The sequence below is a fragment of the Pseudorhodoplanes sp. genome, from assembly GCF_059499825.1.
On sequence record NZ_JCABZI010000001.1, the window covers coordinates 1 to 55,983 of the forward strand.

Below are 55,983 nucleotides of genomic sequence, written 5' to 3' on the forward strand. Positions count from 1 at the left end.
ACCACCGACACTGCGATTTTCAGTCGCATGCTCTACCAACTGAGCTACCTGGGCGCCGGGTCCCCCGAACGGGGGGCCTTGGTCAGAGCGCCGCGTTATAGAGGCCGGGTCCGGCCCTGTCCAGCATCGCGAGCGGGTGAAGCCGCCCGCTCCGGCGGCAGAAGGAGAAACCTCGGACTCACTGCTCCGCCTCGCCGTCGCGATAGCGCGGCCGGTCCGGATCGTCGTCAGTCTCGCGAACCGGGATCGCGTAGACGCCGCTCAGCCACCGGTTCAGGTCGACGTCGCCGCAGCGGCGCGAGCAGAACGGCCGGAAAGCGTCGAGCGAGGGCTTGCCGCAGATCGGGCAGGGCTTGTCGGGGGCGAGCGGCGGACTGGTCATCGATCTACATCTAGGGGGCGGGCGGAAACGATGGAAGAGACGGATCGGTGTCCGCTCAGTCGCGCGGAACCCCCTCCCCGGTTTCGTCCGCGGCTGCGCCGGGGTCCGTGAGCGAGCCATGCCCAACGCCGACCCGCTGGCCCGGACCTGCAGCGGTGGCGGTGCCGGCGTATCCGCTCGCGGCATCCCAGCCGCGCAGTTCCGTCTTCAGCACCTTGCCGTAATTGTTCTTCGGCAACGCATCCACGAACACGTAATCACGCGGGCGCTTGAAACGCGCAATCGCATTCAGGCAGAGCGTATCGAGATCGGCGCGGTCGGCCTCGCCCACCACATAGGCCACCACCACCTCGCCCCATTCGCGATCGGAGCGGCCGATCACCGAAACCTCGCGCACGCCGGGATGGCGCAACAACACCTCTTCCACCTCGCGCGGATAGATGTTGGAGCCGCCGGAAATGATGAGATCCTTGGAGCGATCCTTCAGGAACAGATAGCCGTCGGCATCGACCGTGCCGACATCGCCGGTATGCAGGAAGCCCTCGCGCAGCGCCGCCGCGCTCGCCTCCTCGTTCTGCCAATAGCCGGCCATCACGGTCTCGCCGCGGCACAGGATTTCACCGGGCACGCCCTCCGGGAAAGCCAGGCCCTTTTCGTTCAGGATGGCCAGTTCGATACAGGCAAACGGCCGGCCGGCGGATTCGAGCCGCTCGCGCCAGTGCGGACGCCAGCGCTCGGCGATGTCGGCCTTCGACAGCACGGTGATCGTCATCGGGCTTTCGCCCTGCCCGTAGATTTGCGCAAACCGCGGGCCGAAGCGGTCGAGCGCGCGCAGCGTGTCCTCGACATACATCGGCGCACCGCCCCAGACGATGGTGCGGATATGGTCGGTGCGGCAATCGCCCGGATGATCGACCAGCCGCTTCACCATGGTGGGTGCGGCGAACATTGATGTCCGCGGCCATGCCTCGATCAGCGCGAAGATCTCACCGGCATCGAAGCCGCCGGATTCCGGCACCACATTGATGCCCGCGCGCATGACATAAGGGATCATGTAGAGACCGGAGCCATGGCTCATCGGCGCAGCATGCAGCAGCGGATCGCCGGGCGAGGTGCGGTCGACCTCGTCGACATAGGCTTCCGCCATCGCCGCAAGATTGCGATGCGTGAGCATCGCGCCTTTCGGCCGGCCCGTGGTCCCCGACGTATAAAACAGCCAGGCAAGGTCGTGCGGTTCGCGTGGTGTCAGCGGCGAAGGATCGGCAGCAAGCAGCGACTCGAACGAGCGACCGCCGAACACCACGATGTGTTCGAGCGACGGCGGGGCATGCGCCTCGACCACGGTCGCAAGGTCGGGCGACACGAATGCGGCCCGCGCGCCCGAATGTTCGAGAATGTAGTTCAGTTCGGCGCCGTGCAGCTTGGCATTGGCCGGCACACCGACCAGGCCGGCATGCCAGATGGCATAGAGCGCCGTGACGTAGTCCGGTGTGTTGCCGGCGACGATGGCGACGCGGTCGCCTTCTGCGAGCCCGAAATCGCCGCGCAACGACGACGCGAGCCGCGCAACCCGCGCGGCCAGTCCGGCGTAATTGTGCAGAACGCCGGCGCCAATGCCGATCGCCGGACGGTTGGGGTAGCTGTCCGCGGATATTTCGAGATGCTGCGCGAGATTCATCGCTCTCTGTCAGTCCGTGGCGTGAACCCTGGACATCCATACTCACACTGGATCGTGGCTGGATTCCGGGGCGCGCAATCTGTGAACGGCGGCGCTGGCGCAGCAACGTTTACGCTGCGCCGGGTCGGTGGATTAGGTGTTGAGCCAACCGAAATGGATCGGGAAGCCCTCGCCCTGCAACAAGGCCAGGGTCTCGTAAAGCGGCAGCCCCACCACATTGGTATAGGAGCCGACAAGCTTCACCACGAAGGCGCCGGCCAGTCCCTGGATGGCGTAACCGCCGGCCTTGCCGCGCCATTCCCCCGAAGCGAGATAGGCCTCGATATCCTCGCCGGTCAGCCGCTTGAACCGCACCCGGGTCTCGACCATGCGCTGGCGGAAACTTTCATTCGGCGTGACCATGCAGACAGAGGTATGGACGCGGTGGTTGCGTCCCGAGAGAAGCCGCAGGCATTGCCCGGCCTCGTCGAGAAGTTCCGCCTTTGGCAGGATACGGCGCCCAACGGCCACCACGGTATCGGCGGCGATGATATAGGCGCCGCGCAATTCCTCGTTCAGCCGCACCGCTTCCAGCGCCGCTTCCGCCTTGGCCCGGGCAAGCCGGGTCGCGCAGGCGCGGGGCAGTTCGCCCTTGAAGGGGATTTCATCGACGTCGGCAGGCTGCAGGGCGTCCGGCTCAATGCCGGCCTGGTTGATCAGGGTGAGCCTGCGGGGCGAACCGGAAGCGAGGACGAGTTTGGGCCGGCCGATCATGTGTGGTGCGCGGTTCGTGACTGCCGGGCGGACGCGCGCGGCGCGCCTGAAATGGGGCGCAAGACCTAACGGAATCGCGGGCGTTTCACAACCATACAGGGGTCTTGGCGCGGCGCTGGCCACACTCTCTTTTTTACCTCCCCCTGGAGGGGGAGGTCGACTGCCGTCGCCATAAGCGCGTTCACGCGCGCCTTCGACGCGCTATGGCGAGGGCAGTCGGGTGGGGGTCATTACTACAAGCCGACCCCTCCCTGTCCTTCTTCACTCTCGCTCAGTCGGACGACCCTCCCCTTTCAGGGGAGGGATAGGAAGTGACAAATCCCTCTATGACGGCAATCAGCTCAATCCCCCACCCGCGTCGGCCCGCCGAACCTGGCCCTGATCTTGTCCATGAGCTGGTCGCGCACCGTCCGGTAGGCGTCGAGCTTCTGCTCCCGGGTATCGCCGATATCGCTCGGATCGGACGTCGGCCAGTATTCCACGTCCGCGGCGATCGTCCGGGTCAGCTCCAGCGCCTTGTGATGGGCCTCCGGAGACAGCGTGACGATCAGGTCGAAATTCAGCCCCTCCCAGTCCTCGAGCTGTTCGAAGGTCTGCGGCTTGTGTTTGGATATATCGAGACCGATCTCGTCCATCACCGCGATTGCGAACGGATCGGGCTCGCCGGGTTTGACCCCGGCGGAACCGGTATACATGTTCTTGCCGAACAGATGCCGGAACAGCCCCATCGCCATCGGCGAACGAATCGAATTCAGGCCGCAGGCGAACAAGACCGACTGCGGTCGCTTCCCGGGCTGCATCGCGCAATCAGCCCTTCCAGTGCAGGACGCAGATCAGCGTGAACAGGCGGCGCGCGGTGGCGAAATCCATCGCTACCTTGCCGTCAAGCCGCTCCTGCAGAATTTTCGAGCCTTCGTCATGCAGGCCGCGGCGGCCCATGTCGATGGCCTCGATCCGGTCCGGCGTCGCGGTCCGGATCGCCGCATAATAGCTATCGCAGACCATGAAATAGTCGCGCACAATTTTGCGCAGTGGGGACAGCGACAGCAGATGGGCGACCACCGGCGTGCCATCCGGCCTGCGGATATCGAAGACCAGCCGGTTCTCGGCCATGCTGAGATGCAGGGCGAAGGCGCCCGGCTCCTGATCGACCGGCTGGAACACGTTTTCCTCGACCAGGTCGTAGATCGCGACCGCACGCTCGTGCTCGATATCGGGTCCCGACCGCCCGATCGATTCCTCGTCGAGCGTCACGGCCACGAGCTTCGATGCGGAGGGCGCGTCGGTCATCGCCGGTTCAACCGTATCGCGACCGAGCGCGCATGCGCGCCGAGTCCTTCCGCCTCACCGAGCGCGATTGCGGCAGGGCCGAGTGCAGCAAGCTGATCCGGCCCGCATTTCAGGATCGAGGTGCGCTTGACGAAATCGAGCACGCTCAGACCCGACGAGAACCGCGCCGACCGCGCCGTCGGCAGCACGTGGTTGGAGCCGCCGACATAATCGCCGATCGCTTCCGGCGTATACCCGCCGACAAATATCGCACCGGCATTGCGGATTTTTCCGATCAGGCTTTCGGGATCGGCGGCGATCAATTCGAGATGCTCCGGCGCCAGCGCGTCGACCAGCGGGACTGCTTCCTCGAGATCGCGGGTGATGATGGTGGCGCCGTAATCGCGCCAGGAGGCGCCGGCAATCTGCGCACGCGGCAGCGTCTTGAGCTGCGAAGCGACAGCGGCTTCCACATCGTCGGCGAGCCGCGCATCGCTGGTGATCAGGATCGACTGCGCCGCCGCGTCATGCTCGGCCTGGGCCAGGAGGTCGGCCGCGATCCAGTCCGGATTGGCGGTCCCGTCGGCGAGCACCAGCACCTCGGACGGGCCCGCGATCATGTCGATGCCGACCTTGCCGAAGACCTGGCGCTTCGCCGCCGCTACAAAGGCATTGCCCGGCCCGACGATCTTCGACACCGGCTTGATCGTCTGCGTGCCATAGGCCAGCGCCGCCACCGCCTGCGCACCGCCGACGCGATAGATTTCGTCGACGCCGCCGAGTTTCGCGGCCGCCAGCACCAACGGATTGATGACGCCATCCGGCGCCGGCACCACCATCACGATCCGCGGCACGCCGGCGACCTTGGCCGGCACCGCATTCATCAAGACCGACGACGGATAGGCCGCAGTCCCACCCGGCACGTATAGCCCGACCGCCTCGATCGCAGTCCAGCGATGCCCGAGTTCGACACCCAGCGCATCGGTGAAGCGATCGTCCTTCGGCTTCTGGCGCAGGTGAAATGCCTCGATACGCTCACGCGCGAGCTTCAGCGCATCCAGCGCCCGCGGATCGCAGGCCTGTTCGGCTTCGTCGATTTCGGCCGCGCTGACCCGCAGCCCGATTTTGCCCAGATCGACCCGGTCGAATTTCAGCGACAGATCAATCAGCGCCGCGTCGCCCCGCGCCGCCACGTCCGCCACGATCTCGCGGACGGCGACATCCACGTCGACGGAGGCCTCCCGCTTGGTAGCGAGAAAGTCCTCAAAACGCTTGGCAAAGTCGGGGCTGCGGCTGTCGAGGCGGATTGGCATGAAATCGTGATGGCGCGCGGAACCGGGCACGTCAACACCCGGAATTGCCCCTGGCCGATGAAAGCCGGATAATGCGGCATGCCCCCTGCCGGTACCCTGCGTCCGGTCCTCGGCGACCAGATTTCCGACGGCCGGCTCTCCTCCCTGATCGATCTGGACCCAGCCCGGGATGTGGTGCTGTTCGCGGAGGTCCGCGAGGAGGCGACCTATGTCCCGCACCATCGCCAGAAGATCGCGCTGGTCTTTGCCGGCATGCGCGGTTTCGCGGAGCGGCTTCGGGCAAGCGGTGTCCGGGTGCGCTATGTCCGGCTCGACGATCCGGACAATACCCATACGCTGGCAGGCGAAACCGCCCGCGCCGCGGACGCCGAGGGCTTGCGGCAGGTGGTGATGACCGAGCCCGGCGAGTGGCGGCTGAAGGAGGCATTCGACGCGCTGGCCCAGGATTCCGCGCTTCGACTGGAGGTCCGGGAGGACGACCGCTTCCTGTGTTCGCACGGCGCTTTTCGCGACTGGGCGCGGGGCAAACAGACGCTGCGGATGGAGCATTTCTACCGCCACATGCGGCAACGCACCGGCCTCCTGATGGACGGGAGCGAACCCTGCGGCGGCGGGCGCTGGAATTTCGACACCGAGAACCGCAAGCGGCTGCCGAAGTCAGTGCATGCGCCGGCGCGGCGCTTCATCGTTCCGAATACGGTCGCACGCGAGGCACTCGATGATGTCGCGCGCTGGTTTCCCGACGGCTTCGGTTCGATCGACAGCTTCGCCTATCCCACCGAACCGCAGGACGCGGAACGGCTGCTGGCCTTCTTCCTGGAGAATATTCTGCCCGGATTCGGCGATTACCAGGACGCGATGGCGAGGGGCGAGCCATGGCTCTGGCATTCGGTGCTGTCGACCAGCATCAATCTCGGCCTGCTCGATCCGATGGATGTCTGCCGCCGCGCGGAAGCGCGATATCGCGAGGGATCAGCCCCGCTGAATGCCGTCGAAGGCTTCGTACGGCAGATCCTCGGCTGGCGCGAATTCGTCCGCGGCGTCTACTGGCTGCGGATGCCGGAATACAAGAAGCGCAATGCGTTGAATGCCGACCGCCGCCTGCCGTGGTTCTACTGGTCCGGCGAAACCGACATGGCCTGTATCCGCGACGTGGTGGCGGCCACGCGCGACAACGCCTATGCGCATCACATCCAGCGCCTGATGGTGACCGGTAACTTCGCGATGCTGCTTGGCGTCCATCCCGACCCGATCAACGAATGGTACATGGCGGTCTACGCCGATGCCTATGAATGGGTCGAGCTGCCGAACACCCATGGCATGGCGACGTTCGCCGATGGCGGCATCGTCGGCTCCAAGCCCTATGCCGCATCGGGCGCCTACATCAACCGGATGAGCGACTATTGCGGCACCTGCCGCTACGACGTGAAGAAACGGATCGGCGATGACGCCTGTCCGTTCAACGCGCTCTATTGGGATTTTCTCGATAGCAACCGCAAGGTGCTGTCAGGCAATATCCGCATGGCGATGCCCTACAAATCGCTCGAGCGCATGAGCACTTCTGACCGCGAGGACATCCGCGTCCAGGCCGAGACATGGCGCGAGCGCTTCGGCGCGACGCCGCTCTGACGCGGCGCCGCCGGGGCGATCAGGCAACCGCCTGATCGCGGATCGCGACCGCGGCTTCCAGATCCACCGATACCAGCTGCGACACGCCGCGCTCGGCCATGGTCACGCCGTAGAGCCGGTTCATCCGCGCCATGGTGATCGGGTTATGCGTGATGATGACGAAGCGCGTCTCGGTCGAACGCGTCATCTCATCGAGCAGGTCGCAGAACCGCTCCACATTGTGGTCGTCGAGCGGCGCGTCCACTTCGTCCAGCACGCAGATCGGCGCCGGATTGGTGAGGAACACCGCGAAGATCAGCGCCATCGCGGTCAGGGCCTGCTCGCCGCCGGACAGAAGCGACAGCGACTGCGGCTTCTTGCCGGGCGGCTTCGCCATCACTTCGAGCCCGGCCTCCAGCGGATCGTCGCTTTCGATCAATTGCAGTTCGGCCTCGCCACCGCCGAACAGCTGGGTGAACAGATGCTTGAAGTGTCCGTTCACCACTTCGAACGAGGCGATCAGCCGTTCACGCGCTTCCTTGTTGAGATTCTGAATGCCCTGCCGCAGCCGCTTGATGGCCTCAACCAGATCGTCGCGCTCGGTGACGAGCGAGGTGTGCTGGGTCTCGACCTCGGTCAGTTCCTCTTCGGCGCGCAGGTTGACGGCGCCGAGCCGCTCGCGCTCCCGCCGCAGTTTTTCGAGATCGCTCTCGACCTCGGCGACATCGGGCAGCGTCGCGCCTTCCGCGATTTCGGCCATGGCTGCGACGCCCTGCGGCTCGACTTCGAGCATCTCGCGGATTTCGTGCTCGACATCGGTGAGCCTGCGGCGCGCGCCCTCGCCGCGCTCCTCAGAACGGCCGAGTTGCTCGCGCGCGCTGCTGAGCGCTTCGAGCGCAGCGCGCGCGGCACTGTTCGCAGCCGATGCGGCGCTCTCGCCCTCGGCCAGCCGGTCGCTGGCCTCGCGCTTCGCTTCCTCGGCGATCTGCACCTCTTCAAGCAACGCGACCCGCTTCTCCTCGAACAGCCGCGGCGCATCGACCAGGCTGTCGCGTTCGGTCGTGGCCTCCCCAAGCCTCGTCTCGAGCGCTGCGATCTGCTTGGCGGTACGCTCCTGCGTATCGATCCAGGATTGCTGCTCGCCGGCAATCGCCTCCAGCCGCTTTTTCGCGATCTCCGCTTCGCGGGTCAGCGCTTGCGCTTCCGCGCGCAATTCCGCGGCACCGACCCGGCGGGCCGAAATCTGGTTGCGGATCTCTTCCAGCCGGGCCTCCAGTTCCGCGGTCGGCTGCAATTCGGACAGCGCCTGCTGCGCCTGCGCCTGAGCGGCGGCGGCCTCGTCGCGATTGGCACCAAGACGTGTCTGCGCCTCGGTCAGCGCCGCGCGGCGGGTGGTGATGTGGGTGAGATCGCGTTCGGCGGCGGCATGGCGCTCGCGCGCTTCATTGGCGGCACGTTGCAACTCGCGCCAGCGGTTGCGCGCTTCGGTCTCGGCAGCATTGGCGGAGGCCACTTCCTGCTCGGCCTTGGCCACGATCTCGCGCTTGGCTTCGGCATGCGCACGCGCGGAATCGAGCTCAGCCTCGATTTCTGCCAGGCGATTGCGTTCGGCGAGGCGGCGCGCCGCGCCGGTGGGGGCATTGGCTGCGACTGCAAATCCGTCCCAGCGCCACAGATCGCCCTCGCGCGACACCAGCCGCTGGCCGGGCTTCAGCAGCGGCACGAAGCGATCGGCCTCGGCCCGTTCCACGAGCCCGATCTGGCGCAGGCGGCGATCCAGTTCGGCCGGCGCGGTCACGTGACTGGTGAGCGGCTCGACTCCCTCGGGGAGAACAGGATCGGTCGGATCGACAATGGCGCCAGCCCAGCGCATCGGCGAGCGCGGATCGGCCGGCGCCTCCAGATCGTCACCCAGCGCCGCGCCGAGCGCGGTCTCGTACCCCTTCTCGACATTGAGATTGTCGATCACCGATGGCCACAGGCTGCCCGAGTCGACGTGAAGCACCTTGCGCAGCGTGCGGGCTTCGGTTTCGAGCCGTCCGGCGCGGCGTTCGGCCTCGGCGAGCGGCTTGCGTTCGACATCGAGCGCCTGACGCGCAGCGGAATGCGCGGCCTCGGCGCGCAAAGCCGCGGCTTCGCCCTCACCCACCGCCTCCTGCGCGGCTTCGACCGCATACAACAGCGCATCAAGATCGGGACCGCCTTCGTTCGCGGCGTCGATCCGCGCAAATTCGGCGACCACATCGGCGATGTCGCGCTCAAGCCGCGTCAGCCGTTCGGTCTGCTCGCGGGCCGCCCGCTCAAGCGTATTGCGGCGCGCGGTCAGGTCGGCGAGCGCACCGGTCGCCTCGCTGAAATTCTTCTCCGACTCGGCGAGCTGCGCATCGGCTTCCGCCACGCGCTCGTCGGCATTGAGACGCTTGCTTTCGCCAGCCTCCAGATCGCGCCGCAGCGTTGCGGCCTCTTCGGTCAGCCGAGCCAGTGCAGTTTCCGAATCCACCGCAAGCTGGCGCTCGCGGGCGATGTCGTCGTTGAATTGCAGCAGCCGCTGCGCCAGTTCGGCGAGGCGCTCCTTGGCGCGCACTTCCTCGCGGTCGAGGGTTTCGCGCGCGGCCACCAGCCGCTGCAAGGCGGCGCTGGAGCGAGCTTCGGCTTCGCGCAACGGTGGCAGGGCCGCGGCAGCCTCTTCCTGCGCCTTGCTGGCTTGCGTCTGCGCCAGCGTGGCAGCTGCCACCACACGGACGCCTTCGTCGCGCGCCTGATCGGCTGCGGCCAGTTCGGTATTGGCATTCAGCCAGCGCAGATGGAACAGCGTGGCTTCCTGCTTGCGCACCTGCGCCGACACATTGCGATAGCGAATCGCCTGCCGGGCCTGGCGCTTCAGCGCTTCCATCTGCGAGGCAAGCTGCCCGATCACGTCTTCCAGGCGCTGTAAATTCTGCTCGGCGGCCCGCAGACGCAATTCGGCTTCGTGCCGGCGCGCATGCAGGCCGGAAATGCCGGCGGCCTCTTCCAGCACGCGGCGGCGCTGCTCGGGCTTGGCCTGGATGATCTCGCCGATCCGGCCCTGATGCACCAAGGCCGGCGACCGCGCGCCGGTGGAGGCATCGGCAAACAGGATCTGCACGTCGCGGGCGCGCACCTCGCGGCCATTGATGCGATAGGTCGAGCCCTGGTCGCGCTCGATCCGCCGCGCCACCTCGATCATGTCGACGTCCATATAGGCCTGCGGCGCCAGCCGCGACGAATTGTCGATCGCCATCGACACTTCGGCATTGTTGCGCGCGGGCCGGTTGCCGGAACCGGCGAAGATCACCTGGTCCATGTCGGTGGCGCGCATGGATTTGTAGGAATTCTCGCCCATCACCCAGCGCAGCGCCTCGACAAGGTTCGACTTGCCGCAACCGTTCGGCCCGACCACGCCGGTAAGGCCGGGTTCGATCAGGAAATCGGTGGGCTCGACGAAGGACTTGAAACCGGTCAACCGCAGTCGCGTCAGCTTCATTGCTGGACTTCTTCTTTCCGTGCCGGCGCCCCACGGGACGCTTCATTCAGAACCGGGGGCGAATCGGTAAAGGTGCGCCCCTTAAGGAGGCCGGAGAATGGGGACGCCTTGTGCCAAGGGCAAGGCGAAAACCGCGTTTCCCCCAAGTGGCTGGAATCGCGGAAAAATCAGTATTGACAGGGAAATTTGGGGGTGTGCGGGTCGAATTCTGGACCCCGGACGCGGGCGTGCGACCGCGCGGGATAGCCCGGACCCTGCTTGGCCTCAGGCAGGCGGCCCGGCGGCACGCCGTACCGATCGGCTAACCCGGACGGGGGGGCGTCCAAGCGGGAACTCATCCCTCGGCTGACCGTTGACCGAGCGCCTCGTACAGCGGCCCCTTTCCTGATGCACGTCCTATTGCGCAAGCTTTCCGCGCTTCACACCATCTCCGACGAAGAAGCCGCGGCGCTGCTCGCGGCGATTTCCCATACCCGCGACATCAAGCGGGGCGACGATATCGCAGAGGATGGAAGCGAACCCAAACACTCGACCGTGGTCATCGAAGGGATCGCCTGTCGATACAAGCAGTTTCACGACGGGCGCCGGCAGATCCTGAGTTTCCAATATCCCGGCGATATCACCGACCTTTACAGCTACGTTCTGAAGAAGCTCGACCATGCTGTCGGTGCCCTGACGCATTGCAGGGTGTCGCACATCCCGCATACGGCGATTCAGACACTGTGCGAACAATACCCGAACCTCGCTTACGCATTATGGCGTGACACGCTGGTCGATACGTCCAAGCTGCATGCGTCCATTGCCAGCCTTGGCGTGCGGAGTTCGAAGGAACGGCTAGCCCACTTCCTGGCGGAACAGCATGTGCGGATGGCCGCGATCGGTCTTGTCGAACTCGGGCAAAGTGCGAGCTTCGGCATTACCCAATCCGACCTTGCGGATGCAACTGGCCTGTCGCTGGTGCACGTCAACAAAACGCTCAAGAAGCTGAAAGACGAAGGGCTTGTAAGCTGGAACCGCCACCGCCTCACAATATTGAACTGGGACGGGCTCAAGGAAGCGGCCTTATTCGACGAGACCTATCTGCATTTCAAACATGCCAGCATCGGACAACATAACCTTCCAGACCGTTAGAGTTCATGTCGAAGGGCAGACGGAGGGGAGGCTTGTGTTCTTCGACGGGGCGCTGGTCGCGGTACTGGTCAAACTCGACGCGACGCACGACGACCTGGAGGGACGGTGGTACGCGGAAGCTGCGTTCAACAGCCTGGAGCGGATGGAGGAACGTACATTTCAGACACTGGACGAGGTGGCGGAGTGGATTGGCCGATGGATCCGGGAATGATTTCGCGACGGGTTGTTAGCAGAAGCGGCTGCCTGTCTTGTGCGTCATCCGGCAACGTGGGCGGTTGTCGCATTCACTGTTTGCAAATGAAAATCGCCCGCTTTCGCGGGCGATGATACAAAAACGATGATGCCGCAAGCCTGTCAGAACGACAGGCTCTACAACCGCTCTCGCGGACTAGCTCTTCAGGAACGGCTCGAGCTGCTTGTCGAGTTCGGCGATCGTCAGGGTGCCGCGGAACAGCTTGCCGTTGATGAAGAAGGTCGGCGTCGATTGCACGCCGAGCTTGTCGGCGGCATGCGTGCGCACGCTCTCGATGGCCTCCAGCACCTTCTGGTCCTTCAGACAGGATTCGAAGCTCTCCTGCGTGAAGCCGGCCTGCTTGGCCAGCGCCAGCAGCGGCGGGATCGGGTTCTGCACCACCCAGTCCTTCTGCTTCTGGAACAGCATCTCGACCATGGCGTGATATTTGTCGTTGCCGGCGCAGCGCGCCAGCATGAAGCCCGCAGCGGCCAGCGGATCGAGCGGGAATTCGCGCAGGATGTATTTCACCTTGCCGGTGTCGATATATTTCTTCTTCAGCTCCGGATAGGTGGTGTTGTGGAAGGTCGCGCAATGACCGCAGGTCATCGAGGCATATTCGATGATGGTCACTGGCGCGTCGTCCTTGCCGACGACCACGTCGCCGAGCGGGCCGGCCTGCATCAGTTCGACCGAACTCGGGGTCTGCGCCTGCGCGGTGCCGATAAAATCGCCGACCAACGCAGATCCCCTGCCGAACGGAAGTGCGAGCACAGCCGACAACGCGGCAGACGTGGCGAGAAACTGGCGGCGGGTGATGAGCACGGAAAACTCCTGCGGCTGAACCGGCAAATTCGAAATCTGGCTATCCTGTCACGGGTCATGTGGCAATGCCGCGGCGGCGCCGCCACCGCCCGGGCGGCCGTCACTTTCCCTTGATGGCAGCGCCGAGCCGGGCCAACGCGTCTTTCAGGGCCGGATCGGCGGAGTCCGGCAAAGTTCCGGCAATGCGCTCAACCGCTTGCGGGTCGAGCGAGCGGTCCGGCCGGACCGGCGGAGGGCGCAGCGGTGCCTGCCGGATGGCGATCTTGGCAATGGCGGCAAAGCCGAAATAGCGGTTCACCCGCTCCAGGATCACGCCCGACAGATGCTGGATCTCGATCGCGGCGGGGCCCGCGACCCGGAGCACCAGCGTACCGGGTTCGGGCTGCCGCCCCTCGGGGCCGCGCGGCCACTGGATTTTCAGCGGCTCGGCATATTGCGCCACGTCGTCGCCGACAATCGCCGACCACCGCACCACCAGCTCCGACGAGGCGAAGCCCTGCTTGCGGAAGGACTCAGCCAGCAGCGATCCGGCAATGTCCGGGAGCGAGCGGGCGAAGCGTCTGGGCTTGTTCAAGAATCTGGCCTTGTTCGGGCTTGTTCGGAGCCGGGGCCTCTGCCACACGGGACGGATGACGCTAGCAAACCGCAAGCCGCGGACAAAGCCCGGCCGACCAGGCGAATCCGCCGATACGGCTGCGGCGTCGCGCCGGATTTCGGCGGCGGCCTTGCTCGCCTGGTATGACAGGCACCGCCGCAGATTGCCCTGGCGCGCGGAAAACGGTGAGCGGTCAGACCCTTACCGCGTCTGGCTGTCGGAAATCATGCTGCAGCAGACCACCGTGAAGGCGGTCGCGCCGTATTTCCTGCGGTTCATTCATCGCTGGCCGCAAGTCACCGATCTGGCCGCGGAAAGGCTCGAAGAAGTGCTGAAGCTCTGGGCCGGATTGGGTTACTACGCCCGTGCTCGCAATCTTCACGCCTGTGCTCGCGTAATCCTCGAAAAGCATGGCGGCCGCTTCCCGCAGACCGAGGCGGAACTCCTCACCCTCCCCGGCATCGGCGCCTATACCGCCGCGGCCATTGCCGCCATCGCCTTCGACCGCAAGGCATCGCCGGTCGACGGCAATATCGAGCGGGTCGTCACCCGCCTGTTCGCGATCGAAGAAGCCCTGCCAACCGCCAAGCCGATCATCCGCGCACGCGCCGCCGCCCTGACGCCGGACGCGCGGCCCGGCGATTTCGCGCAGGCGATGATGGACCTCGGCGCAATGGTCTGCACGCCGAAAAAACCCGCCTGCGCGTTGTGTCCGTGGAGCGAGCCCTGTCTCGCTCGCGAGCGCGGCGATCAGGAGACCTTTCCGCGCAAGACGCCGAAAGCCGAAGGCCGGCTCCGTCGCGGCGCCGCTTTCGTTGTGATGCGCAAGGATGGCGCGCTGCTGGTTCGCACGCGGCCGGACAAGGGCCTGCTCGCGAAGATGACCGAAGTGCCGACCACGCAATGGATGCACGACTTCGATGACGCGAATGCGCTTGACGACGCCCCGTTGAACGCGACGTGGCAGCGCATGGCGGGGGTTGTGAGCCACGTCTTCACGCACTTCCCGCTGGAGCTTGTCGTGTATCGCGCACACGTCGCGCAAGCGACCCGTGCACCCAGGGGCATGCGCTGGATCGCTGCCGATGAGATCGAGGGCGAAGCCTTTCCGAATGTCATGCGCAAGGTGATCGCGCATGCGCACGCCGATACCCGCACGGTCCGGCCGCACCGAAAGTCACGCTGAGCAAGGCGGGGCGACGCGATGCCCGTTGCGTGTTCGGATGGAACCGGGATGGAACCCGGCAGGCGGTTCGGTCGTTGAAGGACAACACCAGCCGAGGTCTCCGTGTCTCCGTTGTTTAAATGGCTGGACGGGCCCACAATCGATGCCGCTATGTCAAACAACACATCGGAATTTTCGGCATTGCTGTAGCTTTCCAAGTGCCTATCTCCGGCCGCAGGCGTCATCATTCGCGCGCAGGATCACACGGTTTATGGACCCTAGGCGGAACTGCCGCGCGCATCTCCGATCCGCGCGGAGCTGGAATGCTGTCGTTGCCTCGCTCAACCAAGCGCCTGCCCAACAGGGCGCCGGTCTGAGCTGAAGCGCGCGGCAATCTCGAATAGTATCTCCCGGGAGCAACGGATGCATCCGAATGCGCGCAGCACAACTGCGCCCGACCAAGTCGACCTCACCAACTGCGACCGCGAGCCGATCCACATTCCAGGGCGCATCCAGCCGCACGGCGTGCTGCTCGCATGCGACAGCGATCTCTCGCTGGTGCGCCGGCATTCGCTGAATGCCGGCGAGGTCTTGGCCTTGCCGTTCGAGGATATCAACGGGCGTCGACTCGAGGACGTGGTCGGCGAGGATTGCGCTCACGATCTGCGCAACGCTTTGCTGCGCTCGGCCGATCCCTCGCGCCCCGGCCTCATCCTCGGCCTGCGGTTGCCGGGGCGAGACGCCATCTTCAATGTGGCGGTGCATCAATACAAGGGTAATGCCATCGTCGAATTCGAACCTGTCGACAGCGGCAAGGCCGACGCCCCGCTGGAGATTGCGCGTGCGCTGATTGCGCGGCTCAATCAGGTGACCAAGGTCGACGATCTGTGTAACCGGACGTCACGCTATCTTCGCGGCGCGCTCGGCTACGATCGGGTCATGATCTATCGCTTCGCGCATGACGGCTCCGGTGAGGTCATCAGCGAGGCCAAGGCGCCGGCGCTCGAAACCTTCATGGGCCGTCACTTTCCGGCGAGCGACATTCCGCGGCAGGCGCGTGAATTGTATCTCCGCAATACCATTCGCGTGATTTGCGATGCCAGCGGCGCATTCGTCGACATCGAGCCGGCGATCGACGCCTCCGGCAACCCGCTCGACCTGTCTTTTGCCAATCTGCGCAGCGTCTCGCCGATCCATTGCGAATATCTTCGCAACATGGGGGTCGCGGCCTCGATGTCGATATCGGTGATCGTCGCCGGCCGTCTCTGGGGGCTGATCGCCTGCCACCATTATTCGCCGCGACTGCTGCCGATGCCGTTGCGGGTTGCCGCCGAAATGTTCGGCGATTTCTTCTCGCTTCACTTGCAGGCGATGCTGCGCAAGCAAAGCCTCGACACAGCGATTCATGCGCGCAAAGCGCTCGATGGCCTGTTGCGAAATGTCGCCCACCATACCGACCTGGCGCGCTTTCTGCGCGACAGCATCTGCGACTTCAGCGAACTGATGCCGTGCGACGGCGTCGGAATCTGGATGAACGGACGCTGGAGCGCCGACGGCTCGGTACCGCCGGACGAGGCGATCCCGGCACTGGCGCGGTTTGTGAACTCGGTGGCGGACGGGCAGATCTGGGCCACGCATGCACTGGCGGACAACCTGCCTCAGGCCGCAGACTACCAAGCCGCCGCATCGGGCGTGCTCGCCATTCCGCTGTCGCACACACCGCGCGACTATCTGTTCCTGTTCCGCAAGGAAGTGATTCAGACCATCGCCTGGGCCGGCAAACCGGAAAAGGACTATACCAGCGGGCCGCTCGGCGATCGGCTGACGCCGCGCAAGAGCTTCGCGATCTGGAAACAGACGGTGGAGCGTCAATCGCATCCCTGGACCCAGGCCGACCTCGATATTGCAGAGGCGACGCGAACCGCCCTGCTCGAGGTCCTGATGCGGCACAGCGAATTGCTGAACGAAGAGCGACGCAAGGCGGATATCCGGCAGCGGATGCTGAACGAGGAACTCAATCACCGGGTCAAGAACATCCTGTCGCTGATCAAGTCGCTGGTCTCGCATCCGGTGGACGAAGGACGTGACCTGCACGACTACGTCACGTCGCTGCAGGGGCGTATTCAAGCGCTCTCCCATGCGCACGATCAGATCATTCGCGGCGACGGTGGCGGTGCCCTGCGCGATCTGCTGGAGGCGGAATTGTCGCCCTATCTGCATCACGGCACCGCCATCACGCTCGACGGGCCGCCCATCGACCTCGACTCGCGCGCATTCTCGGTGATGGCGCTGGTTCTGCACGAACTGGCGACCAATGCCGCCAAGTACGGCGCCTTGTCGGGCAATCGCGGCAAGCTGAGCGTGCGCTGGCACCGGACCGAGGAAGGCGGCTGCGAACTCGTGTGGCAGGAAAGCGGCGGTCCTGCGGTCAAGCCGCCGCGCTCGCAGGGCTTCGGCTCCGTGCTTATCAATCGCAGCGTTCCCTACGATCTCGGCGGCGAAAGCGAGATATCCTTCGGATCCGGTGGCGTCAGGGCCCGCTTTCTTATTCCAGGCAATTATATCTCGAAGTCAGTGTCAGCGGAGCGGCGCAAGGATATCCGAACGGCTGACGACACCGCGAACGAAACGCTGGACGGCCTCAGCATTCTGCTGGTCGAGGACCAGCTCGTCATCGCGATGGATGCGGAGATCATGCTCGCCAGCAAAGGTGCCGGCGTGATCGAGACCGCCGCTTCTCCGGCCGAAGCCCTGCGCAAACTCGCTAACTTCAATCCCGATGCCGCCGTGCTGGACGTCAATCTCGGCACCGAAACCTCGCTAAGCCTTGCCGAGGAACTGGTGCGCCGAAACATCCCGTTCGTCTTCGCTACCGGCTATGGCGACAACATCATGGTGCCGCAGTCATTCTCGGCGCCGACCATCCGCAAGCCCTATGATGAGCAAACGCTGTCGCGTGCCTTGAACTCGGCGCTGCGGTCGACGTCCAGATGATTTAGCGACGCCGTCATGGCCGCATCACGCATGCCATTCGCACTTTGACGGTGCATGATCGCGGATTGCTTTCTTCGCCGGCAATGCCGGGAGCGAACAGGCGGGCACCCGCCGGCCAGTCGATATCCGGATGCGGCGCGAATACGGCGCCGACGTTCAACTCGCCGACGTTCATCGTCCAGTGAATCGCCCAGAGGCGGCCATCAACAGGCGAGCGCGCGTAAGCGAAATTGCTCCGGCCGTCGGCATGGCTGTCCCCATACTTGCCAAGCGCAATAAGCCGATGAATCGCAGACAGCGGAAGCGCGATCCTGTCTTCGCCGCCGAGCATCGCGATCAAGGTCGCATCGTCCGCGGAGCGGCCGAGTGTCCAGGGATCGATCGGCGCCGCGACTGTGACTGTCTCGACAAGCGGATAGAAGTATTTCTCGAAATTGAACCCCACCGCAGTGATGGCGTGGCCGCCGATGCGACCGCCCACCGCGAAGGCCTCAGCCGCGACGAAACGGTCCGAAGGAACCTCAGGCGCCGTCTCCTCCATGGTCCAGGCGGCATGATCCGACGCAACACCGTAACCGCCACCAAGCGCGAGGAACGCTGTCACGACGGCAATGAAATATCGGAAGCGATGGAGCATCACGCGTCTCCCATTGCCAAGCTTTCGATGGCTACGAGGCTAGACGGGATCTATCCTGCGGACTGTGAGCGGGATCACATTCGGCCGAAAATGTGAGCGAATGGGACCGACGAGACGATGCGCCGCGCGCGCAATGATTTCCGCCAGTCAGCAATCAACAGCTGCGCAACATCGCGTTCAGTCGCAGGGTGTGGGCCACCCCCCGATTGCAGCGGTTGCAGCGTTGAATTTCGGGGGCGCCTCGCATCAATATCCGCCAGACAAAGACAAGCGCCGATCGGTTCGGCGTCTAACCTGGCCCGTCGTTACCCTTTGAAGCGCGGATTGCGCCGGCACGAGCCGCCGGTGCCGTGCGCGGCTTTGCGGCATTGATCGAATGTATTGTAGAGACAGGCCATGCCGCCGGTCGGGCCGCGCAGGCACCATTCGGTCTGCGGCCGGGTCCGTCTCTGCGCTTCAGCCGCCTCAGGCAGCGTCACGATCGCAGCGGAGGCGAACGCGAGAGCGAGCAATCCGGCTTTCCGCAACCTGGGCATAAGGGTGTCTCTCCGCCAACCGCTGATGTGCCGGATCGCCTGCTGCGCAGGCGCCTGCAATAACAAACTTACCCGATCACCGGGATGCCGATCATCGCCTCTTCCAGCTTTTCCTCGACGGTAAGCGGCTTCGGCTGGCTCGCCAGCGCCTTCTTGTTGATCTTGCGCTTGGCGATGTCGTTCAGCTTCTTGTCAGTGTCCTTCTCTTCCTTGAGGCTCATGAACAGAAGCTTCGCAACCTCGGTATGACCGAGCAGCTTCGCCCATGACGTCAGCGTGCCATACCGCGTGATCTCGTAATGCTCGACCGCCTGCGCCGCGGCGATCAGCGCCGCGTTCAGCACCAGCTTGTCGCCGACATCGGCGGCGATCTCGCTCGCCTCGTCGAGAATCCCGTCGATCGCCGGACACTTGGTGCCCTGCGGCGTGCGCTTGATCTTCTTGAAGACGCGGTCGAGCCTTTTGATCTGCGCCTTGGTTTGCCGCAGATGCATCTGGAACGCGCGCTTCAGTTCGGCATCGGACGCCTTCTCGATCATGTCGGGCAGCGATTTTTCGATCCGATGCTCGGCATAATAGATGTCCTGCAGCGAATGGACGAACAGATGATCCATGGTCTCGATGTCGTCGGAAAACCAGCCCATTGCCGAAGGTCCCTTTCAAGGTCCGCGGATTCGGAATCACTGTGAATTCGGAATCAATAAGGTGTGTGAGCAGAAGTTCCCCGGCGCGACCGGTCGCCGCGCCGGGCTTTCGTCATGATCGTCGTCAGGCCTTCGCGGCCGCACTGGGCTCCGGCGGCGTGTTGGCGCTTTCGCAATGGATCGCAGCCGTGATCAGGGCGACGCCGGTGAACAGCAGGTTGATCCCGACCAGCAGGCCCAGCACCCATATCGCGCTGCCGGGCAGGCCGGCAAAGATGATCACGCCCAGCGCAATATCGACCAGCGCCGAGAACAGCATGAAGCCCCAGGCCTTCGGGATGGACGTGCGGAAGTGGAAGGCCATGAAGGCTTTGGCAATGCCGGTGGCCAGCAGATAGGCCGCCAGGATGATGGTCAGGGTGAGCACGCCCTGGATCGGATTGAACAGGATCACGCCGCCAGCGGCCACGCACAGGATCGCGGTCAGGAGATTCCACCAGAAGCCCGGCGAGCCGGTGCCGGACTGAAACACCGAGATCAGACCGAAAATGCCGCCCGCGATCAGCAGCCACCCGACCGTGATGGTGGTGGCGAGCGTCGCGATCCCGGGAAGGATGATCGCGATCGCGCCCAGCAGAATCAGGATTCCACCGTAGATTTTGAACCAGAGTTTGAATTTGCGCAGGGTCTCAGGGTCTACTGAAAAAGCTACAGGCATCGCCGCCTCCTCGCCAATGAATCACGCAGCAATCTATCAGCATTCGGCTCCGGCAGACACATGCCGCCTGAGCAGAGCTGAAAAGCGCTTTAACAAAGCGTCACCAGCGGCGGTTTGATCTGCTGCAATTCCAAGCTGTTGCAGCCCGAATGCTCCTTGGCGGTCCAAGGCTCTTGACGATCCAAGGCTGTTGCAATTCGGGGTCCGCTGCCGCAGGAAGGCTGCCGCAGATGCGACAGCAACCACGGGGGATGCCATGAAAGTCGAACGTCACGAAGTCGGGCCGCGGATGAGCCAGATCGTCATTCACGGCGATACGGTCTACCTCGCGGGCATTGTCGCGCAGAATAGCGGCGGCAAGAGCGTCGCCGAGCAGACCAAGGAAATCCTGGCCACGATCGACGGCTATCTGGCCAAGGCCGGGACCGACAAGTCGAAGCTTTTGACCGCCAATATCTGGCTCGCCAATATGGACACCTTCGCCGAGATGAATGCGGTGTGGGATGCCTGGGTGTCGCCGGGCAACACCCCCGCCCGCGCCACCGTGCAGGCACGGCTCGCCGCGCCGCAATACACCGTCGAGATCATGGTGACTGCGGCGAAGTAAGAACGATTCCACAGGCGGCTTCTGGTTTACCGATCAACGAACGGTGAACGGCGCGCCGCCGTTTGGTCGCAAAGTTTTCCGTTCTGGCGGCGCGCGCGAAGCGATTTCGCGCGCGTTTTCTTTTTTTGGGGACGACCAATGCCGACTTTGTTTGCCCGACTGCTCGATCAGACCTGGTTCGCGGTGCTCGCCCGCATCGTGCTCACCTTCGCGTTCTGGGGCAGCGGGCTTGCGAAGCTGATCGACTTTCAGGGCGGCGTCGCCGAAATGGCGATGTTCAACCTGCCGAATCCGGTGCTGATGAATGTCCTGACCATCGTCACCCAGCTTGGCGGATCGCTATTGATCATCCTCAATCGCTGGACCTGGCTCGGCGCCGGCGCGCTTGCGGTCTTCACGCTGCTGACGATTCCGCTGGTGCATCATTTCTGGTCGATGCCGGAGCCGAAGGCGACGCAGGCTTTTCACACTGCAGGTGAGCATATCACGGTGGTGGGCGCGCTGATGCTCGTCGCAATCCTGTCGCGCTATACCGGCGGCGCCGGCAACGGCACGAAGCGAAGCTGAGCCACTGCGCAAGCTTGCGGCCGGTCGATCCGCCTTCTACCGTCGCGGTCTTGCTGCCGGGAGAATGAAACGAAATGGCCGCTTTCGACTTCACGCCGCTGCTGCCGCCGGGCGTGCCGCCGCCCGCGGCGAGATGGACCGGGACGCCGCGATACAATTTCACCGGCGGCAACAACGATCCCGCGCAATTGCCGCTCGACGGGCTGGTCACCGCGACCGATGCGGTGCTGCGACGCGAGGGCCGCAGCCTCGCCTATTACGGTGTCGCCAACGGTCCGCAGGGCTACCGGCCGCTGCGTGACTTCCTCGCCGCAAAACTCAAGAGCGATGCCGGGATCGCCTGCAGCGCAGACGACATCCTGCTGGTCTCCGGCTCGCTGCAGGCTTTCGACCTGATTAACGGCGCGCTGCTGGCGCCGGGCGATACCGTGATCGTCGAGCGCGATACCTATCAGGGCATGCTGACCCGCTACCAGCGCGCCGGCATCAACGTGGTGGGTGTCCCTCTTGATGACGGCGGCATCCGTATGGAAGCGCTCGCCGATGCCCTGGCGGCGCTGAAGGCCAGGACCATTCGACCGAAGTACATCTACACCATCCCGACGGTGCAGAACCCGACTGGCACCATCATGCCGATGGAGCGCCGCGAACAATTGCTGGCGCTGGCGGAAGAATACGGCGTCCCGATTTTCGAAGACGATTGCTATGCCGACCTGATCTGGAACGGCGAGCGCCCGCCCGCGCTCCATGCCATGAGCACATCCGGGAACGTCATCCATATCGGCTCATTCTCAAAATCGATCGCGCCGGCGTTGCGGGTCGGCTTCATTGTCGCGCCATGGCAAATCCTCTCGCGCATGATCGCACTGAAGGTCGATGCCGGCTCCGGTGCGCTGGAGCAGATGGTGCTGGCCGAATATTGCAGCGACCATTTTGCGTCGCATGTGCCGGCATTGCGGCGCGGATTGCGCAAGAAGCTCGACGCGCTGATGAGCGCGCTCGACGAGCAATTCGGCACCGCGGCCGAGTTCGACGATCCGCGCGGCGGCATTTTCCTCTGGGTCAAATTGCCGGATCAGGTCGATACGATGAAGCTGTATCAATCCGCATTGGCCGCCGGCGTCGCGATCAATCCGGGTCCGGAATGGTCGACCGATCCGGCGCATGCGAGGAGCCGCATGCGGCTGTGTTTCGCAAGTCCGACGGAAAGCGACATCCGCGAGGGGGTCGCGATCCTCGCCGATATCTGCCGCAAAGAGTTCGGCGTGCCCGAGCGCAGCGGCAATGTGGAGCGGCGGGCCGGCAGAGCCTGACGCTGTCGGCGATCGGGATTACGGCACAGACCCTTCGGCTGCGTCCGCGCCGGATGCAGGCGCCCGGCGAATGGCGACCAGTACGTTCAACTCATCGTTCACCGGCGGCAGGACCTCCGGGGGCGCTGCCGGGTCGGGCTGCACGCCCTCTCCCGGATTTAGCCGAAGCTGCAACCCGGGCCAGCCGAGCAGAATTGGTTCTTCGCCGAAATTGACCAGCGCCCAGGCGTCAGCGGTCGCCACCTTGCCGCCGGCGTCCTGAACGAGCAGCTCGTATACGGCATCCGCCGGTGGTGGCAGGGCTTTGAACGCCAGGAACTGCGCCAGATCGTCGGAAAAATACTCAAAGTCGCCGCTGCCCGCCTTGGCTTCGTCGTCGAGCATGGCCCAAAACCGGTGGCGCATGTGGTTCGGCACCGAGAACAGGCAGGAGCAAACGGTGCCGCCGGCCGGCGGAGTGTTCAGCGTGAGGCTGGCCAGCTCGTTATCGTCCGGGGCGCGCCAAGCGTCCCCGGCGCCGACCAGCAGCCGCTCCGCCCATGATCCCTTGCACTGGAAATTCGGTGCAACCGTAAACGACGCCGTCACGTCATCGCCTTGAGGCGTTCAAACTTGTCGAGTGCAATGTCGAAAGTCGCCTTCTTGTGCAGGCGGCAGGACATCGTCTCGGTGGTGGCGAAGTTGCCATTCTCGAAATACTTGTTGCCGGGCGGGCCGCCGCCGCAGAACGGATAGTAGCGGCAGCTGTCCTTGCACAGATCTACGCCGCGGCGGATCTCGTCGTCGAGCGCAACGAACCGTGGCATGGCCAGCACCGAATCCAGCGTATCCGTCGCGACGTTGCCAAGCGCGAAACTGCCGAGGCGGGGCGAACTGAGACCGAGCAGTTCGGGCGAATAGGTCGAGAAATTGCCCGCGCAGTCGACGTTCAGGATGCCAAACGGCCTATTCTCCTGCGTTCGCATCGAGAACTGCTCGCGGTGCGCGATCGAACTGCGCGATGTCTCGAATTCGCGCACCCGCATCGGCGGGTCGCAGGAGAGCGCAAGGTCCATGAACCGCGAATAGAATCGGCGGAAGCGCGGCTCGGTCGAGCTACCGGCCAGCGACGATGTCACGTGCGGCCCCTCGATCTCCTCCACATTGAAGGCGACATCCATGATGCCGTTCTCGACGTAGAAATCGAAGAGCTCGTCCGGGTAATCCAGCGACGCCGACGTCAGCACCGTGATCACATCGAAGAAGATGTCATGGTCGCGCAGCATTTGCACGCCGCGCATGACGCGTTCCAGCGTGCCGCTGCCATTTCGGGTCTTGCGGTTGCGGTCGTTCAGAAAATCGGGGCCGTCGACACTGACGCCAATCTGCACGTTGCGGCGGCGGATAAAGTCACACCAGGCCTCGTTGACCAGAGTGGCATTGGTCTGAAGCGACTGGGTGACCTCGAACCCCGAGGTGTTGCAACGCTCGAGCAGGAGCGTGGCCTGCTCATAGAACGATGCCGGCAGAACCATGGGTTCGCCGGCATGCCACAACAGGGTGAAATTCTGGCGGATCAGACCGGAGGAAAAGGCCCAGTGAAAGGTCTTTTCCAGGGTCTCAAGTGTGATCTTCCGTTTGTCCAGCCGGTCCGGAAGATAGCAATACGAGCAGTCGAGATTGCAGAACGGGGTCGGCTGGACAACGAGAAGCTCCAGAGGACCGACCTGATCAGCAGAGATCATGCTCTAGCGATTGCGGAACGCGTTGCGGAAACCGCCGCCTCCGTTGCGGAACCCACCACCGTTGCGGAACCCACCGCCGTTACGGAAGCCACCACCGTTACCGAAGCCGCCGTTACGGAAGCCATTCCGGAAACCGCCATTTCCGAACGGTGCGTTGAAGAAGCCGCCGCCGTTGCGGAAACCGCCGCGATTGCCAAAGCCGCCCACGCCGGGGAGATTGATGAATTGAGCATGCGCCTCGCCGGCAGGGCCGACAGCCGACTCGAGCTCTGCGGCGCGTGCCTGCACGTCGAGATCGGTGGGATTAAGGTCTAGAGGCGCTTCGGGAACGCTGGCCAGTGAGGTACGGGCGAGAGTGACGACACCCGCCGTTGTAACTGCTCCGCCGACAAGGGTCCGCAGCAGGGACCGGCGTGTCAATTTTTCGTCCATGGCTCTACCGCCTTCGTTCGCCGCCCTTCTCGCTGAAGGGCGGGGCATAGTAGCGATTCACGCTCTACAGACAAGTGCTTATGACTTCGGGACGGAGGTTCGGAACGATTTATTGCGGCTCACAAGGCTGTGACCCGCGGCGCATCGGTCGGGCTGATGAATGTTCGTTTGGAATCGACCTCACGGCCCGATGCAATGCGCATCTCTCTATGATAACGGGAGCATCGCAATTCAACGTCCGGAGTAGACCCAGGTGACAGACAAGCAGTTCCAGCCCGGCGACGTCGTCATCCTTAGGTCCGGCGGACCGCGCATGACCATTGCCACGATCAATGGACCCAACGCGTTCTGCGAATGGTTTACCGATGATCAACAATTGCAAAGCCGGTCATTCGTCGTCACCAGCCTGACATTCGAAGAGCAACGTCCAGAGCCGGCGTGACATTGCACGTTCCGCTTCCTGCGGGATCCGGAAGCAGCAGGATGACCTGCGACAATGCGGTGCACCGCTCCATCCACAGACCGGTCAATCCTGACGCCGGTTGTCGTCCAACTGTCATGTGCGGGTCGTAGGGGTGCATTGCAGCAACCCCACGGCCTGAGATGATCCGAACCGACGATCTCGAAGTCACATATCCCGGCGGCGCGCGCGCCCTTCACCCCTGCTCGCTCCGCTTCGAGACCGGCGCCTTCACGGTGCTGCTCGGCGCGTCCGGGGCCGGCAAATCGACGCTTCTGAGATCGCTCAACGGGCTGGTGTCACCTACCGGCGGCAGCGTCACCGCCGACGGCATCGGCGACATCGGAGCCCGCCGCGACCTGCAGGCACATCGGCGCCGCACCGGCATGATCTTCCAGCAGCATCAGCTGATCGGCCGCTGCAGCGTCCTCACCAATGTGCTGATGGGACGTCTCGGCTATCATTCCGGCCTGCGCACCCTGCTGCCGCCATCGCGAACCGAGAAGACGATGGCGCTGGAAGCGATCGATCGCGTCGGCCTGATCGATCATGCGCTACGACGCGCCGATCAATTGTCCGGCGGACAGCAGCAGCGCGTCGGCATCGCGCGCGCCATGGTGCAGAAGCCGGCACTGGTTCTCGCCGACGAACCGGTCGCAAGCCTCGATCCCGCGACCGCTGAGCGCGTGCTCTCGCTGCTGCACGGCATCTGCAAATCCGACGGCATCACCGCCATCGTCAGCCTGCATCAGCTCGAATTCGCGCGACGCTATGCCGACCGCATCGTCGCGCTGGCGCAGGGCGCGGTGGTGTTCGACGGCCCGCCCAGCCGCCTCGGCAGGACGGAGGTGAGCCGCATCTATGGCAGCACGTCCGCCGACACAGACTCCGATTTTGAACCCGCCCCCCTCAGGACAGGAACCTACGCATGATCAACCGCCGCCTCTTTCTGCATGGAACCGCCGCCGCCCTCGCGCTCATCCCCGCTTCCGCTTCCGCCCAGACCAAGGACCCCGCCAAGCTGCGTGTCGCGCTGCTGCCCGACGAAAATGCCGCAACCCTGATCCAGCAGGCGCAGCCGCTCAAAACGCATCTCGAAAAGGCGCTCGGCAAGCAGATCGAACTGGTCGTCACCACCGATTATTCCTCGATGATCGAGGCGATGCGCTTCGGCCGCATCGAGATCGGCTATTTCGGTCCGTTCTCCTACGTGCTGGCGAAGTCCAAGGCGCCCGGCATCGAGCCGTTCGCTGTCGGCATCGAGAAGGGCTCGCCGACCTACAATTCGATCATCATCGCCCAGGCCGAAGGACCGGTGAAAACGCTGGCCGACATTAAGGGCAAGCCGTTCGGCTACGGCGACCAGGCCTCGACCTCGAGCCATCTGATCCCGCGCGCGCATCTGCTGAAGAACGGGCTGGACGGCAGCAAGGACTACAAGCCGGTGCATCTGGGCACCCATGACGGCGTGGCGCGCGCGGTGCAGAACGGCCAGGTGCCGGCCGGCGCGTTGTCGAAAGCGATCTACGAGGCGCTGATCGCCCGCAAGTCGATCGACGGCAGCAAGCTCACGGTGCTCGCGGTCACCGATCCGATCCCGAACTATCCGATGACCATGCAGGCCGACCTCACGCCGGAGCTGAAGGACAAGATTCGCAAGGCCTTCATAGAACTGAAGGATCCGGTAATCCTGAAATCGTTCCGGGTGGAAGGCTTCGCACCGACCGACGACAAGGCCTACGACATCCTGCGCGACACCGCGAAAATCCTCGACCTCGACCTCGGCAAGATGAGCTGATGTCGGACGTCGTTTCCCGTCACGACACGATCCTCGCCGAAGACCGGCATGCCAGTTTGCGGCATGCCGGTTTCATCGCGGTCATTGTCATCGCCTGCATCGGCTCGCTCTGGATTACCGGATTTTTCGACGCGCAGCGGTTGATGGAAGGCCTGCCCGCGCTCGGACAATTGTTCAGCGAAATGGTGCCGCCGGACTTTTCGCGCTGGCAGCACTGGGTCAAGCCGCTGATCGATACGCTGGCGATGTCGGTGGCCGGAACCGCGCTGGCCGTCCTTATATCGTTGCCGCTCGCGCTGTTCGCGGCGCCGAATACCTCGCCCAACTCGCTGGTGTATCAGGCCACGCGCATCGTGCTGGCCGCATTGCGGTCGGTGCCTGAAATCATCATGGGCATCATCTTCGTCGCCGCGGTCGGCTTTGGCGCATTGCCGGGCGTGCTGGCGCTGGCGCTGCATTCGGTCGGCATGGTCGGCAAGTTCTATGCGGAGGCGATCGAGCATGTCGATCCGCGCCCGCTGGAAGCCTCGCGCGCGGCCGGCGCGAACGGTTTCCAGGTGATCACCCACGCGGTGCTGCCGCAGGTGCTGCCGCAGCTCGCAGACATCACCATCTATCGCTGGGAATATCATTTCAGGGCCTCGGCGGTGCTCGGCATCGTCGGCGCCGGCGGCATCGGCTTCGAGCTGATCGCCGCGCTGCGCATCATCCGCTACGATCAGGTGTCGGCGATCCTGATCACCATCCTGCTCTGCGTGATCGTGGTGGACGGCATCGGCGCGCGCCTGCGCAAGGCGCTGAAATGAATATGCGGCCACGGATCCTGGTCACCAATTGGGTGCATGAGGCGACGCTGCAGCGGCTTTCGCTGCTGGGCGACGTCGACGCCAACGACTCCCGCACACCGTGGCCGCGCGACGAGGTTCTGCGACGAGCGGAGAAAGCGGACGCGATCCTCGCCTTCATGACCGATTGTATCGATGCACCGTTTGTCGCGCACTGCAAGCGGCTCCGCGTCGTGGCCTGCGCGCTCAAGGGCTACGACAATTTCGACATGAATGCCTGCAGCGCGGCCGGCATATGGGTCAGCATCGTTCCCGACCTGCTGACCGAACCGACCGCGGAACTTGCGGTGGGACTGGCGATCGGGCTTGCCCGCAATATCCGTGACGGCGATACGCTGGTGCGCGCCGGACAATTCGATGGCTGGCGCCCGGTTCTGTACGGCACCGGACTGGACGGCTCGACCGTGTCGATCGTCGGCATGGGCCGGGTCGGACGCGCGGTGGCGCAGCGGCTCTCCGGCTTCGGCTGCCGGATTCTCGGGATCGATCCGGCGGCGGACATACCGGCGGGTGTGACAGGCGAAAGCCTCGATACCGCGCTCGCAACGTCCGACTTCATTATTCTGTGCGCGCCGCTGACACCGGGATCGCGCCACCAACTCGAAGCCGACGCGCTGGCGCGCATGAAACCGGGCGCCCTCCTCGTCAATGTCGGACGTGGTTCGGTGGTTGATGGGCGCGCGGTCGCCGACGCGCTTGAAACCGGTGCGCTCGGCGGTTATGCGGCCGACGTGTTCGAGATGGAAGACTGGGCGCTACCGGACCGGCCGAAGGCGATCGACGCGCGGCTGCGAGCCCATCCGCGCACGCTGTTCACGCCGCATCTCGGCTCGGCCGTCGTCCGGGTCCGGCAGGCCATCGAAATGCGCGCTGTGGACAATATCGCCGATCTGCTGGCGGGGCGCCCGCCGCGCGACGCGATCAATGCGCCGGACGGTGTTATGGCGAAGGCGGGTTAGATATCCATCTCGGCCCGCACCTGGGCGCGCAGATCGTCGATCGGCATCAGCCCCTTGCGGGTCTCTACATGCCAGAAGGTCCAGCCGTTGCAGGCTTCCAGACCCTGCGCGACCGCGCCCATGCGATGGATCGAGCCGACCTTCTCGCCGAGCATGACCGCGCCGTCGGCGCGCACCAGCACCTTGTGGCGCTTCTTGGAGTCGACGAGATTGGCGCCGGGCGCGATGAGGCCGCGCTCGATCAGCGCTGTGAACGGAACCCGCGGTGCATCGCGGGCGGTCATGAACGGTGCGATCGATGGCGCCTGCAGCGGTTCGATCGCCGCGATTCGCTTCATCGCGGCCTTGGCATAGTCCGGATCGCGCTCGATACCGACATACCGGCGGCCGAGCTTCTTGGCGACCGCCCCGGTGGTACCGGTACCATTGAACGGATCCAGCACGAGATCGTCCGGGCGCGATGCCGAGAGAATGACTCGCGCGAGCAGCGCTTCCGGCTTCTGGGTCGGATGCAGCTTCTTGCCGTTATCGCCCTTCAGCCGCTCCTCGCCGGTGCATAGCGGGAAGGTCCAGTCGGACCGCACCTGCACGTCGTCATTGCCGGCCTTCAGCGCTTCATAATTGAAGGTGTAGCCCTTGCCGCCGGGATCGCGCGCGGCCCAGATCATGGTCTCATGCGCGTTGGTGAATCGCCGGCCGCGGAAATTCGGCATCGGGTTGGACTTGCGCCACACCACATCGTTCAGGATCCAGAAGTCCAGATCCTGCAGAATGGCGCCGACGCGGAAGATGTTGTGATAGGAGCCTATCACCCACAGCGTGGCCGACGGCTTCATCACCCGCTTGCAGGCTTTCAGCCAGGCATGGGTAAATTCGTCGTATTCCCTGAACGAACCGAATTTGTCCCAGTCGTCGGTGACGCCGTCGACCTTTGAATCGTCGGGGCGCTTCAGATCGCTCTGCAACTGCAGATTATAGGGCGGATCGGCGAAGACCAGATCGACGCACTCGGCCGGCAACGTCGCCATTTGTGCGACGCAGTCGCCCACAAGAATGCGGGTGCCTTCACTCTTCTCGGGAGTCAAACGGGGCGTCCGCCTGGACGCCCCGCGACGCGACTCTACCATGACTCAGAACTCAAGACCTGGCGACGCGGTCGGTGACGCGGGACCTACAACCGACAATCCGGATACTGACCGGCCAAGGTAAAAATCCCCTTAAATTGCAATGGCTTTGTGAGACTGGCGTTTACCCCGAACAACAACCATTTGGTAACGAACCGTATTGGCGCTTTCTGCGTTCTGGGGCGTGGACGGACGCGATTCGATCGGCGACACTTGCCGCCGGCTTCAGGAGGGACGGATGCGTTGGGATGATTTCCGCCGCAGCGACAACATCGAAGATGTGCGCGGCCAGGGTGGCGGATATGGCGGCGGCGGCGGCTTTCCGATCCCGGGGGGCGGCGGCGGGCTTGGCATCGGCACCATCATCGTGCTCGGCCTAATCGGCTGGTTTCTCGGCATCGACCCGCGCATCCTGATCGGCGGCGCTGAAATCATTCAGGGGCCGGCCCAGCAACAGACTCAGCGTCAGGCGCCGCCGGCAAAGAAGGGCGCGCCAGCCGATTACCAGGGCGATTTCGTCGCCGCCGTGGTCGGCTCCACCGAGGACGTGTGGGGCGACATCTTCCGCGCCAACGGCCAGACCTATCGCGCACCGCGGCTGCGGCTGTTTTCGGGTGCGACCAGCGGCGGTGCCTGCGGCATGGCGCAGTCCGCCATGGGGCCGTTCTATTGCCCGCCTGACAAGCGCATCTTCCTCGACACCTCGTTCTTCCGCGAGATGGAGCAGAAATTCCGCGCCTGCAAAGGCAAGCAATGCGAGTTCGCGCAGGCTTACGTGATCGCGCACGAGGTCGGGCATCACGTGCAGAATTTGCTCGGCATTCTGCCGCGCGCCCAGCAGATGCAGCAGGCTGCCGGCAGCAAGGCGCGCGCCAACAACATCCAGGTCCGCGTTGAATTGCAGGCCGATTGCCTGGGCGGCGTCTGGGCCAATCATGCGCGGCGAAAGAAGGACTTCATCGATCCGGGCGACATCGAGGGCGCGATCGGGATCGCGTCGGCGATCGGCGACGATCGGCTGCAGAAGCAGTCGACCGGGCGCGTGGTACCGGATTCGTTCACCCACGGCTCGGCCGAGCAGCGCGTGCGCTGGTTCAAGCGCGGGCTTGAGTCGGGTCGTGTCGCGGATTGCGATACGTTCCGCGCTGCGCAGCTGTAATCATAATGCCCGGCATCGACGAATCGCGAAATTTCATCGCGCTCAACATTGCGGTCCTGACCGTCTCCGACACCCGCGAGATGGCGGACGACAAGTCCGGCGCGACGCTGGTGGAGCGGCTTGAAGCCGCCGGGCACAAGCTCGCCGCGCGCGCGATCGTTACCGACGATGTTGAGAACATCCGTGCGCAGGTGAAAACGTGGATCGCCGACAAAGGCGTCGATGTCGTGATCACCACCGGCGGCACCGGCTTCACTGGCCGCGACGTCACCCCCGAAGCGATCGAGCCGCTGTTCGAAAAGCGGATGGATGGGTTCGCGACCCTGTTCCTGATGGTCAGCCACGCCAAGATCGGCACCTCTGCGATCCAGACCCGCGCAACCGCGGGCGTTGCCGGTGCGACTTACATCTTCTGCCTGCCGGGCTCGCCCGGCGCCTGCAAGGATGGCTGGGACGGCATCCTCGCGCACCAGCTCGATTACCGCTACCGGCCGTGCAACTTCGTCGAGATCATGCCGCGGCTGGATGAGCACCTGCGCCGCGCGAAGGCGCAGGGCGCGACGGTCTAACCGATCCCGCGCAACAATCCGCCCTCGACCCGCAACGCCGCACCGGTGGTCGCCGATGCTTCCTTCGAGCACGCATAGACCACCATATTGGCGACCTCATCCACTGTCGCGAGCCTGCGGATGATCGAGGTCGGGCGATGCTGCGCGATGAAGTCCTGTTCCATCTGCGCATGAGACACACCCTGTTCCTTCGCCATCTTGCCGAAGAAGTCGACCACACCTTCGGATCGCGTCGGGCCGGGCAGCACCGAATTGACGGTGACGCCTGTGCCGGCAAGCGATTCCGCAAGGCCGCGTGCGACCGCGATCTGTGCGGTCTTGGTCATGCCGTAGTGGATCATCTCGAGCGGGATGTTGAGGCCGGACTCCGATGAGATGAACACGATGCGGCCCCAGTCCTTAGCTTTCATGCCGGGGATATAGGCGCGCGACATGCGGATGCCGCTCAGCACATTGGTTTCGAAAAACCTGAACCAATCCTCGTCGGGGATGTCTTCGAAATTCTTCGGCTCGAAGATCCCGAGATTGTTGACCAGGATATCCGCCGCCGGCACGCGCTTGACGAAGGCTGCAACGGCCTCCGCGTTCGCGAGATCCGCCGCAACGCCCTCGACCTTCGCGGATGGCAGCTCTTTCCTAAGCAACGCAACCGCCTGCTGCACCCTGTCTTCCGTCCGGCCGTTGATCACGACCGATGCACCGGATGCCGTAAGCCCCTTCGCAATGGCAAAGCCGATGCCCCCGGTCGAGCCGGTGACGACCGCATGCTTTCCTCTCAGATCGATATTCATGATGTCCGTCCGATTGCTGGATGCCTCAACATGGCGCATCCGCATGTCAGGCAAAGGTCAACAGCGCGTGAAATCGGCCGCGGGGGTGCCATGCGCTGCGAAAGCCGCAACGAAAGTCTAAAAACCGCAACGACAGCCTAGAGCGTCAGTTCCCAGGTCTCGCTCGGCTCGGGCTTGCCGAAATCGTCGTGCACCCATTGCTCGATCAATCGGAAGCCCTGCTTCTGGTAGATCGCGCGCGCGACGGTAAGCACCGCATGCGTCCATAGCGTAATCTTGCGATATCCGGCATTGCAGGCGAAGGCGATGCTGGCCTCCACCAGCATGCGGCCGATGCCGAGCCCGCGTCCCTTCGGATCGACGATCAGGAGCCGGATGCGCGCGACCTCGTCGCTGTCGCGGACCAGGAAGATCGAACCGACCGGCTCGCCGTCCATCTCCGCGATCCAGCATCGCTCGCGCGCGGGATCGCTGGTCTTCAGAAAGCCACTGACGATCTCCGCGGTGATCGCCTCGATATGGCTGCTCCAGCCGTATTCGGCTGCATAGAGCGCGCCGTGACGCGCCACCACCCAGCCCATGTCGCCGGGCTGGTGCGAGCGCAACGTAACCCGCCGCTCCGGCGCAGCGTCGCGTCCGATCAGCCGCTCGATCGTCTCCATCGCCGTCACGACACGTACCTGTTCGGCGTCGTCGAGGTGCTTGAGCAGGCTGCCGGTCTCGCGCTGCGAGCGATGATCGAGCGATGCGAAGGCCTTGTGCCCCTTGGTGGTCAGCGAAATGACGACCTGCCGGCCATCGCTTTCGTCGCGTCGGCGGACGATCAGGTCGCGCTCTTCAAAGCCGCGCAGGATGCGGCTGAGATAGCCGTGATCGATATCCAGCGCCGAGGCCAGTACGGTCGCGGTGGCTTCACGCTGCTGGGCCAGTTCGTACAGCACCCGCGCCTGCGATAGCGAGAACGGACTGTCCAGCAGCCCCTCGTCCAGCAGCCCGATCCTCCGCGTATAGAAGCGCGCGAAGCGGCGGACCGCGCCGACGCGCTGTTCGAAGCCGGATTCGGGCATGAGGGACATCGATCCTCCGATCGTTGACACCGTCAAACAATTGATTGACTGAGTCAAGTATCGGTCAGGGCTCGCTCTGGATCAGGCCGGTGCGCAATACCGCAAGGCGGCGCTTGCCGATCCGGCGCAACAGGTCCGCCTCGGTGTCCGGCACGTCCCTGTAGCCTCCGACCTCCCGATAGAATGTTTTGCTGATGATCAACCCGCGGCCCGGCGCGAGGCTCGTCCGGCGGGCGCGCCAAAGCGCGAGCATGCCGGTCAGCAACGAATCCTGCCCATGCGGGCGGGCGGCCAAGCCAAAGGTCGCGGCAATGTCCGTGGGGGCGCGCTCGATGAATTGCTGCACATCCGCAACCCAGCCCGATTCAAGGACCGCCCCGGGCGGCACGAACATCAGCCATTCGCTGCGGGCCTGGTCCGCCGCCTTGTCGAGCCGCGGTCCAAGGGGCCCCGGCAGAGAGAGGAACCGGCAGCCGGCGACATCGCCGACCTTGGCCGTTTCGTCGCTGGAACCGGCATCGGCAAGGATCACGTCCCGAATCAGACCCGCGGTGGCGCCGGGCACCAGACAGGCCAGCGTCCGTACCAGGATACGTTCCGATTCGTCGGTCGGGATGATCACGCTCAGCATGGAACGGAACGCTGGAACTCCGGTGGACCCGCAAGTGTTTCAAAGAACCCATATCGTGGGGCACGAAAACCCAATGCCACAATATTCAGCGACCCCGATCAACTTCCACAATGTTCTTGTTTTGTTCGAGCGGCAGGACTAGATATCGGCTATGGCAAGACCATCCGCAGCCCTGAGACACCCGCCGGCGCCCGTGCCCTCCGCGCCTGCGGGTGACTTTGCGAGGAAATCCCAGGACGGTTCTTCCGACCAGTCCGGGCTCCTCGGCGTCGGCGTCGACAGACAACGCCGCCGCGGCCGCGGTACTCTTTCCAACGCCTCCGGCCGCTACGAAGCGCTCGCCCGCATCGCCTTCGACGATGGCTGGCAGAGCCTCGACGAATTGCCGCCATTCAAGACCAGCGTGCAGGTCGATGCCACTCGCAAGGTCATCACCCGCAACGACTCGCCGGACATCTCGTTCGACCGTTCGATCAATCCCTATCGCGGCTGCGAGCATGGCTGCGTCTATTGCTTCGCGCGGCCGACGCATGCCTATCTCGGGCTGTCGCCCGGGCTGGATTTCGAATCCAAGCTGTTCATGAAGCCGGACGCTCCGGTGCTGCTGGAGCGCGAACTGGCAGCGCCGGGCTATACGCCGCGCACCATCGCGATCGGCACCAATACCGACCCATATCAGCCGATCGAAAAGCAAAACGAAATCATGCGCCGCATCCTCGAGGTGCTGGAACGCGCCGGTCATCCGGTCGGTATAGTGACCAAATCGGCGTTGGTGACGCGCGACATCGACATCCTGTCGCGGATGGCGAAGCGCAATCTGGCCAAGGTTGCGATCTCGGTGACCACGCTCGACGGCAAGCTCGCCCGGACGATGGAGCCGCGCGCGTCGACGCCGGCGAAACGGCTGGAAGCGCTGCGGCAATTGTCGGACGCCGGCATCCCGACGGCGGCGATGATCGCGCCGGTGATCCCGGCCATCAACGATGCGGACATCGAACGCATCCTCGACGCGGTCGCGCTCGCCGGCGTGAAGAGCGCGGGCTATGTGATGCTGCGATTGCCCCTGGAAGTCCGCGACCTGTTCAAGGAATGGCTGCTCGCCAATTATCCCGACCGCTTCCGTCACGTCATGAAGCTCGTGCGCGAGATGCGTGGAGGCAAGGATTACGACTCGACCTGGGGCAAGCGGCAGACCGGCGAGGGACCTTATGCCTGGCTGATCGGCCGGCGCTTCGAGTCGGCCTGCGAACGGCTGGGACTTAACCGGGAACGCGCGAAGCTGACCACCGAGCATTTCCAGAAGCCGGTGAAGGGCAGCGAGCAGCTGAGTTTGTTTTAGCGTCGTCGTCGCCGCGAAAGCGGGAACGACACGAGTAAAATCCATGCCCCACGCCCATATCAGCCTCGTTACGCTCGGCGTCAGCGACGTGCCGCGCGCGGCGCGGTTCTACGAAGCGCTGGGCTTCACGCGGAAAGTCCGCGCCGCGCCGGAGCACGAAGTCGCGTTTTTCGATGCCGGCCGACGGCGTTATCGCTTTATGCAGCCAGCGGACTTGCGAGCGACGCAGGCTTCCCGCCGGACACTGCGCCTTTCGCTTTCCGTGGAACGTCGCTCGCCTGGAACTGCGCCAGCGAGGCCGAGGTCGATGCCGTGATGGCGCTGGCGCTCGAGGTCGGCGCAACCGAACTGGTGCCGGCAAAGCAGGCCGCATGGGGCGGCTATCACGGCCATTTCGCCGACCCGGACGGCCATATCTGGGAAGTCGCGCATAATCCCCAGTTTCCACTGTCGCCCGAGGGGCGCGGCATCCTGCCGGATTAGCCGTTGCACCGGGACGCCGGTCCCGCGCAATGTCTGCCGCATGAGTCGGAAAGTGGCCCCTGCGCGCCTGCCCCTGAAGGACGATATCGTCCGGCCGTCGTTCCGGCGCGAGCGGCGTGCCTACAAGAGCGGAGTATGGCCGGTCGCCGGCTGCGACGAGGCCGGGCGCGGGCCATTGGCAGGGCCGGTGGTCGCCGCCGCCGTGGTGCTCGATCCGGATCGCGTCCCGCGCGGTCTCAACGATTCGAAGAAACTCACCCGCGAGGAGCGTGAAAAGCTTTACGCCCGCATCTGCGCGACCGCCGAGGTCGGCGTTGCCTTCGCTTCGCCCGCGCGCATCGACCGCGACAATATCCTGCAGGCCTCGCTGTGGGCGCTGGCGCAGGCGGTCGCCGCCCTGCCCTGCCGGCCCAAGCTCGTCTATGTCGACGGCCGCGACCGCATCAAGGTACCCTGCGACTGCGAGGCCGTGATTTCAGGCGACGCGCTGGTGCTGTCGATCGCGGCCGCTTCGATCGTCGCCAAGGTCACCCGCGACCGGCTGATGATGCAGATCGGCGCAGCGCATCCCGGCTACGGCTTCGAGCGCCATATGGGCTATTCGGTGCCGGAGCATTTCGCGGCTCTGCAGCGGCTCGGGCCCACCATCCATCACCGTCGCAGCTTTTCCCCGGTCGCGATTGCCGACGGCCTGAGGCCCGCACCCGTGGTCGAGATTTCCATTCCCGGGTTGCCACTCTGACGCAGGCGGGTTTATCTCTGGCGCCCCCGGCTCCGCGGAGAGCCGGACTCATGCCTGCGGCACCCATGCTCACCGTCTCCCTGCCTATCGAAATCCTGCGGACCAGACCGCGGCTTGTGTTCTGGCTGGCGACGTTGGCGCAGGCGCTGCTCTGGGTCGCGGTGCCGACACTGTTCTACTCGGCACCGCCCGGCGAGCTCGCCGAGGTGCTGGCGGTCGGCCATTCCTTCCGATTTGGATCGGAACTGGGGCCGCCGCTGGCCTATTGGCTGGCCGAGATCGCGTTGCGCGCCGCCGGCGGCCACATGATCGGCGTGTACCTGCTGTCGCAGATCTGCATCGTCGCGACCTATTGGGCGGTGTTCCAGCTCGGACGGGCAACCATCGGCGAGCGGCACGCGGTGCTGGCGGTGCTGCTGATGGCCGGGATTTCGTTTTTCACCATCGGCTCGCCCGATTTCGGTCCCGACATCCTGATGATGCCGCTCTGGGCCTCTGCCATCCTGTGCCTGTGGCGCGCAATCGGCGAGGACAAACAGCTCTACTGGTTCGCGCTGGCCGCCATGTTCTGGCTGATGCTGCTGACCTCGCACCTCGCTCTGCTGCTGTTCGCGGTCGTGGTCGCCTTTATTCTGATCAATCCGCAGGCGCGCAAATCCGCCGCCAATCCCGCAGTTGGCATGGCGGCGATCACCGTGGTCTGCATGATGCTGCCCGGCGCCGTGCTGATCCGCGACCATGGCTTCGCCTTCACTCCGGACCTCTCGAAATTGCGCAACGTCGAGTCCGTCGACCGCAACATCGTCGCCTGGATGCGGCTGCTTGTGCTGGTCGCGGTGGCCCATGCGGGAGCCGGCATCCTGGTGGTGCTGGCGAGCAATCTCGCACGCACCAAGAAGGATGAATCGGCCATCGTTCCGGGGCATCCGGCGAACCCGTTCGCGCGAAGCTTCATCTATTGCTTCGCGCTGGCGCCGGTGATCGTGGTCACCACGTTTGCGGTGGTGTCCGGCAAGGCGGACCTGTCGGGGATTCCACCGCTGCTGGTTCTGTCGGGGCTCGCGATTGTTGCCGCGGCCGGCGACATGATCATGCTGCATCATCAGCGCATCCTGACCATCGCCTGGATCAGCCTGCTGATCGTGCCGGCCGTATTGATGGCGATGGGCGTCCTGCTATTGCCGGCGCTGTTTGCGGTCGACCTGCGGACCGCGCAGCCGGCCGACGAGATCGCACAATTCGTCACCGAGAACTTCGAGCGGCGCACGCAACGCAAGCTTAAAGTGGTGGCCGGCGATCCACGGCTGGTGTCGCTCGTATCCTTTGCATCGGCCAGCCGCCCGCAGGTTTTTCATGCGCCGGGCTCGGGACGGCCTCAACTCGCGACCCGTGAAGACGCTTTGGAAAAGGGGGCGGTCGTGCTGTGGCGCGCAACCGACAATGCCGGCACCCCGCCGCCCGAGGTCACGGCGCAATTTCCGGGGCTGGTGCCGGAAGTGCCGCGGGCTTTCGATCGCGCGCTGCCCGGACGCGCGCCGGTGCTGCGCATCGGCTGGGGTGTGGTGCGGCCGAAAGCACAAACGACCGCGCCACAATAATGCGCCGTCAGTGATAGGCCTCGCCTTCCTTCACCTTGCCGCGGAACAGCCAGTAAACGAAAATCACGTAGCCGAGAATGATCGGCAACATGAACACCGTGCCGATCAGCATGAAGATCTGGCTCGCTGGCGCTGCTGCCGTATCCCAGACCGTGAGCGAGGGCGGCACGATATACGGATAGCTCGAGATGACGAGCCCGAGATAGCCGAGCAGGAAAAGCCCGATACAGGCGATGAAGGGCAGCGAGTCGCGCTCCTTGCCGATCCAGCGCCACAACAGCAGCGCCACCAGCGCGGTCACCAGCGGCACCGGCCACAGGTAATAGAAGTTCGGCAGCGAGAACCAGCGATCGGCGATGCGCTGGATGGCGTAGGGTGTGTACAGTGACACCGCGGCCATGAAGCCGAGCACGGCCAGCAACAGCACACGGGCCTGGCGGCGCGCGCGATCGGCAACCTCACCTTCGGTCTTCATGATCAGCCAGGTGGCGCCGAGCAGAGCATAGCCACAGACCAGCGCCAGGCCGCACAAGATCGCGAATGGCGTCGCCCAGTCGAAATGGCCGCCCGCGAATTGCCCGTCCTTGACGGTGATGCCCTGGATCAATCCGCCCAGGATGATGCCTTGCGAGAAGGCCGCGAGCAGCGATCCGAAGGTGAAGGCGAAATTCCACAACGGCTTGCTATCGGAGACGATGCGGAATTCGAACGCCACCCCGCGAAACACCAGCGCCAGCAGCATGACGATCACCGGCAGATACATCGCGGGCATGATGATGGCATAGGCCATCGGAAACGCCACCCACAGCCCGCCGCCGCCGAGCACCAGCCAGGTCTCGTTGCCGTCCCAGAACGGGGCGATCGACCGCATCATCTGATCGCGCTGGCGTTCGTTGCGGGCGAATGGAAACAGGATGCCGAGGCCGAGATCGAAGCCGTCGAGGATCACGTACATCGCGACCGCGGTGCCGATGATTCCGGCCCAGATGACGGGGAGATACCATTCCATGGCTAGTGTCCCGAATTCGAAGTCCGCCTGAATTTGCAGTTTGCTCGTGAGCGAACTTCGAATTCGAAGGACACTAGCAAACCTATCGTTCCAGTGCCGCTTTCGATTTGAAGTTCCTTTGAGGACTCGTGGCTGAAATGAAGGAACTTCAAATCGGCGGCACTGGCTAGCTCCCCTTGGCGATGGCGTCGTTGGCGCCGGACAGCGGTCGCGTCGGCACGCCGTCCTCAGGCGCGATCACCCGATCTTCCGGTCCGATATTGATGAGCCGGTTGATGTAATAGATGCCCATCGAGAACACGATGCCGTAGCAGATCACGAACAGCGTCAGCGTGCCGAGCAGACTGGCCGCCGGCACCGGCGAAATCGCATCCGCGGTGCGCAGGATGCCGTGCACCAGCCAGGGCTGGCGCCCGCTTTCGGTCACCACCCAGCCTGCGATCACGGCGACGAAGCCGCACCACCATGTCATCGAGACGATGCGCAGATACCAGCGTGCTTCCCAGAGCTTGCCGCGCCACCAGAGGAAGCAGCCGAACAACGCGGCTGCGATCATGTAGAGGCCGATGCCAACCATGATGCGAAAGCCGAAAAAGACATTCGGCACCGGCGGCCGGTCCTGCGGCGGCACACTCTTCAGGCCGGGAAACAGACCGTCGTAACTGTGCGTCAGGATCAGCGACGAGCCGTGCGGGATGGAGATTTCGAACAGGTTCTTCTCGGCCTTCTCATCCGGCCAGGCGAACAGCACCAGCGCGCCGGGCTTGCTGCCGTCCCAATGCGCCTCGATGGCGGCGATCTTGATCGGCTGATGCTTCAGGGTATTGAGGCCATGCTGGTCGCCGATGAACAATTGCAGCGGAGCCAGGATCGCCATCAGCCACAGCCCCATCCGCATCATGGTGCGCGCATCTTCGACATGCTTGCCTTGCAGCAGGTAGCGCGCGCCGACCGCGATCACCACGAATCCGGTCGTGAGATAGGCCGCGTTCAACATATGCGAGAAGCGGTAGGGGAAACTGGGATTGAAGATGATGGCAAGCCAGTCCACCGGATAGGCGATGCCGTCGCGCACCTCGTGTCCGGTTGGAGTTTGCATCCAGCTATTGGCGGACAAAATCCAGAACGCCGACATCGCCGTGCCGATGGCGACGATGGCGGCCGACAGCACATAGATGCCGGGCGGCACGCGGTTGAAACCGAACAGCAGGATGCCGAGGAAGGTGGCTTCAAGGAAAAACGCGGTCAGCACCTCGTAGCCGATCAGCGGTCCGACCACGTTGCCCGCGACCAGCGAAAACCGGCTCCAGTTGGTGCCGAACTGGTAGCTCAGCACGACCCCGGACACGACGCCCATCGCGAACGAGACCGCGAAAATCTTGGTCCAGAACCGCATCAGGCGGTGATAGCGCTCGTTGTCCGTCCGCAGCCACATCAGCCCCAGCGTGGCGATATAGGCCGACAAGCCGATGGTGAAGCTCGGAAAGATGATGTGGAAGGTCACCGTGAAGGCGAACTGAATCCGGGCGAGAAGGACGGGGTCGAAGTCCATAAGGCAGCTCCTGGTCCGCTTTCGGTGTTCGCCTACTCGACCGCACCTCCCAGCCGCTTCAAGCGACCGAATCTGCCATTTTGCGAGGCAGTTGGCGGACACTTAATGCGCTTCGCCGCACAAATCCAAGCCTAACCGACTGCGGCATCGCGACCATGCCGGTCTGGCATGAGTTTGGCTTTTCTTGCGGTGGACAACGTCACAAATCGGTCAAGACGCGCGCCGGGCCGCGCTAGTCTTGCGGGTTGAGACGGGGCATGCAGGGGGAGACACATGGCCACGAACACCAAGCCCGCTGGGACACCGGCGGCTCCAGACGGTTTTTTGGATCGCTACTTTGGACTGACCGCGAACGGCACGAACGTGAGGACCGAGGCGCTGGCCGGTCTGACCACGTTCCTGACGATGGCCTACATCATCTTCGTCAATCCGAGTATTCTCGCGAAAGCCGGAATGGACCAGGGCGCCGTGTTCGTCGCCACCTGCATCGCCGCAGCGGTCTGCAGCATCGTGATGGGGCTGTACGCAAACTACCCGATCGCGCTCGCGCCCGGCATGGGACTGAACGCCTTCTTCGCCTTCACCGTGGTGCTGACCTACAAATACACGTGGCAGCAGGCGCTGGGCGCGGTGTTTCTGTCAGGCGTCCTGTTCTTCATTCTGTCTGTGACAGGACTGCGCGAATACATCATCAACCAGATCCCGAGAAACCTGAAATACGCGATCGGCGCCGGCGTCGGCCTGTTCCTGGGGATCATCGCGCTCGAAAATGCCGGCATCATCGTCGATCATCCCGCGACACTGGTGACGCTGGGCAGTCTCAACAAGGCGGCGCCGCTGCTTTGCCTGTTCGGGTTCATCCTGATCGTGGCGCTGCACGCGCGGAAGATTCACGGCGCGACGCTGATCGGCATTCTGGTCGTGGGTCTCATCGGCCTTCCGCTCGGCCTGTCCGAATTCAGGGGTATCGTCTCGACGCCGCCGTCGATCGCGCCGACATTCCTGGCGCTCGATTTCTCGCGGACATTCGAACTGTCGTTCCTGATCGTCGTGTTCTCGATCCTGATGATCGACGTATTCGATAATGCCGGCACTCTGATCGCGGTGACGGAGAAGGCGGGCTTCGTCGACAAGGACGGTAACGTGCCGCGGATGAAGCAGGCGCTGATCTCGGACAGCTTTGCGGCCATGTTCGGCGCCTCGATCGGCACGTCGACCACGACCAGCTATATCGAGAGCGCGGCGGGCGTCGAAGCCGGCGGCCGGACCGGGCTCACGGCGGTCTTCGTCGGCATCCTGTTCCTGTTCGCCTTGTTCTTCTCGCCGCTCGCGGGATTGATCCCGGCCTATGCGTCAGCGGCGGCGCTTCTGTTCGTTGCCTGCGTGATGGCGAGCCTGATGGCGAACATGGACTGGGAGGACATCACCGAGTCCGCCCCAGCGGTGATCGCCGCGATAACGATGCCGCTGACCTATTCGATCGCCACCGGCATCGGCCTTGGCTTCATCACTTACGCGCTGATCAAGCTGATCGCTGGCAAATACAATGACGTCTCGATCGCAGTCGGCGCGCTGGCGCTGATTTTCGCGATCAAGCTGATCCTGGTGCCGGGGGGCTGATCATCGCCGTGTCATCGCCCGCGAAAGCGGGCGATCCAGCGGCCATAATGTTTGAACTGGATGCCCCGCTTGCGCGGGGCATGACACCCTGAGAGTTCAACCCAGCGCCTTCCGGATCGCCAGGAAATCGCGCCAGGCCATGCGCTTTTCGATCGGCGTTCGTAACAGATAGGCGGGATGGAAGGTCGGCATCGCGCGGACCTCGCGGGTGTCGGTCTTGTAGACGAGCCAGCGCCCGCGGGCCCGGCGGATTCCCTCGGTGACGCCGAGCAGCGTCGCGGTCGCCGGCTTGCCGAGGCAAACCAGCACCTGCGGGCCGACCAGCTCGATCTGCCGCTGGATGAAGGGCAGGCAAATCTGGGTTTCGTGGATCGAGGGATCGCGATTGCCCGGCGGCCGCCACGGCACGACATTGGCAATATAGACGTCGGCGCGGGCAATCCCGATCGCGCCCAGCATCTTGTCGAGAAGCTGGCCTGACTTTCCGACGAACGGAATGCCGGTCTGGTCTTCCTCCGATCCCGGCGCCTCGCCGACGAACATCAGACGCGCCTGCGGATTGCCATCGCCGAATACGAGTTGCTTCGCCGTGGTGCGGAGTGCGCAGCCCTCGAAATCCCGCATGATCGCGCGCAGCGCATCGAGCGAGGACGCCGATTTCGCCGCCGCGCGCGCGGCCAGGATCGCTTCCTCGGGGAGCGGGGGCGGCGCGGCTGGAGCAACCGACGGCGCGGCTGGGCGCAACTCCCGCGGCCGCACGGCCGGTGCGGCAACGGCCTCCGGATCCGGAAGCGGAGCCGCCGCGACGGTCTGGTCGGCGAAACGGTTCGCGGGCGCCTCGTCCAGCGCGATATCGACGCCGGCTTCGACATAGTAGGTCAGCAGATCGCGGACGGCTTTGGCCTCGGCAGGGGTCATGGTGTCAGTTTAGCACGGAGTTGGCAGCAGACTGATTGTCCGAATGGTCCAAACGTGGAAAAACCAGACCTCGATGAGAGGAACTCTAAGTCTCGTGTTCCCGGATTCTCACGCCCAACATGGAACAAGCGATGTCCGAACTGCCGCCCCGCGAAAGCATGGAATTTGACGTGGTGATCGTGGGCGCCGGCCCTGCGGGGCTGGCCGCCGCGATCCGGCTGAAGCAGATCGCGCCGGATACCAGCGTCGTGGTGGTCGAAAAGGGATCCGAAGTCGGCGCCCACATCCTCTCCGGCGCGGTGATCGATCCCTCGGGGCTCGACCGCCTGCTGCCGGACTGGCGCGAGGATCCCGATCGCCCGCTCAAGACCGAGGTCACGGACGACCGCTTCTACTGGATGACGCAATCCGGCGCGATCAAGGTGCCGCTGTTCATGGCGCCGCCGCTGATGAGCAACCATGGCTGCTTCATCGGTTCGCTCGGGCTGGTCACGAAATTCCTGGCGGCCAAGGCCGAGGCGCTGGGGGTGGAAATCTATCCCGGCTTCGCCGCCGCCGAACTGATCACCGGCGAGAATGGCGAAGTGCGCGGCATCGCCACCGGCGACATGGGCATCGGCAAGGAGGGCGAGCCGACCGACGCCTTCACCCGCGGCATGGAATTGCTCGGCAAATACACCTTGTTCGCCGAAGGCGCGCGCGGGTCGCTCAGCAAGATCCTGATCGCAAAATACGGTCTTGCGAATGATCGCGAGCCGCCGAAATTCGGCATCGGGCTGAAGGAAATCTGGCAGGTCGATCCGAAGAAGCACAAGCCGGGCCTTGCCCAGCATTCGTTCGGATGGCCGCTCGACAACAAGACCGGCGGCGGTTCGTTTCTCTATCATTATGACGACAACCTGATCGCGGTCGGTTTCGTCGTGCATCTGAACTACGAGAACCCGTATCTGTCGCCGTTCGAGGAATTCCAGCGCTTCAAGACCCATCCTTCGGTGCGTGATGTGTTCGAGGGCGCCAAGCGCCTCGCCTATGGCTCGCGCGCGATTACCGAAGGCGGTTACCAGTCGGTGCCGAAGCTCGTCTTCCCGGGCGGTGCGCTGATCGGCTGCGCCGCGGGCTTCGTCAACGTGCCGCGCATCAAGGGCTCGCATAACGCGGTCACCTCGGGAATGCTGGCGGCGGAACACGTTGCGCAGGCTTTGGCGGCGGGACGCGCCAACGACGAACTGACCGGTTACGAAGACGCGTGGCGGACGTCGCCGGTCGGCAAGGACCTCTGGCCGGTGCGCAATGTGAAGCCGCTCTGGTCGAAATTCGGCACCATTGTTGGCGTGGCGCTGGGCGGGCTCGACATGTGGACCAACACGCTGGGATTTTCCCTGTTTGGCACGCAAAAACACGGCAAGCCCGACTGGCAGACGCTCAAGCCCGCCCATGAATGCACGCCGATCGCGTATCCGAAGCCGGACGGCAAGATCACCTTCGACCGGCTGTCCTCGGTGTTTTTGTCCAACACCAATCACGAGGAGAATCAGCCGCCGCATCTCAAGGTGGCGGACATGGCGCTGCAAAAATCATCGGAGCACGATATTTATGCAGGCCCCTCGACCCGCTACTGCCCGGCGGGTGTTTACGAATGGGTCGGCGAAGGTGCCGACCTTCGTTTCGTGATCAACGCGCAGAATTGCGTCCACTGCAAAACCTGCGACATCAAGGACCCTAACCATAATATCACCTGGGTTCCTCCGGAGGGGGCCGGCGGGCCCAACTACCCGAATATGTGACGCCGACAGCGGCGGAATGTCACGATAAAGCCCCCATTACGGCCGAAAGGCCTAAGCAGAGGCGCGAGCGGCTGTCCTTGCGGCAAAAGCGCAAAAAGGTCATCCTCGATCCTAACCGGCGGGACCGCTTCGCGGTGCCCACGATGGAGATTTTCGACGTGAACCTGTCGACCCTGATCAAGCCCGTGGCCGTCGCGACCACTGCGTTCGGTATCCTCATGTTGCCTGGCCTGCTGGCCGCGCAGGCACCGACCAAGCCCGATCCCTCGCGCACATCGGCATCCGGGAATTATCTGGCCGCCCGCCATGCGATCCAGCAGCGCGACTCGGCCGCGGCATCCACTTATCTGCGGGCCGCGCTGCGCGCCGATCCGAAGAACCCCGACCTGCTGCAGCGCGCGTTCGGCGCCGCCCTCACCCAGGGCGACATGGAGGAGGCGTTCCGGCTCGCAGAACGCATCATCCAGGTCAACAAGAACGACCGTGACGCCCGGCTGGTGCTCGGCATCCGCGCCATCAAGAACAAGCAATGGCAGACCGCGCGCACCAATATCGCGCAATCGGTTCGCGGCCCGGTCACCGACCTGACCGCCGCGCTGCTGACGGCCTGGGCGCAATATGGCGCCAACGACCCGAAGGCGGCGATCGCGACCATCGACCGCCTGCAGGGTCCGGACTGGTACAATATCTTCAAGGACGAGCATGCCGGTCTGATCCTCGACATTGCCAGCAACAAGAAGGAAGCGGCGCGCCGCTTCGAGAAGGTGCACAAGCTCGACGGCACCAATCTGCGCGTCGTCGAATCCTACGGCAGCTTCCTGTCGCGGCATGGCAGCAAGGAAAAGGCGCTCGAGGTCTACGAGACCTTCGACAAGGCGCTGCCGCGCCATCCGCTGGTCACCCAGGCCATGAAGGAGGTCGAAGCTGGCACGAAATTGCCGCCGATGGTTCCGAACGCGCAGGCTGGCGCCGCCGAGGTGCTGTACGGCATCGGCGCCGTTGTCGGACGCCGGGGCGGCGAAGAGCTCGGGCTCGCCTATCTGCAACTCGCGCTTTATCTCGATCCGCGCCACCCGCTCGCGCTGCTGTCGCTCGCCGATCTCTACGAGACGATGAAGAAGCCCCAGCTTGCGATCGACATGTACCGGCGCGTGCCTGCGGATTCGCCGCTTCACCGCAATGCCGAGATCCAGCTCGCTGCCAATCTCGATTCGCTCGAAAAGACCGAGGAAGCCAAGGATCACCTGCGCAAGTTGATCGAGGAAAATCCGGCCGACGTGGAAGCGATCATGATGCTTGGGCACATCGAACGCTCGCGCAAGCAATACACCGATTGCGCCACCACCTATTCGCGGGTGATCGACCAGCTCAAGAATCCGACACGCGCGAACTGGAACGTGTTTTATTCCCGCGGCATCTGCAACGAGCGCAACAAGAACTGGCAGGCCGCCGAAGCCGACTTCAAGAAGGCTCTGGAGCTGTTCCCGGACCGCGCCGACGTGCTGAACTATCTCGGCTATTCCTGGGTCGACCAGGGCGTCAATCTCGACGAAGGCATGAAGATGATCCGCCGCGCCGTCGAGCAGAAGCCCGACGACGGCTACATCGTCGACTCGCTCGGATGGGCTTATTACCGGCTCGGCAATTACGAGGAAGCCGTCAAGCATCTGGAGCGCGCGGTCGAGATCAGGCCCGAAGACCCGACCATCAACGATCACCTCGGCGATGCCTATTGGAAGGTCGGACGCCAGCTCGAGGCGGAATTCCAGTGGTCGCATGCGGCCGCGCTCAAGCCCGAGCCGGAAGAACTGGTGAAAATCCAGGAGAAGCTCAAGAACGGGCTGCCGGACGACACCCCGAGCGCCACCGCCGAGCAGAAGAGCAAATCGGATAACGGCGGCTGACCCGCACGTGACGACCGGTTCGACGGAGCTGTCCGACTTAGCTCCGGCCAAGATCAACCTGACGCTCCGCATCGGGCGTAAGCGTCCGGACGGTTACCACGACCTCGCAAGTCTCGTGGTGTTCGCCGGTGTCGGCGACGACTTGCGTCTCCTTCCAGGCGATGCATCTGCGCTTTCCGTAACTGGCGAGAGCGCAGAGCAAGCCGGCCCGCTCGGCGACAATCTGGTGCTGAAGGCCGTGCGCGCGCTGAAGGCGCTGATCCCCGATTTTCGTTCGGGCCACTTCCATCTGAACAAGCGGCTTCCGGTTGCGGCGGGCATCGGCGGCGGATCTTCGGACGCGGCGGCAGCCTTGCGGCTGATCGCGCAGTTCAACGATCTGCCTCTGGATGACGACCGGCTGATCGCCGCCGCGCGTGCAACCGGCGCCGACGTTCCGGTCTGTCTCGATCCGCAGCCCCGTATCATGCGCGGCATCGGCGAGATATTGTCCGAACCGCTGCGCCTACCTGCGCTCCCTGCGGTGCTGGTCAATCCCGGCGTACCTGTGCCGACGGGTGCGGTGTTCGGCGCGCTCGCCCGGAGCCGCGAGGGCGTTGCGCCACCGGCGATCGACACCGATCCCGCAGCGCGGCTGGCCGAAGCGGAAGCGCCACCTCAGTTCGACGCGCTGCTGGACGCTCTGCGTGCTTCCGGCAACGACCTCGAACCGCCAGCGCTGGCCCTGTTCCCCGCTGTCGGCGAAACGCTGGCAGCATTGCGCCGTATCGCGACCTGCCGACTCGCACGCATGAGCGGATCCGGCGGGACCTGCTTCGGCTTGTTCGCGTCGACCGATGACGCACGGGACGCGGCAGCGGAGCTGCGGCGAGATCATCCGGGCTGGTGGGTGCAAGCGACGATTCTTGGCGCCGGCAGCGCGCCGGCTCAATAAGCCCGCGCCAGACAGAAGGCGACGGTTTCCTCCAGCGCCGCCTTCATCGGCGAGGGCGGAAACAGCGCCAATGCATCGATGGCCATCGCGCCGTAATGCTGGGCCCGGCCGATGGTATCCTCCAGCGCCCGATGCCTCGTCATCAGCGTGATCGCGCGGTCGAGGTCATCGTCGGTCGCAGCACCCTGCTCGAGACAGCGCGTCCAGAATTCCCGCTCCTCCGCGGTGCCGCGTCGGAACGACAGCACCACCGGCAAGGTGATCTTGCCCTCGCGGAAATCGTCGCCAACATTCTTGCCGAGCTTGGCGGACTTGCCACCATAATCGAGCGCATCGTCCACGAGCTGGAACGCGATCCCGAGATTCATCCCATAGGAGCGGCACGCGGCGAGATCGGCCTTGCCGAGACCGGCCAGCACCGGCCCGACCTCGCAGGCGGCGGCGAACAATTCCGCGGTCTTGCCGCGAATGACAAAGAGATACTCGTCTTCGGTGGTCTGCGTATTCTTGGCGGCGGCGAGTTGCATGACCTCGCCTTCGGCGATCACGGTGGCGGCCTGCGACAGGATATCGAGCGCCCGCAGGTTGCCGACATCCACCATCATCCGGAATGCCTGCCCGAGCAGGAAATCGCCGACCAGAACGCTGGCCTCGTTGCCCCAGAGCATGCGGGCCGCGAGCTTGCCCCGCCGCATCTCGCTTTCGTCGACCACATCGTCGTGGAGCAGGGTCGCGGTGTGCATGAACTCCACCGCCGCCGCGAGCTTGATATGGCCCTCGCCGTCGTAGCCGGAGAGCTGCGCCATCGCCAGCGTCAGCATCGGCCGCAGCCGCTTGCCGCCCGAGTTGATCAGGTGGTTCGCAACCTCCGGTATCATGGTCACTTGCGAGCCGGTGCGGGCCAGAATGGCGGTATTGACCCGCTCCATATCGGGCGCGACCAGTTCAACCAGCCGGTTGATCGAAGCCGAAGGCTGCGATTCGAAGGGGATGACGACAGCCAAACAAGGCACTCCCGGGACAGACAGGACCAGAATAGAAACGCTATACTAGGCGGACAAGTGCGCCGCTTTGCCGCGATACGCTATTTGGCTTCTTCGCGGAAGCAACACAATTCATTTGCGGCCTTGGCTATGCGACCCGGGATCGTGGCATGATCGGGCTGCGGGACCGGGGCCGGACCAACAGGATAACACCCTTTGCGCGAAATCGTCCGTACCAACGATGCCGTCCTGATCAGCGCGATTGAGGCGCTGTTCACCGGAGCGCACATTCCCTACATGGTGCTCGACCAGAATATGAGCGTGCTGGAGGGGTCGATCGGGATGCTGCCGCGCCGGATCCTGGTCGGAGACGATTCCGAACGGGAGGCTCGCACACTGCTGACCGAGGCCGGGCTCGGCAAGGAATTGCGGCCGCAAGCCCGATGACGGGCCGGCCAAGGCTGCCGGGCTGGAGACTTGCATGCCCGGGCAGACCGGAACCCCGATGGACGTCACCGACGATGCGATCCTGAACGGCCGGCTCCGCCTGTTTCAGCCTCGGCGCGGGCATCGCTTCGGCCACGATGCCATTCTGCTTGCCGCGGCAGTGCCCGCACAGCCGGGCGAGCGGGTGGCCGAATTCGGCGCCGGAGTCGGCGCGGCCAGCCTTGCTTTGCTTGCGCGGGTGCCGGACATCGACGCGACGCTGTTCGAGATCGATCCGGCGCTCTGCGCGCTCGCCGAGCAGAACATCGCCCGCAACGGCCTCAGCGATCGCGCCCAGGTCGTAGCGCGCGATGTGACCGCGCCGCCCACCGGCGAACTTTTCGATCACATCTTCATGAACCCGCCCTTCAACGACGACCGCCATCAGGCGTCACCCGACGCCAGCCGCCGGCTGGCGCATGCGGCCGGTTCCGAATTGCTGCCACGATGGCTCGAACGAGCACGCATCTCGCTGCGCGACCGGGGAAGCCTCACGCTGATCTGGCGTGCCGACGACATCGCATCGGTATTGCAGGCGCTCGAAGCGGGCTACGGGACGATATCGGTGCTGCCGGTCCATCCGGCCCCGGAACGCCCAGCCATCCGGGTGATTGCGACGGCCGTAAAAGGCGGAGACGCGCCGATGCGCATGCTGCCGCCCCTGTTCCTGAATGACGCCACCCTGCGACCGAGCGCGGACGCCGAAGCGATTTTGCGGCAGGGTGCGGCCTTGCGTATCGCCGCGCGATAGCGATCTAGCCGAGACGTTCGGGCTTTGACGGGGTCCCAAGCGTCGACATGTGAGCAAATGCCGCGATCGCGCCGAGCAGAAGGATCAGCATATAGACTTTCATCGCCATGTGTCCCGCATCCACGATCTGGGCCGATCCTGCGACAACCGGCCCGTTTTCCCCGGCCGCATACACACCGCGTTTGCGTTAATGTCCGGTAACCACAGAAGCCGTTCAAGGAAAGTTGAGCACAGATGCCAGAGTTTTCGGGCGAACAGGTCCGCAAGTTTTTTGAATCGCTGATCCCCGCGCGTATGCGGCGCGGCACCCCCGTCGTGCCGGTGGTCCGGTTGACCGGCGTGATCGGATTTTCCTCGCCATTGCGGCCGGGCGTCACGCTCGCGAGCGTTGCGCGGCTGCTCGATCGCGCATTCTCAACGAAACGCGCCAAGGCGATCGCGCTGCTGATCAACTCGCCCGGCGGATCGCCGGTGCAATCGCATCTGATCTATCGCCGCATCCGGCAATTAGCCGAGGAAAAGAAGATTCCGGTCATCGTCTTCATCGAGGATGCCGGTGCGTCCGGCGGCTACATGGTCGCGTGCGCGGGCGACGAGATCTATTGCGATCCGTTTTCGATCGTCGGCTCGATCGGCGTGATCGGCGCAACCTTCGGCCTCGACAAGGCGATCCAGAAGCTCGGGATCGAGCGCCGGGTCTATACGTCGGGCGACCGGAAAATGACCCTCGACCCGTTCCTGCCGGAAAACCCTGAAGACGTCGCCCATATCAAGGCGATCCAAGAGGATATTCACGAAGGCTTTATTGCGCTGGTGAAGGAGCGCCGCGCCAGCAAGCTCACCGGCCCAGAATCGGCCTTGTTCTCTGGCGAATATTGGGCCGGTGAGCAGGCGCATCAACTCGGTCTGGTCGACGGCTTTGGCGAAGTCCGCTCGTTCATGCGGGCCCGGTTCGGCGAGAATGTCTACCTCCCGCTGATCGCCGAGCGTGGATGGTTCGGCCGCCGAATTCCGGGCGTCGGTTCGCGGATCGCCGGGGGTTTTGCAGACGGCGCTCAGGGTCTTGCCGGAGACATTCTGTCTGCGGCGGAACAGCGGGCCATCTGGGCCCGCTACGGTTTGTGATACTTGCGACTATTGGGGGCACAACAATGATCCCGATCATTCCTCGACTGGTGCTGTGGGCTGCGGGTCTGGTCGCGGGGCTTGCGATCGCACGTCTTGCCAAACAGGAATATGGCCGCGTCAACGAAGAACTCGACGGCGTGCGGCTCGCGCCGGCCACAAGCCAGGCGGATCGATCGCAGCATCCGACCTTGCGGCGCGATCCCCGCACCGGCGTATACGGCCTGTAGGCCGGCGGCTAACGCAAACAGCACTAACCGCGCACCGGACCCCACGGCCCATCCCGTTGCGCGGATTGCGGCGCAGGCTGCGGCTCGCTCCATGGTCCCTGCGGTTGCGGTTCCTGCAGGGTCGTACCATTCGCGGCGTCCTGCGTCGCCGCCTCGACGCGATCGGGTTCTGGCAACGCGGCAAGCGCCCCGGGATCGTGTCCGCCCGCCATCCGCACCAGCGCATCGACCCGGCTCTCGATCGAGGGGTGGGTCGCAAACATGTCGGCGAATCCCGCGCGCGGATTGTCGACGCACATTTCCATCACCGCCGAAGTGACCCCGTCGAGTTCGCCGCGGTTCTCGATCTTGCGCAACGCCATGATCATGGCGTCAGGGTCCTTCGTCAGCTCGACCGCTCCGGCATCGGCCAGGAATTCGCGCGAGCGTGACAACGCGAAGCGGATCACCAGCGAGAGAAACCAGGCGACCGCGATCAGCACCACTGCAAGCAGGATCGCGGCGCCCGCACCGCCCTTCCGGTCGCCACCGCCCGATGAAGAACCGCCGCCCATGCGCATTCCGCCGCGGAACATCATGCGGAAAAAGATTTCGGCGGCGAACGAAATCACCCCCGCCATGATGACGGCGACCACCATCATGCGCACGTCGCCGTTGCGGATATGGGTCAATTCGTGCGCGAGCACGGCTTCAAGCTCGGCATCGGTCAGGCGATCCACGAGACCGCTGGTGACCGTGATCGAATATTGCTTCTGGTTGAGACCGGTGGCGAAGGCGTTGAGCGCGGCGCTATCCATGATCTTCAGCTTCGGCATCGGAATGCCGCGCGAGATGCAGAGATTTTCAAGCAGGTTGTAGAGCCGTGGCTGCTCGCGGCGCGTGACCTCATGGCCACCGGTCAGCGCATCGATCATCCGCTGGTGAAAACGGTACGCGATCAGCAGCCATATCGCGGTCCCGATTGTCACCAAAGGCGCGGAGCCGATCAGGTCACGAAAGGCGCGCGCGACGATCTCGTCGAACGAGGCGCGCCCGTCGAGAAAGGCCTCGGCGATCAGGGCGCCGGCGAAGGTCATCAGATAGACGAGAAGAAACAGGCCGATCAGCAGCGCGACCGAACGGCGGCGATTGCTTCGGATATGCGTATAGAGGCCGTAGGCCGCCATGCTTCAACGCCCCGCCGCGGCGGCAACTAGTGTCCCAGTTTCGACGCTTGTACCCTTCATAGGAAGCACTTTTACAAGCGTCGGAACTACAGGGACACTAGCAAATCTTGATGATTCCAGTGCGGCTTTGGATTTGACGTTCCTACGATGGACTCGCCGCGAGCACTGGTAGGAACGTCAAATCCGCCGCACTGATGGCCGCCGCATGTCAGAGACCGAGCTCAGAACTTGACCTGCGGAGCCTGTTCGAGCTGCGGCCGCGTCTCGCCGAGATCGAAGAACTCGCGCTTGTGAAATCCCAGCGATCCGGCCACCAGCACCGCCGGGAAGCTCTCGATCCCGGTATTGTACTCCTGCACCGCGTTGTTGAAGAAACGGCGGGCGGACGCGATCTTGTTCTCGATATCGGCGATTTCGGTCTGCAATTGCTGGAAGTTGGTGTTGGCCTTCAAGTCCGGATAGGCCTCCGACAGGGCGAACAGCTGGCGCAGCGCACCGGTCAGCATATTCTCGGCCGCAGCCTGGGCGGCCGGACCTTGTGCGGCGATTGCCGCGTTGCGCGCCTTGACGACCGCATCGAGCGTCTCGCGCTCATGCGTCGCATAGCCCTTCACCGTCTCGACCAGGTTGGGGATCAGATCGTGGCGCTGCTTGAGCTGCACATCGACATCGGCGAAGGCCTGGCTCACGCGCTGACGCATCGCGACCAGTCCGTTGTAGATCGTGATTCCCCAGAAGACGAGGCCGGCAATCACTACAAGAATGATCAGGGACGAGCTCATGCAATCTCCTTTGGGCTCAACCGGACGGCGGCGGCAGCGAACCTAACATAGCGGTTCCGTTCGGCAATGGGCGGTATCGGCGCCGGAACCGTCCGGCGGCGCAAACGTTGAGGTCCAGCATGCCCACGCGGGCGAGCAAGAGGAGATGGACCTTCATGATTTGGCGGCGCTGGCGAGACAGGGGTGACAGAGAAGTATTGACGCCAGTCGAGGCCCGTGCGGGCTTCCTTGACCGTCCCGTGTTGATTGTCCTGATCGTCAGTGTCGCGATGGTGAGCGTGCTGTTCGCGCTGATGTTGCTCTGGGTTTAAGCACCGCTCAATCCGAGTCTGGCTCAGGCCCCAGCCTCGTCCGACACCCGTTCGGCACGCTGTTCGGCAGGCTTTTCCATCGAAGACAGATTGAAGGCGGTATTCAGCAGACCGATATGGGAAAAGGCCTGGGGAAAGTTGCCCAGCTGCTGCCGTCCCACCGGATCGTATTGTTCGCTGAGCAGTCCGACATCGTTGCACAGCGACGTCAGCCGGCCGAACAGGGCGTCGGCGTCCGACCGCCGTCCCATCAGTACATAGGCGTCGGCCAGCCAGAAGCTGCAGGCAAGAAACGCACCCTCGCCCGGCGGTAGTCCGTCATGCGACGCGAGCGTGTCGTAACGGTAGACAAGTCCCTCCCGCATCAGGCGCTCCTCGACCTGCCGCACCGTCCCGACGAAACGCGGATCGTTCGCCGCAACGAAGCCGACCTCGGCCAGCAGCAGCAGGCTCGCATCGAGTTCTCGCGTCCCATAGGAACGCACGAACGAATTCATTTCCGTGTCGAAGCCGTTCGCCAGCACGTCCGCGCGGATTTCATCGCAGACATCGCGCCAGTGCGCGACCCGACCCGGCAGACCGTGACGCTCGGCGTCCTGCACGGCGCGGTCGAACGCGACCCATGCCATGACTTTGGAATGGGTAAAGTGCTGGCGCTGGCTGCGCACTTCCCAGATCCCCTCGTCAGGCTCGCGCCACACGCGCTCGAGATGTTCGAGCAACGCAAGCTGCAGGCTCCAGCCCGTTTCCGGCTGCGGCAGCCCACCTTCCCGCGCCTGATGCAGCGAATCGAACAACTCGCCGTAGACGTCGATCTGCAGCTGATCGTGGGCGCCGTTGCCGATCCTGACCGGCCGTGACTTTCGGTAGCCCAGCAGCCAGGGCAATTCCGTTTCCGACAGCCTGCGCTCGCCCGCGAGTCCATACATGATCTGGATCTGGTCCGGAGACCCGGCCACGGCGCGCAGCAACCAGTCCCGCCACGCCTCCGCCTCCTCGAAATATCCCGCATTCATCAGTGCGAGCAGCGTCAGCGTCGCATCGCGCAGCCAGCAAAAGCGGTAGTCCCAGTTGCGTTCGCCGCCGAGCAATTCCGGAAGCGAGGTCGTGGGCGCAGCGACGATGCCGCCGGTCGGGCTGTAGGTCAGCGCCTTGAGCGTGATCAGCGAACGGTTGACCAGGCCGGCATGACGCCCTGCGCCCTGCGCACGCGCAATCCAGTTCCGCCAGAAGCGCTCGGTCGCGGCCAGCGACTGTTCCGGATCGGCCACCTCCGGCAGCGGAAGATGCGAGAGCGAGTGCACCAGCGTGAACGCGACGCTGTCGCCGGCGGAAATCGTAAACTCGCCCACGGTTTTGAAGCCTTCGCCATGCAGCCTCACCGGCGATCGCAACAGGACCATGTCCGGGCCCGCAATGGCGCGCAAGGTCACGTCATCGATCCGCGCCATCCAGGGGATGGTCCTGCCGTATCCAAAGCGCAGCCTCAGATCCGCACACATTTTCACGCTGCCGCGATCGCCGCGGACGATGCGCACGAGATCGGATGCGTCGACCAGTCCGGTCTTGACCGGCATGAAGTCGATCACGGTTACGGCGCCGCTTGACGTCTCGAATGTGGTTTCGAGGATCAGCGTATTGTCCCGGTAACGCCGCGTCACCCGGGCGTCGTCGAGCGGTGCGATCTTGAAGCGGCCGTTTTCCGGGGTGCCGAGCAAGGCTGCAAAACAGGCGTCGGAATCGAAGCGCGGCCAGCACAGCCAGTCGATCGATCCATCCAGCCCGACGAGAGCCGCCGTCTCGCAATCGCCGATCATTGCATAGTCTTCGATCCGCGATGCCATCTACGAGAATTCCAGCACGACCTTGATGTCGTCGGGGCGCGGCGTGAATGCCTCGCGCCAGTGCGACAGCGGCACCCGCCGCGTAATGATGCGGTCGAGCCACGACCGGTCGGCGGCGGCCAGCGCGGACGAAGCCTGCGCATAGTGCGAACGATTGGCATTGACCGCGCCGAACACGACCTCGTTGCCGAGGACAAGCTTGCGATTGAAACCACCGATATCGAACTCGGTCTTGACGCCCGAAGGGGACACCCCGAGCAGGCAAACGATCCCGGATGGCGCGCAGCGCGAAATCGACTCGACGATCATCTCGGGTGCGGCCGTGCATTCCATCACGATATCGAAGCGCAGATCACGCAGGAATAGCGGCCCCGCATGATGCGTGCCGCCG

The 55,983-nt window shown here is 64.2% G+C and carries 55 protein-coding genes (1 of these 55 only partly in view); 27 read left to right on the forward strand and 28 right to left on the reverse strand.

Annotated features, from left to right (window positions below):
• Positions 1–178: 178 nt before the first annotated feature.
• The 6 genes from yacG to hisD all read right to left on the reverse strand — a co-directional run bounded on the left by yacG (position 179) and on the right by hisD (position 5,395).
• Positions 179–382 (reverse strand): DNA gyrase inhibitor YacG, encoded by a 204-nt coding sequence (yacG, locus tag AC5I5I_RS00005; RefSeq protein WP_495969067.1) that lies wholly within the window; start codon positions 380–382, stop codon positions 179–181.
• A 55-nt stretch (positions 383–437) separates the two neighbouring features.
• A complete protein-coding gene (locus tag AC5I5I_RS00010; protein WP_495969069.1) occupies positions 438–2,060 on the reverse strand; it encodes an AMP-binding protein in 1,623 nt (540 codons plus the stop codon).
• 132 nt (positions 2,061–2,192) lie between these two features.
• Positions 2,193–2,813 carry a Maf-like protein gene (locus tag AC5I5I_RS00015; RefSeq protein WP_495969070.1) on the reverse strand — a complete coding sequence of 207 codons (621 nt, stop codon included), beginning with the start codon at positions 2,811–2,813 and terminating at the stop codon, positions 2,193–2,195.
• Between the two features lie 341 nt (positions 2,814–3,154).
• Positions 3,155–3,613, reverse strand: coding sequence for an arsenate-mycothiol transferase ArsC (locus tag AC5I5I_RS00020; protein WP_495969071.1), 459 nt, complete (start codon positions 3,611–3,613; stop codon positions 3,155–3,157).
• A gap of 7 nt (positions 3,614–3,620) precedes the next feature.
• Positions 3,621–4,103, reverse strand: coding sequence for a UPF0262 family protein (locus tag AC5I5I_RS00025; protein ID WP_495969072.1), 483 nt, complete (start codon positions 4,101–4,103; stop codon positions 3,621–3,623).
• The gene (hisD, locus tag AC5I5I_RS00030; RefSeq protein ID WP_495969073.1) at positions 4,100–5,395 is read right to left on the reverse strand and encodes a histidinol dehydrogenase; all 1,296 of its coding nucleotides are present in this window, start codon (positions 5,393–5,395) and stop codon (positions 4,100–4,102) included. The genes AC5I5I_RS00025 and hisD overlap by 4 nt, the downstream gene beginning before the upstream one ends.
• Positions 5,396–5,473: 78 nt before the next feature.
• On the opposite strand from hisD, the gene AC5I5I_RS00035 reads away from it, so the two are divergent.
• The gene (locus tag AC5I5I_RS00035) at positions 5,474–7,024 is read left to right on the forward strand and encodes a cryptochrome/photolyase family protein (protein ID WP_495758489.1); all 1,551 of its coding nucleotides are present in this window, start codon (positions 5,474–5,476) and stop codon (positions 7,022–7,024) included.
• 19 nt (positions 7,025–7,043) lie between these two features.
• Here AC5I5I_RS00035 and AC5I5I_RS00040 read toward each other — a convergent pair whose 3' ends face one another.
• Positions 7,044–10,508 carry a chromosome segregation SMC family protein gene (locus AC5I5I_RS00040; RefSeq protein ID WP_495969074.1) on the reverse strand — a complete coding sequence of 1,155 codons (3,465 nt, stop codon included), beginning with the start codon at positions 10,506–10,508 and terminating at the stop codon, positions 7,044–7,046.
• 399 nt (positions 10,509–10,907) lie between these two features.
• Here AC5I5I_RS00040 and AC5I5I_RS00045 point away from each other — a divergent pair, with 399 nt between their 5' ends.
• Together AC5I5I_RS00045 and AC5I5I_RS00050 are read left to right on the forward strand one after the other, a co-directional pair.
• A complete protein-coding gene (locus AC5I5I_RS00045) occupies positions 10,908–11,639 on the forward strand; it encodes a Crp/Fnr family transcriptional regulator (protein WP_495969076.1) in 732 nt (243 codons plus the stop codon).
• 34 nt (positions 11,640–11,673) lie between these two features.
• Positions 11,674–11,850, forward strand: a complete 177-nt coding sequence (locus AC5I5I_RS00050; protein WP_495969077.1) for a hypothetical protein — start codon at positions 11,674–11,676, stop codon at positions 11,848–11,850.
• A 177-nt stretch (positions 11,851–12,027) separates the two neighbouring features.
• Here the strand turns inward: AC5I5I_RS00050 and AC5I5I_RS00055 are convergent, their stop codons facing one another.
• Both AC5I5I_RS00055 and AC5I5I_RS00060 read right to left on the reverse strand, forming a co-directional pair.
• Positions 12,028–12,696 carry a DsbA family protein gene (locus AC5I5I_RS00055; protein ID WP_495969078.1) on the reverse strand — a complete coding sequence of 223 codons (669 nt, stop codon included), beginning with the start codon at positions 12,694–12,696 and terminating at the stop codon, positions 12,028–12,030.
• Positions 12,697–12,796: 100 nt separating this feature from the next.
• Positions 12,797–13,270, reverse strand: a complete 474-nt coding sequence (locus AC5I5I_RS00060; RefSeq protein WP_495969079.1) for a DUF721 domain-containing protein — start codon at positions 13,268–13,270, stop codon at positions 12,797–12,799.
• A gap of 55 nt (positions 13,271–13,325) precedes the next feature.
• Between AC5I5I_RS00060 and mutY the strand changes: the two genes are divergently transcribed.
• Both mutY and AC5I5I_RS00070 read left to right on the forward strand, forming a co-directional pair.
• Positions 13,326–14,477: an A/G-specific adenine glycosylase gene (gene mutY / locus AC5I5I_RS00065; protein ID WP_495969080.1), complete on the forward strand. Its 1,152-nt coding sequence runs from the start codon at positions 13,326–13,328 to the stop codon at positions 14,475–14,477.
• Positions 14,478–14,879: 402 nt separating this feature from the next.
• Positions 14,880–17,450 (forward strand): HWE histidine kinase domain-containing protein, encoded by a 2,571-nt coding sequence (locus AC5I5I_RS00070; protein WP_495969081.1) that lies wholly within the window; start codon positions 14,880–14,882, stop codon positions 17,448–17,450.
• Positions 17,451–17,463: 13 nt separating this feature from the next.
• On the opposite strand, the gene AC5I5I_RS00075 is transcribed toward AC5I5I_RS00070, so the two are convergent.
• The 4 genes from AC5I5I_RS00075 to AC5I5I_RS00090 form a co-directional block, all read right to left on the reverse strand.
• The gene (locus AC5I5I_RS00075) at positions 17,464–18,087 is read right to left on the reverse strand and encodes a hypothetical protein (protein ID WP_495969082.1); all 624 of its coding nucleotides are present in this window, start codon (positions 18,085–18,087) and stop codon (positions 17,464–17,466) included.
• A 305-nt stretch (positions 18,088–18,392) separates the two neighbouring features.
• Positions 18,393–18,623 carry a DUF3551 domain-containing protein gene (locus AC5I5I_RS00080; RefSeq protein ID WP_495969083.1) on the reverse strand — a complete coding sequence of 77 codons (231 nt, stop codon included), beginning with the start codon at positions 18,621–18,623 and terminating at the stop codon, positions 18,393–18,395.
• A gap of 68 nt (positions 18,624–18,691) precedes the next feature.
• Positions 18,692–19,267: a YciE/YciF ferroxidase family protein gene (locus tag AC5I5I_RS00085; RefSeq protein ID WP_495969085.1), complete on the reverse strand. Its 576-nt coding sequence runs from the start codon at positions 19,265–19,267 to the stop codon at positions 18,692–18,694.
• A 124-nt stretch (positions 19,268–19,391) separates the two neighbouring features.
• Positions 19,392–19,985: an HdeD family acid-resistance protein gene (locus AC5I5I_RS00090; RefSeq protein ID WP_495969086.1), complete on the reverse strand. Its 594-nt coding sequence runs from the start codon at positions 19,983–19,985 to the stop codon at positions 19,392–19,394.
• A gap of 256 nt (positions 19,986–20,241) precedes the next feature.
• Between AC5I5I_RS00090 and AC5I5I_RS00095 the strand changes: the two genes are divergently transcribed.
• The 3 genes from AC5I5I_RS00095 (at position 20,242) to AC5I5I_RS00105 (ending at position 22,472) form a co-directional block, all read left to right on the forward strand.
• A complete protein-coding gene (locus tag AC5I5I_RS00095) occupies positions 20,242–20,592 on the forward strand; it encodes a RidA family protein (RefSeq protein WP_495969088.1) in 351 nt (116 codons plus the stop codon).
• A 138-nt stretch (positions 20,593–20,730) separates the two neighbouring features.
• The gene (locus AC5I5I_RS00100) at positions 20,731–21,159 is read left to right on the forward strand and encodes a DoxX family protein (protein WP_495969089.1); all 429 of its coding nucleotides are present in this window, start codon (positions 20,731–20,733) and stop codon (positions 21,157–21,159) included.
• Between the two features lie 74 nt (positions 21,160–21,233).
• Positions 21,234–22,472, forward strand: a complete 1,239-nt coding sequence (locus AC5I5I_RS00105; protein ID WP_495969091.1) for an aminotransferase-like domain-containing protein — start codon at positions 21,234–21,236, stop codon at positions 22,470–22,472.
• Between the two features lie 18 nt (positions 22,473–22,490).
• Here the strand turns inward: AC5I5I_RS00105 and AC5I5I_RS00110 are convergent, their stop codons facing one another.
• From AC5I5I_RS00110 to AC5I5I_RS00120, 3 genes are read right to left on the reverse strand one after another with little or no spacing between them, the layout of a single operon-like run.
• Positions 22,491–23,060 (reverse strand): hypothetical protein, encoded by a 570-nt coding sequence (locus AC5I5I_RS00110; protein ID WP_495969092.1) that lies wholly within the window; start codon positions 23,058–23,060, stop codon positions 22,491–22,493.
• Positions 23,057–24,196 carry a cyclophane-forming radical SAM/SPASM peptide maturase GrrM/OscB gene (gene grrM / locus AC5I5I_RS00115; RefSeq protein ID WP_495969093.1) on the reverse strand — a complete coding sequence of 380 codons (1,140 nt, stop codon included), beginning with the start codon at positions 24,194–24,196 and terminating at the stop codon, positions 23,057–23,059. The genes AC5I5I_RS00110 and grrM overlap by 4 nt, the downstream gene beginning before the upstream one ends.
• A gap of 3 nt (positions 24,197–24,199) precedes the next feature.
• Positions 24,200–24,628 carry a hypothetical protein gene (locus AC5I5I_RS00120; protein WP_495969095.1) on the reverse strand — a complete coding sequence of 143 codons (429 nt, stop codon included), beginning with the start codon at positions 24,626–24,628 and terminating at the stop codon, positions 24,200–24,202.
• 253 nt (positions 24,629–24,881) lie between these two features.
• Between AC5I5I_RS00120 and AC5I5I_RS00125 the strand changes: the two genes are divergently transcribed.
• The 5 genes from AC5I5I_RS00125 (at position 24,882) to AC5I5I_RS00145 (ending at position 28,690) form a co-directional block, all read left to right on the forward strand.
• Positions 24,882–25,070 carry a YodC family protein gene (locus AC5I5I_RS00125; RefSeq protein ID WP_495969096.1) on the forward strand — a complete coding sequence of 63 codons (189 nt, stop codon included), beginning with the start codon at positions 24,882–24,884 and terminating at the stop codon, positions 25,068–25,070.
• Positions 25,071–25,231: 161 nt separating this feature from the next.
• The gene (gene phnC / locus AC5I5I_RS00130; protein ID WP_495969097.1) at positions 25,232–26,020 is read left to right on the forward strand and encodes a phosphonate ABC transporter ATP-binding protein; all 789 of its coding nucleotides are present in this window, start codon (positions 25,232–25,234) and stop codon (positions 26,018–26,020) included.
• Positions 26,017–26,886, forward strand: coding sequence for a phosphate/phosphite/phosphonate ABC transporter substrate-binding protein (gene phnD, locus AC5I5I_RS00135; protein ID WP_495969098.1), 870 nt, complete (start codon positions 26,017–26,019; stop codon positions 26,884–26,886). Before phnC ends, phnD begins: the two co-directional genes overlap by 4 nt.
• A complete protein-coding gene (phnE, locus tag AC5I5I_RS00140; RefSeq protein ID WP_495969099.1) occupies positions 26,886–27,692 on the forward strand; it encodes a phosphonate ABC transporter, permease protein PhnE in 807 nt (268 codons plus the stop codon). Before phnD ends, phnE begins: the two co-directional genes overlap by 1 nt.
• A gap of 2 nt (positions 27,693–27,694) precedes the next feature.
• Positions 27,695–28,690, forward strand: a complete 996-nt coding sequence (locus AC5I5I_RS00145; RefSeq protein ID WP_495969100.1) for a phosphonate dehydrogenase — start codon at positions 27,695–27,697, stop codon at positions 28,688–28,690.
• On the opposite strand, the gene AC5I5I_RS00150 is transcribed toward AC5I5I_RS00145, so the two are convergent.
• Complete coding sequence (locus AC5I5I_RS00150; protein ID WP_495969102.1) at positions 28,687–29,817, reverse strand: site-specific DNA-methyltransferase; 1,131 nt, start codon at positions 29,815–29,817, stop codon at positions 28,687–28,689. The two genes, AC5I5I_RS00145 and AC5I5I_RS00150, sit on opposite strands and share 4 nt — an antisense overlap.
• A 235-nt stretch (positions 29,818–30,052) precedes the next feature.
• Between AC5I5I_RS00150 and ypfJ the strand changes: the two genes are divergently transcribed.
• Together ypfJ and moaB are read left to right on the forward strand one after the other, a co-directional pair.
• A complete protein-coding gene (ypfJ, locus tag AC5I5I_RS00155; RefSeq protein ID WP_495969103.1) occupies positions 30,053–30,973 on the forward strand; it encodes a KPN_02809 family neutral zinc metallopeptidase in 921 nt (306 codons plus the stop codon).
• A 5-nt stretch (positions 30,974–30,978) separates the two neighbouring features.
• On the forward strand, positions 30,979–31,542 hold the full coding sequence (gene moaB / locus AC5I5I_RS00160; RefSeq protein ID WP_495969104.1) for a molybdenum cofactor biosynthesis protein B: 564 nt from the start codon (positions 30,979–30,981) through the stop codon (positions 31,540–31,542).
• Here the strand turns inward: moaB and AC5I5I_RS00165 are convergent.
• The 3 genes from AC5I5I_RS00165 to AC5I5I_RS00175 form a co-directional block, all read right to left on the reverse strand.
• Positions 31,539–32,333, reverse strand: coding sequence for an SDR family NAD(P)-dependent oxidoreductase (locus tag AC5I5I_RS00165; RefSeq protein ID WP_495969105.1), 795 nt, complete (start codon positions 32,331–32,333; stop codon positions 31,539–31,541). The two genes, moaB and AC5I5I_RS00165, sit on opposite strands and share 4 nt — an antisense overlap.
• A 137-nt stretch (positions 32,334–32,470) precedes the next feature.
• Positions 32,471–33,409, reverse strand: a complete 939-nt coding sequence (locus AC5I5I_RS00170; protein WP_495969106.1) for a bifunctional helix-turn-helix transcriptional regulator/GNAT family N-acetyltransferase — start codon at positions 33,407–33,409, stop codon at positions 32,471–32,473.
• Positions 33,410–33,464: 55 nt separating this feature from the next.
• Positions 33,465–34,031, reverse strand: a complete 567-nt coding sequence (locus tag AC5I5I_RS00175) for a glycosyltransferase (RefSeq protein WP_495969107.1) — start codon at positions 34,029–34,031, stop codon at positions 33,465–33,467.
• Between the two features lie 151 nt (positions 34,032–34,182).
• Between AC5I5I_RS00175 and AC5I5I_RS00180 the strand changes: the two genes are divergently transcribed.
• The 4 genes from AC5I5I_RS00180 to AC5I5I_RS00195 are packed head-to-tail and all read left to right on the forward strand — an operon-like array spanning position 34,183 to position 38,193.
• The gene (locus AC5I5I_RS00180; protein ID WP_495969109.1) at positions 34,183–35,370 is read left to right on the forward strand and encodes a PA0069 family radical SAM protein; all 1,188 of its coding nucleotides are present in this window, start codon (positions 34,183–34,185) and stop codon (positions 35,368–35,370) included.
• 39 nt (positions 35,371–35,409) lie between these two features.
• Positions 35,410–35,853: a VOC family protein gene (locus tag AC5I5I_RS00185; RefSeq protein ID WP_495969801.1), complete on the forward strand. Its 444-nt coding sequence runs from the start codon at positions 35,410–35,412 to the stop codon at positions 35,851–35,853.
• Positions 35,854–35,893: 40 nt separating this feature from the next.
• Positions 35,894–36,595: a ribonuclease HII gene (gene rnhB, locus AC5I5I_RS00190; RefSeq protein WP_495969110.1), complete on the forward strand. Its 702-nt coding sequence runs from the start codon at positions 35,894–35,896 to the stop codon at positions 36,593–36,595.
• A gap of 50 nt (positions 36,596–36,645) precedes the next feature.
• The gene (locus AC5I5I_RS00195) at positions 36,646–38,193 is read left to right on the forward strand and encodes a glycosyltransferase family 39 protein (RefSeq protein WP_495969111.1); all 1,548 of its coding nucleotides are present in this window, start codon (positions 36,646–36,648) and stop codon (positions 38,191–38,193) included.
• 7 nt (positions 38,194–38,200) lie between these two features.
• Here the strand turns inward: AC5I5I_RS00195 and cydB are convergent, their stop codons facing one another.
• Positions 38,201–39,202 carry a cytochrome d ubiquinol oxidase subunit II gene (cydB, locus tag AC5I5I_RS00200; RefSeq protein ID WP_495969112.1) on the reverse strand — a complete coding sequence of 334 codons (1,002 nt, stop codon included), beginning with the start codon at positions 39,200–39,202 and terminating at the stop codon, positions 38,201–38,203.
• 166 nt (positions 39,203–39,368) lie between these two features.
• Positions 39,369–40,754 (reverse strand): cytochrome ubiquinol oxidase subunit I, encoded by a 1,386-nt coding sequence (locus tag AC5I5I_RS00205; RefSeq protein ID WP_495969114.1) that lies wholly within the window; start codon positions 40,752–40,754, stop codon positions 39,369–39,371.
• A gap of 273 nt (positions 40,755–41,027) precedes the next feature.
• Between AC5I5I_RS00205 and AC5I5I_RS00210 the strand changes: the two genes are divergently transcribed.
• Positions 41,028–42,374: an NCS2 family permease gene (locus AC5I5I_RS00210; RefSeq protein ID WP_495969115.1), complete on the forward strand. Its 1,347-nt coding sequence runs from the start codon at positions 41,028–41,030 to the stop codon at positions 42,372–42,374.
• Between the two features lie 96 nt (positions 42,375–42,470).
• On the opposite strand, the gene AC5I5I_RS00215 is transcribed toward AC5I5I_RS00210, so the two are convergent.
• Complete coding sequence (locus AC5I5I_RS00215; RefSeq protein WP_495969117.1) at positions 42,471–43,292, reverse strand: uracil-DNA glycosylase; 822 nt, start codon at positions 43,290–43,292, stop codon at positions 42,471–42,473.
• Between the two features lie 131 nt (positions 43,293–43,423).
• Here AC5I5I_RS00215 and AC5I5I_RS00220 point away from each other — a divergent pair, with 131 nt between their 5' ends.
• The 3 genes from AC5I5I_RS00220 (at position 43,424) to AC5I5I_RS00230 (ending at position 47,914) form a co-directional block, all read left to right on the forward strand.
• Complete coding sequence (locus tag AC5I5I_RS00220; protein ID WP_495969118.1) at positions 43,424–45,076, forward strand: electron transfer flavoprotein-ubiquinone oxidoreductase; 1,653 nt, start codon at positions 43,424–43,426, stop codon at positions 45,074–45,076.
• 143 nt (positions 45,077–45,219) lie between these two features.
• Entirely contained in the window at positions 45,220–46,980 is a 1,761-nt protein-coding gene (locus AC5I5I_RS00225) for a tetratricopeptide repeat protein (protein ID WP_495969803.1), read from the forward strand.
• 7 nt (positions 46,981–46,987) lie between these two features.
• The gene (locus tag AC5I5I_RS00230; RefSeq protein WP_495969119.1) at positions 46,988–47,914 is read left to right on the forward strand and encodes a 4-(cytidine 5'-diphospho)-2-C-methyl-D-erythritol kinase; all 927 of its coding nucleotides are present in this window, start codon (positions 46,988–46,990) and stop codon (positions 47,912–47,914) included.
• Here AC5I5I_RS00230 and AC5I5I_RS00235 read toward each other — a convergent pair.
• Positions 47,908–48,918 carry a polyprenyl synthetase family protein gene (locus AC5I5I_RS00235; RefSeq protein ID WP_495969120.1) on the reverse strand — a complete coding sequence of 337 codons (1,011 nt, stop codon included), beginning with the start codon at positions 48,916–48,918 and terminating at the stop codon, positions 47,908–47,910. The genes AC5I5I_RS00230 and AC5I5I_RS00235 overlap by 7 nt on opposite strands.
• Before the next feature lie 195 nt (positions 48,919–49,113).
• On the opposite strand from AC5I5I_RS00235, the gene AC5I5I_RS00240 reads away from it, so the two are divergent.
• The 4 genes from AC5I5I_RS00240 (at position 49,114) to AC5I5I_RS00255 (ending at position 51,489) form a co-directional block, all read left to right on the forward strand.
• Entirely contained in the window at positions 49,114–49,344 is a 231-nt protein-coding gene (locus tag AC5I5I_RS00240; RefSeq protein ID WP_495969121.1) for a putative signal transducing protein, read from the forward strand.
• A 34-nt stretch (positions 49,345–49,378) separates the two neighbouring features.
• Entirely contained in the window at positions 49,379–50,134 is a 756-nt protein-coding gene (locus AC5I5I_RS00245) for a tRNA1(Val) (adenine(37)-N6)-methyltransferase (protein WP_495969122.1), read from the forward strand.
• 234 nt (positions 50,135–50,368) lie between these two features.
• Positions 50,369–51,259: a S49 family peptidase gene (locus AC5I5I_RS00250; protein ID WP_495969123.1), complete on the forward strand. Its 891-nt coding sequence runs from the start codon at positions 50,369–50,371 to the stop codon at positions 51,257–51,259.
• A 26-nt stretch (positions 51,260–51,285) separates the two neighbouring features.
• Positions 51,286–51,489: a hypothetical protein gene (locus tag AC5I5I_RS00255; RefSeq protein ID WP_495758396.1), complete on the forward strand. Its 204-nt coding sequence runs from the start codon at positions 51,286–51,288 to the stop codon at positions 51,487–51,489.
• A 23-nt stretch (positions 51,490–51,512) separates the two neighbouring features.
• Here the strand turns inward: AC5I5I_RS00255 and AC5I5I_RS00260 are convergent, their stop codons facing one another.
• From AC5I5I_RS00260 to AC5I5I_RS00275, 4 genes are all read right to left on the reverse strand, one after another.
• Positions 51,513–52,655 (reverse strand): M48 family metallopeptidase, encoded by a 1,143-nt coding sequence (locus AC5I5I_RS00260; RefSeq protein ID WP_495758397.1) that lies wholly within the window; start codon positions 52,653–52,655, stop codon positions 51,513–51,515.
• A 221-nt stretch (positions 52,656–52,876) separates the two neighbouring features.
• Complete coding sequence (locus AC5I5I_RS00265) at positions 52,877–53,437, reverse strand: LemA family protein (RefSeq protein ID WP_495969124.1); 561 nt, start codon at positions 53,435–53,437, stop codon at positions 52,877–52,879.
• A gap of 334 nt (positions 53,438–53,771) precedes the next feature.
• On the reverse strand, positions 53,772–55,592 hold the full coding sequence (locus AC5I5I_RS00270; protein WP_495969125.1) for a glycoside hydrolase family 15 protein: 1,821 nt from the start codon (positions 55,590–55,592) through the stop codon (positions 53,772–53,774).
• On the reverse strand, positions 55,593–55,983 hold the end of the coding sequence (locus tag AC5I5I_RS00275) for a glucose 1-dehydrogenase (protein ID WP_495969126.1). It continues 656 nt past the right edge of the window; only the last 391 of its 1,047 coding nucleotides appear in the window; its start codon lies beyond the right edge, outside the window — the gene reads right to left on this strand; it ends in the stop codon at positions 55,593–55,595. It abuts the gene before it with no gap.

Coding starts and splice junctions, on each gene's coding strand:
- yacG (WP_495969067.1), bottom strand. CDS start 382: ATGACCAGTCCGCCGCTCGCCCCCGACAAGCCCTGCCCGATCTGCGGC.
- AC5I5I_RS00010 (WP_495969069.1), bottom strand. CDS start 2,060: ATGAATCTCGCGCAGCATCTCGAAATATCCGCGGACAGCTACCCCAAC.
- AC5I5I_RS00015 (WP_495969070.1), bottom strand. CDS start 2,813: ATGATCGGCCGGCCCAAACTCGTCCTCGCTTCCGGTTCGCCCCGCAGG.
- AC5I5I_RS00020 (WP_495969071.1), bottom strand. CDS start 3,613: ATGCAGCCCGGGAAGCGACCGCAGTCGGTCTTGTTCGCCTGCGGCCTG.
- AC5I5I_RS00025 (WP_495969072.1), bottom strand. CDS start 4,103: ATGACCGACGCGCCCTCCGCATCGAAGCTCGTGGCCGTGACGCTCGAC.
- hisD (WP_495969073.1), bottom strand. CDS start 5,395: ATGCCAATCCGCCTCGACAGCCGCAGCCCCGACTTTGCCAAGCGTTTT.
- AC5I5I_RS00035 (WP_495758489.1), top strand. CDS start 5,474: ATGCCCCCTGCCGGTACCCTGCGTCCGGTCCTCGGCGACCAGATTTCC.
- AC5I5I_RS00040 (WP_495969074.1), bottom strand. CDS start 10,508: ATGAAGCTGACGCGACTGCGGTTGACCGGTTTCAAGTCCTTCGTCGAG.
- mutY (WP_495969080.1), top strand. CDS start 13,326: ATGACGCTAGCAAACCGCAAGCCGCGGACAAAGCCCGGCCGACCAGGC.
- AC5I5I_RS00070 (WP_495969081.1), top strand. CDS start 14,880: ATGCATCCGAATGCGCGCAGCACAACTGCGCCCGACCAAGTCGACCTC.
- AC5I5I_RS00075 (WP_495969082.1), bottom strand. CDS start 18,087: ATGCTCCATCGCTTCCGATATTTCATTGCCGTCGTGACAGCGTTCCTC.
- AC5I5I_RS00080 (WP_495969083.1), bottom strand. CDS start 18,623: ATGCCCAGGTTGCGGAAAGCCGGATTGCTCGCTCTCGCGTTCGCCTCC.
- AC5I5I_RS00085 (WP_495969085.1), bottom strand. CDS start 19,267: ATGGGCTGGTTTTCCGACGACATCGAGACCATGGATCATCTGTTCGTC.
- AC5I5I_RS00090 (WP_495969086.1), bottom strand. CDS start 19,985: ATGCCTGTAGCTTTTTCAGTAGACCCTGAGACCCTGCGCAAATTCAAA.
- AC5I5I_RS00095 (WP_495969088.1), top strand. CDS start 20,242: ATGAAAGTCGAACGTCACGAAGTCGGGCCGCGGATGAGCCAGATCGTC.
- AC5I5I_RS00100 (WP_495969089.1), top strand. CDS start 20,731: ATGCCGACTTTGTTTGCCCGACTGCTCGATCAGACCTGGTTCGCGGTG.
- AC5I5I_RS00105 (WP_495969091.1), top strand. CDS start 21,234: ATGGCCGCTTTCGACTTCACGCCGCTGCTGCCGCCGGGCGTGCCGCCG.
- grrM (WP_495969093.1), bottom strand. CDS start 24,196: ATGATCTCTGCTGATCAGGTCGGTCCTCTGGAGCTTCTCGTTGTCCAG.
- AC5I5I_RS00120 (WP_495969095.1), bottom strand. CDS start 24,628: ATGGACGAAAAATTGACACGCCGGTCCCTGCTGCGGACCCTTGTCGGC.
- phnC (WP_495969097.1), top strand. CDS start 25,232: ATGATCCGAACCGACGATCTCGAAGTCACATATCCCGGCGGCGCGCGC.
- phnD (WP_495969098.1), top strand. CDS start 26,017: ATGATCAACCGCCGCCTCTTTCTGCATGGAACCGCCGCCGCCCTCGCG.
- phnE (WP_495969099.1), top strand. CDS start 26,886: ATGTCGGACGTCGTTTCCCGTCACGACACGATCCTCGCCGAAGACCGG.
- AC5I5I_RS00145 (WP_495969100.1), top strand. CDS start 27,695: ATGCGGCCACGGATCCTGGTCACCAATTGGGTGCATGAGGCGACGCTG.
- AC5I5I_RS00150 (WP_495969102.1), bottom strand. CDS start 29,817: ATGGTAGAGTCGCGTCGCGGGGCGTCCAGGCGGACGCCCCGTTTGACT.
- ypfJ (WP_495969103.1), top strand. CDS start 30,053: ATGCGTTGGGATGATTTCCGCCGCAGCGACAACATCGAAGATGTGCGC.
- moaB (WP_495969104.1), top strand. CDS start 30,979: ATGCCCGGCATCGACGAATCGCGAAATTTCATCGCGCTCAACATTGCG.
- AC5I5I_RS00165 (WP_495969105.1), bottom strand. CDS start 32,333: ATGAATATCGATCTGAGAGGAAAGCATGCGGTCGTCACCGGCTCGACC.
- AC5I5I_RS00170 (WP_495969106.1), bottom strand. CDS start 33,409: ATGTCCCTCATGCCCGAATCCGGCTTCGAACAGCGCGTCGGCGCGGTC.
- AC5I5I_RS00175 (WP_495969107.1), bottom strand. CDS start 34,031: ATGCTGAGCGTGATCATCCCGACCGACGAATCGGAACGTATCCTGGTA.
- AC5I5I_RS00180 (WP_495969109.1), top strand. CDS start 34,183: ATGGCAAGACCATCCGCAGCCCTGAGACACCCGCCGGCGCCCGTGCCC.
- rnhB (WP_495969110.1), top strand. CDS start 35,894: ATGAGTCGGAAAGTGGCCCCTGCGCGCCTGCCCCTGAAGGACGATATC.
- AC5I5I_RS00195 (WP_495969111.1), top strand. CDS start 36,646: ATGCCTGCGGCACCCATGCTCACCGTCTCCCTGCCTATCGAAATCCTG.
- cydB (WP_495969112.1), bottom strand. CDS start 39,202: ATGGAATGGTATCTCCCCGTCATCTGGGCCGGAATCATCGGCACCGCG.
- AC5I5I_RS00205 (WP_495969114.1), bottom strand. CDS start 40,754: ATGGACTTCGACCCCGTCCTTCTCGCCCGGATTCAGTTCGCCTTCACG.
- AC5I5I_RS00210 (WP_495969115.1), top strand. CDS start 41,028: ATGGCCACGAACACCAAGCCCGCTGGGACACCGGCGGCTCCAGACGGT.
- AC5I5I_RS00215 (WP_495969117.1), bottom strand. CDS start 43,292: ATGACCCCTGCCGAGGCCAAAGCCGTCCGCGATCTGCTGACCTACTAT.
- AC5I5I_RS00220 (WP_495969118.1), top strand. CDS start 43,424: ATGTCCGAACTGCCGCCCCGCGAAAGCATGGAATTTGACGTGGTGATC.
- AC5I5I_RS00225 (WP_495969803.1), top strand. CDS start 45,220: ATGGAGATTTTCGACGTGAACCTGTCGACCCTGATCAAGCCCGTGGCC.
- AC5I5I_RS00245 (WP_495969122.1), top strand. CDS start 49,379: ATGCCCGGGCAGACCGGAACCCCGATGGACGTCACCGACGATGCGATC.
- AC5I5I_RS00250 (WP_495969123.1), top strand. CDS start 50,369: ATGCCAGAGTTTTCGGGCGAACAGGTCCGCAAGTTTTTTGAATCGCTG.
- AC5I5I_RS00255 (WP_495758396.1), top strand. CDS start 51,286: ATGATCCCGATCATTCCTCGACTGGTGCTGTGGGCTGCGGGTCTGGTC.
- AC5I5I_RS00260 (WP_495758397.1), bottom strand. CDS start 52,655: ATGGCGGCCTACGGCCTCTATACGCATATCCGAAGCAATCGCCGCCGT.
- AC5I5I_RS00265 (WP_495969124.1), bottom strand. CDS start 53,437: ATGAGCTCGTCCCTGATCATTCTTGTAGTGATTGCCGGCCTCGTCTTC.
- AC5I5I_RS00270 (WP_495969125.1), bottom strand. CDS start 55,592: ATGGCATCGCGGATCGAAGACTATGCAATGATCGGCGATTGCGAGACG.